Source organism: Aquirufa rosea (assembly GCF_004118285.1).
GTDB classification, from domain to species: domain Bacteria; phylum Bacteroidota; class Bacteroidia; order Cytophagales; family Spirosomataceae; genus Aquirufa; species Aquirufa rosea.
In genome coordinates this window covers 1-57,671 of sequence record NZ_SDHY01000001.1, presented here as the reverse complement: position 1 = coordinate 57,671, position 57,671 = coordinate 1, and the positions used below count along the sequence as shown (strand labels likewise).

Annotated in this window: 52 protein-coding genes and 1 other RNA gene; 32 read left to right on the top strand and 21 right to left on the bottom strand. The window is 37.2% G+C overall.

The features are described 5' to 3' along the window. Positions 1–110: 110 nt before the first annotated feature. Both ESB04_RS00270 and ESB04_RS00265 read left to right on the top strand, forming a co-directional pair. Positions 111–3,071 (top strand): FAD-binding and (Fe-S)-binding domain-containing protein, encoded by a 2,961-nt coding sequence (locus tag ESB04_RS00270; protein WP_129025073.1) that lies wholly within the window; start codon positions 111–113, stop codon positions 3,069–3,071. Continuing rightward, entirely contained in the window at positions 3,068–3,364 is a 297-nt protein-coding gene (locus ESB04_RS00265; RefSeq protein ID WP_129025071.1) for a DUF4286 family protein, read from the top strand. Before ESB04_RS00270 ends, ESB04_RS00265 begins: the two co-directional genes overlap by 4 nt. On the opposite strand, the gene ESB04_RS00260 is transcribed toward ESB04_RS00265, so the two are convergent. Then, on the bottom strand, positions 3,359–4,081 hold the full coding sequence (locus ESB04_RS00260) for a uracil-DNA glycosylase (protein ID WP_235832150.1): 723 nt from the start codon (positions 4,079–4,081) through the stop codon (positions 3,359–3,361). The two genes, ESB04_RS00265 and ESB04_RS00260, sit on opposite strands and share 6 nt — an antisense overlap. On the opposite strand from ESB04_RS00260, the gene apaG reads away from it, so the two are divergent. Then, positions 4,068–4,454: a Co2+/Mg2+ efflux protein ApaG gene (gene apaG / locus ESB04_RS00255; protein ID WP_129025069.1), complete on the top strand. Its 387-nt coding sequence runs from the start codon at positions 4,068–4,070 to the stop codon at positions 4,452–4,454. The genes ESB04_RS00260 and apaG overlap by 14 nt on opposite strands. Further along, entirely contained in the window at positions 4,454–4,900 is a 447-nt protein-coding gene (locus tag ESB04_RS00250; protein ID WP_129025067.1) for a hypothetical protein, read from the top strand. Before apaG ends, ESB04_RS00250 begins: the two co-directional genes overlap by 1 nt. Before the next feature lie 47 nt (positions 4,901–4,947). On the opposite strand, the gene ESB04_RS00245 is transcribed toward ESB04_RS00250, so the two are convergent. Further along, complete coding sequence (locus ESB04_RS00245) at positions 4,948–6,741, bottom strand: DEAD/DEAH box helicase (RefSeq protein WP_129025065.1); 1,794 nt, start codon at positions 6,739–6,741, stop codon at positions 4,948–4,950. A 173-nt stretch (positions 6,742–6,914) separates the two neighbouring features. After that, positions 6,915–8,165 carry an OmpA family protein gene (locus tag ESB04_RS00240; protein WP_129025063.1) on the bottom strand — a complete coding sequence of 417 codons (1,251 nt, stop codon included), beginning with the start codon at positions 8,163–8,165 and terminating at the stop codon, positions 6,915–6,917. 118 nt (positions 8,166–8,283) lie between these two features. Between ESB04_RS00240 and hisB the strand changes: the two genes are divergently transcribed. Continuing rightward, positions 8,284–9,396: a bifunctional histidinol-phosphatase/imidazoleglycerol-phosphate dehydratase HisB gene (hisB, locus tag ESB04_RS00235; protein ID WP_129025061.1), complete on the top strand. Its 1,113-nt coding sequence runs from the start codon at positions 8,284–8,286 to the stop codon at positions 9,394–9,396. Between the two features lie 151 nt (positions 9,397–9,547). Here the strand turns inward: hisB and radC are convergent, their stop codons facing one another. Beyond that, the gene (gene radC, locus ESB04_RS00230) at positions 9,548–10,246 is read right to left on the bottom strand and encodes a RadC family protein (RefSeq protein ID WP_129025059.1); all 699 of its coding nucleotides are present in this window, start codon (positions 10,244–10,246) and stop codon (positions 9,548–9,550) included. Between the two features lie 85 nt (positions 10,247–10,331). Further along, positions 10,332–10,589 carry a 30S ribosomal protein S20 gene (rpsT, locus tag ESB04_RS00225; protein WP_129025057.1) on the bottom strand — a complete coding sequence of 86 codons (258 nt, stop codon included), beginning with the start codon at positions 10,587–10,589 and terminating at the stop codon, positions 10,332–10,334. A 54-nt stretch (positions 10,590–10,643) separates the two neighbouring features. Between rpsT and ESB04_RS00220 the strand changes: the two genes are divergently transcribed. Both ESB04_RS00220 and ESB04_RS00215 read left to right on the top strand, forming a co-directional pair. Continuing rightward, positions 10,644–11,540, top strand: a complete 897-nt coding sequence (locus ESB04_RS00220) for a zinc dependent phospholipase C family protein (protein WP_129025055.1) — start codon at positions 10,644–10,646, stop codon at positions 11,538–11,540. A gap of 19 nt (positions 11,541–11,559) precedes the next feature. Then, on the top strand, positions 11,560–12,741 hold the full coding sequence (locus tag ESB04_RS00215) for a class I SAM-dependent rRNA methyltransferase (protein WP_317127006.1): 1,182 nt from the start codon (positions 11,560–11,562) through the stop codon (positions 12,739–12,741). Positions 12,742–12,797: 56 nt separating this feature from the next. On the opposite strand, the gene lepB is transcribed toward ESB04_RS00215, so the two are convergent. Genes lepB through ESB04_RS00185 form a run of 6 tightly spaced genes read right to left on the bottom strand, consistent with a single transcriptional unit; the run spans position 12,798 to position 17,828 of the window. Next, complete coding sequence (gene lepB, locus ESB04_RS00210) at positions 12,798–13,943, bottom strand: signal peptidase I (protein ID WP_129025053.1); 1,146 nt, start codon at positions 13,941–13,943, stop codon at positions 12,798–12,800. 1 nt (position 13,944) lies between these two features. Further along, a complete protein-coding gene (locus ESB04_RS00205) occupies positions 13,945–14,727 on the bottom strand; it encodes a phytanoyl-CoA dioxygenase family protein (protein WP_129025051.1) in 783 nt (260 codons plus the stop codon). 1 nt (position 14,728) lies between these two features. Then, entirely contained in the window at positions 14,729–15,448 is a 720-nt protein-coding gene (gene dapB / locus ESB04_RS00200) for a 4-hydroxy-tetrahydrodipicolinate reductase (RefSeq protein ID WP_129025048.1), read from the bottom strand. 5 nt (positions 15,449–15,453) lie between these two features. Continuing rightward, positions 15,454–16,110, bottom strand: coding sequence for a DUF5683 domain-containing protein (locus ESB04_RS00195; RefSeq protein ID WP_129025046.1), 657 nt, complete (start codon positions 16,108–16,110; stop codon positions 15,454–15,456). Positions 16,111–16,116: 6 nt separating this feature from the next. Beyond that, entirely contained in the window at positions 16,117–17,034 is a 918-nt protein-coding gene (locus ESB04_RS00190) for a ParB/RepB/Spo0J family partition protein (protein ID WP_129025044.1), read from the bottom strand. Positions 17,035–17,048: 14 nt separating this feature from the next. Continuing rightward, a complete protein-coding gene (locus ESB04_RS00185; RefSeq protein WP_129025042.1) occupies positions 17,049–17,828 on the bottom strand; it encodes a ParA family protein in 780 nt (259 codons plus the stop codon). 162 nt (positions 17,829–17,990) lie between these two features. Between ESB04_RS00185 and ESB04_RS00180 the strand changes: the two genes are divergently transcribed. After that, positions 17,991–19,580 carry a peptide MFS transporter gene (locus ESB04_RS00180; protein WP_129025040.1) on the top strand — a complete coding sequence of 530 codons (1,590 nt, stop codon included), beginning with the start codon at positions 17,991–17,993 and terminating at the stop codon, positions 19,578–19,580. Between the two features lie 5 nt (positions 19,581–19,585). Beyond that, positions 19,586–20,284, top strand: coding sequence for a VIT1/CCC1 transporter family protein (locus tag ESB04_RS00175; protein WP_129025038.1), 699 nt, complete (start codon positions 19,586–19,588; stop codon positions 20,282–20,284). Here ESB04_RS00175 and ggt read toward each other — a convergent pair. Continuing rightward, positions 20,281–21,972, bottom strand: coding sequence for a gamma-glutamyltransferase (ggt, locus tag ESB04_RS00170; protein WP_129025036.1), 1,692 nt, complete (start codon positions 21,970–21,972; stop codon positions 20,281–20,283). The two genes, ESB04_RS00175 and ggt, sit on opposite strands and share 4 nt — an antisense overlap. A 122-nt stretch (positions 21,973–22,094) precedes the next feature. On the opposite strand from ggt, the gene ESB04_RS00165 reads away from it, so the two are divergent. Together ESB04_RS00165 and ESB04_RS00160 are read left to right on the top strand one after the other, a co-directional pair. Beyond that, on the top strand, positions 22,095–23,348 hold the full coding sequence (locus tag ESB04_RS00165; protein WP_129025034.1) for an aminotransferase class I/II-fold pyridoxal phosphate-dependent enzyme: 1,254 nt from the start codon (positions 22,095–22,097) through the stop codon (positions 23,346–23,348). Between the two features lie 156 nt (positions 23,349–23,504). Further along, the gene (locus ESB04_RS00160) at positions 23,505–23,684 is read left to right on the top strand and encodes a histone H1 (protein ID WP_129025032.1); all 180 of its coding nucleotides are present in this window, start codon (positions 23,505–23,507) and stop codon (positions 23,682–23,684) included. 55 nt (positions 23,685–23,739) lie between these two features. Here ESB04_RS00160 and ESB04_RS00155 read toward each other — a convergent pair whose 3' ends face one another. Next, complete coding sequence (locus ESB04_RS00155; protein WP_129025030.1) at positions 23,740–24,144, bottom strand: MaoC family dehydratase; 405 nt, start codon at positions 24,142–24,144, stop codon at positions 23,740–23,742. 62 nt (positions 24,145–24,206) lie between these two features. On the opposite strand from ESB04_RS00155, the gene ESB04_RS00150 reads away from it, so the two are divergent. Both ESB04_RS00150 and dnaA read left to right on the top strand, forming a co-directional pair. Further along, positions 24,207–25,058, top strand: a complete 852-nt coding sequence (locus ESB04_RS00150) for a diacylglycerol/lipid kinase family protein (protein WP_129025028.1) — start codon at positions 24,207–24,209, stop codon at positions 25,056–25,058. 430 nt (positions 25,059–25,488) lie between these two features. Further along, the gene (dnaA, locus tag ESB04_RS00145) at positions 25,489–26,907 is read left to right on the top strand and encodes a chromosomal replication initiator protein DnaA (protein WP_129025026.1); all 1,419 of its coding nucleotides are present in this window, start codon (positions 25,489–25,491) and stop codon (positions 26,905–26,907) included. Positions 26,908–26,942: 35 nt separating this feature from the next. On the opposite strand, the gene recA is transcribed toward dnaA, so the two are convergent. Then, positions 26,943–28,004 carry a recombinase RecA gene (gene recA, locus ESB04_RS00140; RefSeq protein WP_129025024.1) on the bottom strand — a complete coding sequence of 354 codons (1,062 nt, stop codon included), beginning with the start codon at positions 28,002–28,004 and terminating at the stop codon, positions 26,943–26,945. A gap of 162 nt (positions 28,005–28,166) precedes the next feature. On the opposite strand from recA, the gene ESB04_RS00135 reads away from it, so the two are divergent. Continuing rightward, positions 28,167–28,955, top strand: a complete 789-nt coding sequence (locus ESB04_RS00135) for a DUF3108 domain-containing protein (protein ID WP_164969548.1) — start codon at positions 28,167–28,169, stop codon at positions 28,953–28,955. On the opposite strand, the gene ESB04_RS00130 is transcribed toward ESB04_RS00135, so the two are convergent. Further along, positions 28,947–30,242, bottom strand: coding sequence for a cryptochrome/photolyase family protein (locus ESB04_RS00130; RefSeq protein WP_129025020.1), 1,296 nt, complete (start codon positions 30,240–30,242; stop codon positions 28,947–28,949). The two genes, ESB04_RS00135 and ESB04_RS00130, sit on opposite strands and share 9 nt — an antisense overlap. Positions 30,243–30,406: 164 nt before the next feature. Here ESB04_RS00130 and queA point away from each other — a divergent pair, with 164 nt between their 5' ends. The 6 genes from queA to ESB04_RS00095 all read left to right on the top strand — a co-directional run bounded on the left by queA (position 30,407) and on the right by ESB04_RS00095 (position 39,143). Next, complete coding sequence (queA, locus tag ESB04_RS00125) at positions 30,407–31,459, top strand: tRNA preQ1(34) S-adenosylmethionine ribosyltransferase-isomerase QueA (RefSeq protein ID WP_129025018.1); 1,053 nt, start codon at positions 30,407–30,409, stop codon at positions 31,457–31,459. 16 nt (positions 31,460–31,475) lie between these two features. Next, entirely contained in the window at positions 31,476–32,171 is a 696-nt protein-coding gene (locus ESB04_RS00120; protein ID WP_129025016.1) for a 2-C-methyl-D-erythritol 4-phosphate cytidylyltransferase, read from the top strand. Beyond that, positions 32,168–34,540, top strand: coding sequence for an efflux RND transporter permease subunit (locus ESB04_RS00115; protein WP_129025014.1), 2,373 nt, complete (start codon positions 32,168–32,170; stop codon positions 34,538–34,540). Before ESB04_RS00120 ends, ESB04_RS00115 begins: the two co-directional genes overlap by 4 nt. A gap of 1 nt (position 34,541) precedes the next feature. Further along, positions 34,542–35,726 carry an MFS transporter gene (locus tag ESB04_RS00110; protein WP_129025013.1) on the top strand — a complete coding sequence of 395 codons (1,185 nt, stop codon included), beginning with the start codon at positions 34,542–34,544 and terminating at the stop codon, positions 35,724–35,726. A 298-nt stretch (positions 35,727–36,024) separates the two neighbouring features. Further along, positions 36,025–37,647: an NADP-dependent glyceraldehyde-3-phosphate dehydrogenase gene (locus tag ESB04_RS00100; protein ID WP_129025009.1), complete on the top strand. Its 1,623-nt coding sequence runs from the start codon at positions 36,025–36,027 to the stop codon at positions 37,645–37,647. Between the two features lie 104 nt (positions 37,648–37,751). Further along, positions 37,752–39,143, top strand: a complete 1,392-nt coding sequence (locus ESB04_RS00095; RefSeq protein ID WP_129025007.1) for a Gfo/Idh/MocA family protein — start codon at positions 37,752–37,754, stop codon at positions 39,141–39,143. 83 nt (positions 39,144–39,226) lie between these two features. On the opposite strand, the gene ESB04_RS00090 is transcribed toward ESB04_RS00095, so the two are convergent. Then, on the bottom strand, positions 39,227–40,840 hold the full coding sequence (locus ESB04_RS00090; RefSeq protein ID WP_129026108.1) for an ABC-F family ATP-binding cassette domain-containing protein: 1,614 nt from the start codon (positions 40,838–40,840) through the stop codon (positions 39,227–39,229). 53 nt (positions 40,841–40,893) lie between these two features. On the opposite strand from ESB04_RS00090, the gene ESB04_RS00085 reads away from it, so the two are divergent. Beyond that, positions 40,894–41,670 (top strand): DUF3822 family protein, encoded by a 777-nt coding sequence (locus ESB04_RS00085; RefSeq protein WP_129025005.1) that lies wholly within the window; start codon positions 40,894–40,896, stop codon positions 41,668–41,670. After that, positions 41,660–42,121, top strand: a complete 462-nt coding sequence (gene coaD, locus ESB04_RS00080; RefSeq protein WP_129025003.1) for a pantetheine-phosphate adenylyltransferase — start codon at positions 41,660–41,662, stop codon at positions 42,119–42,121. The genes ESB04_RS00085 and coaD overlap by 11 nt, the downstream gene beginning before the upstream one ends. On the opposite strand, the gene ESB04_RS00075 is transcribed toward coaD, so the two are convergent. Next, positions 42,100–42,795 carry an NUDIX hydrolase gene (locus ESB04_RS00075; RefSeq protein ID WP_129025001.1) on the bottom strand — a complete coding sequence of 232 codons (696 nt, stop codon included), beginning with the start codon at positions 42,793–42,795 and terminating at the stop codon, positions 42,100–42,102. The genes coaD and ESB04_RS00075 overlap by 22 nt on opposite strands. Positions 42,796–42,894: 99 nt before the next feature. Here ESB04_RS00075 and pyrE point away from each other — a divergent pair, with 99 nt between their 5' ends. Then, a complete protein-coding gene (gene pyrE / locus ESB04_RS00070; RefSeq protein ID WP_129024999.1) occupies positions 42,895–43,533 on the top strand; it encodes an orotate phosphoribosyltransferase in 639 nt (212 codons plus the stop codon). 1 nt (position 43,534) lies between these two features. Here the strand turns inward: pyrE and dprA are convergent, their stop codons facing one another. Together dprA and ESB04_RS00060 are read right to left on the bottom strand one after the other, a co-directional pair. Continuing rightward, complete coding sequence (dprA, locus tag ESB04_RS00065) at positions 43,535–44,635, bottom strand: DNA-processing protein DprA (RefSeq protein WP_129024997.1); 1,101 nt, start codon at positions 44,633–44,635, stop codon at positions 43,535–43,537. Between the two features lie 34 nt (positions 44,636–44,669). Then, entirely contained in the window at positions 44,670–44,999 is a 330-nt protein-coding gene (locus ESB04_RS00060) for a MerR family transcriptional regulator (protein ID WP_129024995.1), read from the bottom strand. A 125-nt stretch (positions 45,000–45,124) separates the two neighbouring features. On the opposite strand from ESB04_RS00060, the gene alaS reads away from it, so the two are divergent. Genes alaS through ESB04_RS00040 form a run of 4 tightly spaced genes read left to right on the top strand, consistent with a single transcriptional unit; the run spans position 45,125 to position 50,803 of the window. Next, positions 45,125–47,761, top strand: coding sequence for an alanine--tRNA ligase (gene alaS, locus ESB04_RS00055; RefSeq protein WP_129024993.1), 2,637 nt, complete (start codon positions 45,125–45,127; stop codon positions 47,759–47,761). Positions 47,762–47,771: 10 nt separating this feature from the next. Continuing rightward, the gene (locus tag ESB04_RS00050; protein WP_129024990.1) at positions 47,772–48,767 is read left to right on the top strand and encodes an aminodeoxychorismate synthase component I; all 996 of its coding nucleotides are present in this window, start codon (positions 47,772–47,774) and stop codon (positions 48,765–48,767) included. Further along, complete coding sequence (locus ESB04_RS00045) at positions 48,751–49,350, top strand: aminotransferase class IV (RefSeq protein WP_129024988.1); 600 nt, start codon at positions 48,751–48,753, stop codon at positions 49,348–49,350. Before ESB04_RS00050 ends, ESB04_RS00045 begins: the two co-directional genes overlap by 17 nt. Before the next feature lie 19 nt (positions 49,351–49,369). Then, positions 49,370–50,803, top strand: coding sequence for an ATP-dependent DNA helicase (locus ESB04_RS00040; protein WP_129024986.1), 1,434 nt, complete (start codon positions 49,370–49,372; stop codon positions 50,801–50,803). 1 nt (position 50,804) lies between these two features. On the opposite strand, the gene ESB04_RS00035 is transcribed toward ESB04_RS00040, so the two are convergent. After that, positions 50,805–51,305, bottom strand: a complete 501-nt coding sequence (locus ESB04_RS00035) for a MarR family winged helix-turn-helix transcriptional regulator (protein ID WP_164969546.1) — start codon at positions 51,303–51,305, stop codon at positions 50,805–50,807. Between the two features lie 103 nt (positions 51,306–51,408). Between ESB04_RS00035 and ESB04_RS00030 the strand changes: the two genes are divergently transcribed. The 3 genes from ESB04_RS00030 to ESB04_RS00020 are packed head-to-tail and all read left to right on the top strand — an operon-like array spanning position 51,409 to position 55,341. Beyond that, positions 51,409–52,446, top strand: a complete 1,038-nt coding sequence (locus ESB04_RS00030; protein WP_129024982.1) for an HlyD family secretion protein — start codon at positions 51,409–51,411, stop codon at positions 52,444–52,446. Between the two features lie 5 nt (positions 52,447–52,451). Further along, positions 52,452–54,035 carry a DHA2 family efflux MFS transporter permease subunit gene (locus ESB04_RS00025; protein WP_129024980.1) on the top strand — a complete coding sequence of 528 codons (1,584 nt, stop codon included), beginning with the start codon at positions 52,452–52,454 and terminating at the stop codon, positions 54,033–54,035. 4 nt (positions 54,036–54,039) lie between these two features. Next, on the top strand, positions 54,040–55,341 hold the full coding sequence (locus ESB04_RS00020) for a TolC family protein (RefSeq protein ID WP_129024978.1): 1,302 nt from the start codon (positions 54,040–54,042) through the stop codon (positions 55,339–55,341). Here ESB04_RS00020 and ald read toward each other — a convergent pair whose 3' ends face one another. Beyond that, the gene (gene ald / locus ESB04_RS00015; RefSeq protein ID WP_129024976.1) at positions 55,342–56,427 is read right to left on the bottom strand and encodes an alanine dehydrogenase; all 1,086 of its coding nucleotides are present in this window, start codon (positions 56,425–56,427) and stop codon (positions 55,342–55,344) included. Positions 56,428–56,643: 216 nt separating this feature from the next. On the opposite strand from ald, the gene ESB04_RS00010 reads away from it, so the two are divergent. Both ESB04_RS00010 and ssrA read left to right on the top strand, forming a co-directional pair. Then, on the top strand, positions 56,644–57,117 hold the full coding sequence (locus ESB04_RS00010) for an Lrp/AsnC family transcriptional regulator (protein WP_129024974.1): 474 nt from the start codon (positions 56,644–56,646) through the stop codon (positions 57,115–57,117). Positions 57,118–57,158: 41 nt separating this feature from the next. Then, positions 57,159–57,530, top strand: a transfer-messenger RNA (tmRNA) gene (gene ssrA, locus ESB04_RS00005). The last annotated feature ends 141 nt before the right edge of the window (positions 57,531–57,671 follow it).

Genomic DNA, 57,671 nt, shown 5'->3' with positions numbered 1-57,671 from the left:
GCAGTAAGCATTAATAATCCCCTATTTATATGAATAGATGGTATAAACTTTGAATGGCAATATGTTGGTAAGACTGGATTTTTGTAATTTTAACAGATTAATAAATACCCATGGCTTGGAGTAACCGAGAATTTCATACACTATCTGCTCATTTTGAAGGCAAATTATACTTTGATACTTCTCAATCCTCTCAAATAGCCCGAAAAATATACGCTACAGATGCCTCAGTTTACCAAGTTCAACCTCAGGCAGTAGCTATCCCCTCTTCTTCCAAAGATATTAAAAGGCTGATTCAATTTGCCAAAAATAATAAATTAGGTATCATACCCAGAGGAGCTGGAACCTCTTTGGCAGGTCAGGTTGTGGGAGATGGAATTGTGATGGAGATATCCTCAGCCATGAGTAAAATCATTTCACTCAACAAAAAAGAAAAGACCATTTGGTTAGAGCCAGGCATCGTTCGAGATGATTTAAATACCTCAATTAAAAAGACTGGATTATTTTTTGGACCCGAAACTTCTACGGCTAACCGAGCTTTGATTGGGGGTATGGTTGGGAATAATTCCTGCGGACTTCATTCCATCGTATGGGGAAGCGTAAGAGATCATCTATTAGAGACAAAAGCTATTTTATCCGATGGAACAGAGATTTATACTCATCCCTTAAGCATCGAGGAGTTTTACAAAAAAACTAATCTGCAAAATTTAGAAGGGAAGATTTACCGGGAATTACATCGAATCTTAAATAATCCTACTGTTCAGGATTTGATTAGAAGTAAATTCCCTAAAGCTAGCATCAAACGGAGAAATACGGGATATGCTTTGGATGCTTTAATTGACATGCAACCCTTTAATCCACAGGGAAAACCATTCAATTTATCGTCCTTAATAGCTGGGTCAGAAGGAACCTTGGCCGTCGTTCATACCTTAAAACTTCAGTTACTGGATATTCCCTCGTCAGATGTTTGCTTGGTTTGTGTTCACTGTCACTCCATTCAAGAATCCCTACAAGCCAATTTATTAGCTTTAAGCAGTCAACCAACTGCATCCGAGTTAGTGGATGATTTTATTTTATCATTTACAGAAGGTCATCCAAATTTTCAAAAAGATCGAAGTTTTATACAAGGTAAACCTGCGGCCATTTTGATGGTGGAGTTTAGGGGTGATGAAGCATCGAGCAGTGAAAACAAAGCTCATCGATTCATCGAAAAACTAAATGCCCAAAGTTTAGGTTATGCGGCTCCCATTTTGGTCGGAGAAGAAATTGCTCAAGGCTGGGATATTCGTAAAGCTGGGTTAGGATTAATTCGAAATATTATCGGAGACAAACAGGCCGTTAATCTGATTGAAGATTGTGCCGTAGACCCAGAGGATTTGCCCAATTACGTGGCAGATATACAGGATTTATTAGCTCGTCATCAGGTAAAAGCGGCATATTATGCCCATGCCGGTGCGGGAGAATTACATATCGAACCTTTCATCGATTTAAAATCCAAGGAGGGGAAAAAACTTTTTAGAGATTTATTGAGTGAAACCGTTCAAATACTAAAAAAATACCAGGGTTCATTAAGTGGAGAGCATGGTGATGGACGATTAAGAGGGGAATTTATTCCTGAAATCATGGGTGCTGAGGTATATGAATTGTTTCAAGAAATTAAATATGTTTTTGATCCATCCAATGTGCTAAATCCGGGGAAAATAGTTAATACTCCACCCATGGATGAAGCATTTAGGATTCAAGAAAAAAAAGAGTTGCAGCGAAACTATTTCTTTGATTATGAATCATTGAAAAATCCATTAACCCTTGCTGAAAAATGCTCAGGTTCAGGAGATTGCAAAAAAACAGCTGTTACTGGAGGTACTATGTGTCCTAGTTATATGGCCACCTTACAAGAGAAAGACAGTACCCGTGCTCGTGCCAACATGCTTAGGCAGGTATTGTCTTCAGAGACAGAAAAGCCTTTTTCAGAGCCTCAATTAAAGGAAATTCTAGATTTATGTCTCTCCTGTAAAGGATGTCAAACAGAATGTCCGTCTGGGGTAGATATCAGTAAATTAAAAGCTGAAACCTTACAGCAAAGTTACCTCGAAGATGGAACGCCTTGGAGAACACAACTGATCGGCCACTTCCCTATCATTCAAAAATGGGCTAGAAAAATATCTCCGCTCTACAATTTTGCTGTTGAATTCCCTCTGACCAGTGTCATCATAAAAAGTTTCATGGGTTTTTCCTGGGAAAGAAGTATCCCCAAGGTATCCTTTCGCAGTCTAGAAGATTGGTTTATTACCTACAAAAGAAAGATTTCTCAAGAAAATATGCCTTTGGGCATGCTCTATTTTTTTGCAGATGAATTCACGAATTACAATGACGTCGAAATTGGTAAAAAGGCCATCTTGCTCTTAAATGAATTAGGATATGGAGTAGAGATTCCTTTAGGAATTGTCAGTGGAAGAAGTTATTTGTCAAAAGGTATGTTGATTGAAGCCAAAAAGTTAGCCAATCAAAACGTTAGCATATTGAAAGAATTCATTCGTGCTGACAAGCCTTTTATAGGTGTAGAACCAAGTGCTATTCTAAGCTTCAGGGATGAAATACCTTTATTGGTGGACCCAGAGCTAAAATCAGATGCGCAAGAACTAAAAAAACATTGCTTATTGATTGATGAATTTTTAGCTCAGGAAATAAAGGCAAAAAGAATTCAAAAATCTGCCTTTGGCACCAAATCAAGGAAAATCGTGTTGCATGGACATTGCCATCAAAAATCAATAGCGGGTTTAAGTTCCACTAGACAAGTGTTAGCTTTCCCAGAAGGACATGAGGTTGAATTAATTCCCTCAGGATGTTGCGGGATGGCAGGATCTTTTGGATATGAGAAAAAGCATTTTAAAATTTCCAATCAAATCGCAAACCTGGTACTATTCCCAAGTATTTTGTCGAAACCTAGCTCCACGGTCATTGCTAGTAATGGAACATCTTGTAGGCATCAAATCAAAGATGGTATTGACAAAAAATCTTACCACACGGTTGAAATTCTGTATCAGTCACTTGCTAATCATTCCATATCCATATGATTCAATATAATTTATCCCTTTTTTTCGAAAACTCAGTCGAAGAAAAGGCCGTCATAGCACTTAAAAAAATCATTCTACCTGAAATAGAAAAGCAAGATTTCATTCAAGATGTATACTTGTTTGAAATTCAATCCCATCAAGAGCCAGACTCTAAAGGTTTTAGTTTACAATGTTGGTTGCCCGCAGAATTTGAGCAGGAAACATCATTTATAGAGGGCCTTGTAACGCGATTTTTATTGAAAGAATTCCCTAACCAACATGTCTATTTCCCTAGTCAACTTAAGAAACTATAGCCATTGAATAGGTTTCTTATCATGGGCCAATAAATATTCATTGGTCTTAGAAAAATGGTGATTCCCAAACCAACCTCCCCGATTAGCCGACAAAGGTGAAGGATGTGCTGCTTCCAAAAGCAAATGTTTGTTTCGATCAATGCTAGAAGCTAATTTTTGGGCATGAGCTCCCCACAGTAAAAAAACCAAATGTTCCTTTTCTGTATTTAATTTATCAAGCGCAAAGGAAGTCAATTGTTGCCAACCCAAATGTGCATGCGAACCTGGTTTATCTTCTGATACAGTTAAAATGGTATTCAGCATCAAAACGCCTTGTTTCGCCCAATGAGTCAAATCGCCCGATTCATGATTCATCCATACATCTAAATCTTGATGTAATTCTTTTTTGATATTCTTGAGAGAAGGAGGTAAAGCTATCCCATTAGGAACAGAAAAGCATAATCCATGGGCTTGTCCTGGTCCATGATATGGATCTTGACCAATCAAAACTACCTGTGTATCTTCAAAGGAACAAAGGTTAAATGCCTGGAAAACAGATGCTAAAGGAGGAAAAACTTTTTCCGAATTTACCCGTTCTATTAGCTGATCTCCCAAAGAATCAAAATAAGCTTTACCCAAGTCTGACAGGAAAATATTTTTCCAGTCATTCATTAGTAAATCAGTTAAATTTCGAGCTATTTTGCTATCATTTTGATCCATAATTATGATTGAATCCATCTCCAATGGTTTTTATATAGCTGTAGAGACGCAGCACATGTCTGAATACGAAATTCAAAAACCTTATCAGCATTTTTTCTCTTACCAAATTACAATCAAAAACCTAAGTAAACAACCTGCACAATTAGTCAGTAGATTTTGGAAAATCCAGGATGGTTCAGGTAAAACCGAGCATGTCAATGGTTTAGGAGTGGTAGGTCAACAACCCATTATTGAACCTAATCATTCCTTTACTTACACTTCTGGCTGTCCAATAATCGGTAATTTAGGTAAAATGAGCGGTCATTATACCTTTCTCAATTTAGAAGACCAATCCACGTTCACGGTTAAGATACCACCTTTTGAACTTGCACCAGCCTACATCTTAAACTAATGCGATTTATACAAAAATGGGTGTTCAATTTTAGGGCCCAAACAAGCCATGGCCTACATTCTCCCTCTGTCTATAAACTATATACGGAAGTAATTAATCCAATTTTAAATCAAAGATTACCTACTCAAAATAGCATAGAGGAGTTAATATTGGGCATCAGTCAATTTTATGCCAAGGTGATTGATGAGAATAAAGTAATTCCCCTAGTAATTCCTACACTAAGCCCAGAAGTATATCAACAAATAGATGAGATTTTGATTCCTCAAGCAAAATCCAATTCCATCTTGTTCATTATTAATCCTTATAAGAACACTTTAAGTCAGGATATTTGGGATACTTTAATAGATGATCCTAGGGTTATTCATAGTGTGGATCTATTTGAATTGGGATTTTTTCGTTTCAATAAAATGGCTCAAAAAGAACATTTCATTTTAAAAAAAATGTAAATAAAAAAGGCGACCGATGGTCGCCTTTCATTCTATAAATCAATAGTTTACATTGGTTTCGCAATTTCTACGATAACGCGTTTTCCTTTGATTTGAGCTCCTGTCATTTTGTCTAAAACAACATTGGCATATTCTTTAGGAACATCCACGTAGGTATGCTTATTTTCAATTTGAATTTGACCTAATACATTACCAGGAATACCTGATTCCCCTGCAAATGCCCCAACGATATTAGATGGAGAAATTTTCTCATTAAAACCGATGTTCACAAACATGCGTACCATATTTTCATCAGAACGGTATGGTTTTCCTTCTTTATCATTTCTAGGACCACGAGGACCGCGATCACGGTCTCTACCACGATCTTCACGACCACCAAAGCGTGAATCTCTTTCAAAACGACCTGCACCACGGCGACCATCTCGTTCACTCCCACGATCTCCGCGATATCCACCACGGTCTCCTCGGTCACCACGATCATCTCGACCATATTTACGAGACTGGCGTTCAAATTCACCTTCTAAATTTTCATCACCAAACTCGTTCTTCTGAACACCCATGCTGATTTTAACTAAAGCAGAAACAATTTGCTCCGTCGTATAACCTGCATGTTGTAAACTTGTTAATGCATCATTAAATACCTCTAAATCACCTTCTTCAATCGTGGCAGCTACACGTTCTATGAACATACCTTTCTTCACCCCCACTACATCCGTAAACGAAGGAATTACACCTTTTTCAATTTTAACTTTAGTGTAATTCATGATCTCACGTAAGCGATTTCTCTCAGAACCCACCACCAAAGTAAATGCTTTTCCTGATTTACCTGCTCTACCGGTACGACCAATTCTATGAACATAATATTCCTCATCTAAAGGAATATCATAATTGATTACTCCATCTACATTTTCCACATCCAAACCGCGCGCAGCTACATCAGTTGCCACCAAAAAACCAACATTACCATTTCGGAATCGATTCATTACCTGAGTTCTTTGTGATTGACGTAAATCACCATGCAAGCCTTCAGCTGCATATCCACGCGTCACCAATTCCTCCACCACCTCATCGACTCTTTTTTTCTGATTACAGAATATCAAGACCAATTTCAAGTTGTAAAAATCAATTAAACGAGTAGTAACTTCCATTTTTGCCCTACCTTTTACATCAAAATACAACTGCTCGATATTGACATTGGTAATTTCGTTTTTCACTACTTTCACTAACTTAGGATTGGTCAAATATCGATTAGTCAAAGCCATAATTTGCTTAGACATGGTAGCTGAGAACAAAACGACTTGACGCTCTTCAGGAATTTCTTGCAAGATACTTTCGATATCTTCTCTAAAACCCATATCCAACATTTCATCAGCCTCGTCCAAAACAATCATGGAAGCCTGACCTAATTTCAGTGCGCGGCGCTCAATTAAATCAATTACCCTACCAGGAGTACCCACCACAATGTTGGCCCCAGCTTTTAGTGATTTAATTTGACGCTCAATGGAATCACCACCATATACAGTAGTTACCCAAACACCTTTAGTAAATTTTGATAATTTTTTTAATTCTTCAGTCACCTGCAAGGCCAACTCCCTAGTTGGACATAAAACAATGGCTTGTACATATTTCTCAAATGGAGCCACATGCTCAATCATGGGAATACCAAACGCGGCAGTTTTACCTGTTCCTGTTTGTGCTTGACCGATTACATCACGGCCTTCTAAGATAAAGGGGATAGCTTCTGCTTGAATGGGTGAAGCGAATTCAAAACCCATTTCGTTAACAGCAGCTAGGATTCCTTCCGAAAACGGAAGAGAATCAAAGCGAATTTGATTACTCATTTGTTATTTTTTAATTACGTTGCCCGAACACATCCGTAATTAACTCTTGCCGATAGCCCAAAAAAGGGGAAAAGAATTTTACAAGTAATTGTAAAAAAGAGTTGTGAGGATGTATTTGTATTTCTAAAACACAAAAATACTCCAACAATAAATGAAATGCAAATTAAATTGTATTATTTTAATAATTCCTTCTTATAAAGCACCACTAAGACTTGAGAATTGATAGGTACAGCCGCCTCAGGTGTAATAGATCCACCAGCCGATTTCACTTCAATTCGATTGGGTGAAATCCCCTCTCCAACCATTCGATTTTTAATTACAAACCCTCTTTTTAAGGCTGATTTAGCGTCATTTTCTGCAAATCCATATACACGTATGTGAACGTCTTTATATTTGTTCAAACCTTCTACCATTTTCTTAAAAAAGGCATCGTAAGAAGATACTAATTGATTAGATAGTGCATCAAAAGAAATTTCACTAATTCTCAATTCTGCGCTCTCCGTGTTAGTAGAATCAGTCAGGTATTCGAACATCGTTTCCAAAGAAGAATTCTTGGGCACATCAAAGGCCTTACCATCAGGCCAACTCAAATGAGTCAAAGAATCTGAGGTAATTTTAACTGAATCCAAACTTAACTTGGCTAAACTATCCCTTAATTTAGCAAGGCTGTCTACTGGAATAATTTCCTCAGTATCAACGCTATGCATTTCTACTTCTTGACTCAGCTTTTCATACATGAACCACGCTACGCTTGCAGCCACCATTAAAACAATAGCAACTAATGAGAGCACTTTCCAATTAAGGATAGAAGCTCTCTTCTCATCGATGGATATTTCTACCTCATTTGAACCACTTTGAAAAGTATTCGATTCGTTTTTAAAAACTTCTGACAACAACAATATCTCAGAAATTTGTCCATGAAGTTTAGGTGGACATAAACTTGAAAATTCATGTTTTTGAGCAAAGAAATGTTCTCCAAAAGAATTCAAATCCTTTATAATAGGAGCATCAACTCCATGTAAACGATACCCAAATAAAGCAAAGCAAATACTCAATCCCTTAACAACTAATGAGCTTCTACATTTAAATTCTCTAGAAACTAGTGAAGCAACAGCACTTTTCTTGTCTGGCATTAATATACCCAACAATACCTCACCATATGAAATGATTTTTTCCCATTCAACTATTTCTGGAGAAGAAGCAAACAATTTATCTATCTCCTTGTCAGGTACTGGCTTTTGCTGAATAAAGTTGTATAGAGCATTAAATCGAATTCTATTACGAACAAGCTTTAAAGATGAACCCAAAATAATGGATTCCCAAACAGGCAATAATTCCTGAATTCTATCCACATCTTCATGGCTAAATTTTGAAACACGCTGAATAAAAATCTCTCTCTCGCTAGCTTCCAGTATTATAAACATCTGACTATTAGGTAAAATAATCCTCTAAATTACATTAGTCCATGCATTTTTGACATATTTTGAATAGTATTTTTTTATATTTCTAATTTCCATGAAAATGTATCATTAACTTTGCCAGATGAAGAAAGTATTATTCATTGACCGTGATGGAACACTAATTGTGGAACCTAACATAGACCAACAGGTAGATAGTTACGAAAAACTATCCTTTTTACCCAATGTCATTTCTAGCTTAAAGAAGATTGTCGATTCGACTGATTTTGAATTAGTCATGGTCACCAATCAAGATGGCTTAGGAACTCCTTCATTTCCAGAGGAGACATTTTGGCCGGCACATAATAAAATGTTAGAAATTTTAGCTTCTGAAGGGATTCATTTTACCAAGATTCATATCGATAAAAGTTTTCCGTATGAAAACCTTTCCACAAGAAAACCAGGAATTGGATTATTAGGAGAGTATTTTACTCAAGAATATGATTTGTCCAATTCATTTGTCATAGGTGATCGTTTAACCGACATCCAATTAGCTAAAAATTTAGGATGCCAGGGCATACTGATTGGAAATCTGAATATTCCCAATGATTTAAATGATTCGATTGCGCTCAAATGCCTAGGCTGGAATGAAATATTCCAATTCTTCCAGTTACCCCAAAGAAAGGTAGTGCACGACAGAAATACCCATGAAACTAAAATTCATATTGAATTAAATTTAGATGGAAGCGGTCAAGCAAATAACCAAACCGGACTTGGATTTTTTGACCACATGTTGGATCAAATTGCCAAACATGCTAATATGGATTTATCTGTAAAGGTTCAAGGTGATTTGCACATTGACGAGCACCACACCATTGAAGATACGGGTATTGCATTAGGTGAGGCATTTGCCTTAGCATTAGGCAATAAAAGAGGCATAAATCGTTATGGATTTTTGTTACCCATGGATGATTGCTTAGCTCAAGTGGCCATCGACTTTTCAGGCAGAAATTGGTTGGTTTGGGACGCTCATTTTAAAAGAGAAAAGATTGGAGAAATGCCCACAGAGATGTTTTCACATTTTTTCAAATCATTCTCTGATGCCTCTAAGTCCAATTTGAATATTAAGGCTGAAGGCGAAAATGAACACCATAAAATCGAGGCTATTTTCAAAGCTTTTGCCAAGTCACTACGACTTGCAGTCCAAAGAGACGTAAATAATTTAAATTCTTTACCTAGCACTAAAGGCCTGCTTTAATTTTTTTAGTATTTTTGCACGTCATTAAACATACAACTATGGGTTATTCAGGAGCAGCATTTTTTATTATTTTGTTCGCAATTTCTATTGTAATTGGTTCAAAACTTCAGAAAATTTATAAAGAAAGAGGAAAGTAGTCCTCTTTCTTTATTTATAAGTAGCCTTCATCGGCAAAACTAAAGTATCCCTGAGAAGCGATAATCAAATGATCTAAAATCTGAATATCCAGCATCTTACCAGCTTCCGTAATTCTTTGCGTTAAATCTCGATCTGCCTTACTTGGCTTCAATTGGCCAGACGGATGATTATGTGCCAAAATCAATGAACTGGAAATCGTTTCTAATGCTGATTTAAATAGAAGCTTTAAATCTACCGAAGTACCAGAAACACCCCCCATACTCAATCTTTGTAATTTCAATAAATTGGACGCCCGATTCAAATGCATGACCCAAAACTCCTCGTGGTTTAAATCAAACAGATGAGGATAAAATAAACGGTGTGCATCTTTTGAACTTTGAATTACTTGAACAGATTGAGATGCCTCATATGACATCCTTCTTCGTCCCAATTCTAAAGCAGCCACTAAGATGGTAGCCTTCGCCTTTCCCAAGCCTTTAAACTTCATAAAATCATGGAGTGAAAATCTTCCTAATGTACTGAGGTTACCTCCTATGGAATTCAACAATTCATTCGCCATTTGAAGTGCCGACTTATTAGGAATACCTGAATGAATCAAAATAGCCAATAATTCATCAACTCCTAACAACTCCTTCCCTACTAAATTTAATTTCTCTCGTGGACGATCTTCCACATTTAATGACTTAATACTCAAATTTTGACCTTCGTACATAATATCTTTTTAAGCGAAGGTAAAAAAGGGACATAAAAAAACCCTACCGAAGGCAGGGTTTATCAATTATCTGATAATCAAGCTATTAAGCAGCAATTTTGTTTACCAACTTCGCTAATTTCGACTTTTGGTTAGCAGCTTTATTCTTGTGAATGATATTCTTCTTTGCCAATTTATCCAAAGCGGAAGAAACTTGCTTGAATAAATCTACCACTACAGATGAATCTGTAGTCAATCTCAATTTCTTGATTAAGGTACGAGTAGATTTATGCTGGTAACGATTGCGCAAACGCTTTGCTTCATTTGCTCTAATACGCTTTAATGCTGATTTATGATTTGCCATCTTTAACTAAAAAATTTCTATTCTTTTGAAAATTGAAATGCAAAAGTAAATAAAATGATTCATACACACAAGATTTTATCTAAAAAAAGCCTAATATTTCAAATCCATTTAAGCCTATGCCTACTTTTAAGCTATCCTTCTTATTCCCTTCCATGGGGATTCTTTGCTCACAAAAAAGTTAATAGACTGGCCGTTTTCACTCTACCAGCTTCATTAAGTAAATTTTACAAAAGACATCTCAAGGCCATGGAAGAGTGGGCAGTACTACCGGACCAAAGAAGGTATGTATTAGACCAAGAAGCAGCCCGACATTATATTGACTTAGACCTTTACCCTATACAAATAGCCTATACTTCAATTCAGCAAGCGAAAAAAATAGTAACAGAAGACAGCTTACAAAAACATGGGATAGTCCCTTGGCATATAATACAAGTCCATGATCTATTAATTCAAGCATTTAGTAAAAATGATACCACGACCATCATCAAACTGTCGGCTGAATTAGGACATTATGTAGCAGATGCCCATGTACCCTTGCACACCACTTCAAATTATGATGGGCAAAAAACGGGCCAACAAGGCTTGCATAGTTTTTGGGAATCCAGAATTCCTGAATTGATGGATAGCGGACTAGAAGATTGGGTTGGTGCAGCTACTTTTGTCGAAAACCCACTTCAATCTTGCTGGAAATGGGTTTTGCAAGCCCACCAAATGGTTCCTATTTTATTAAAAAAAGAAAAAGAAATACATCAAATTACCCCAGAAAATAGAATTTACACCTTTGAGAAAAAGGGGAATTCCCTAATAAAAACCTATAGCAGGAATTTCAGTTTGGCCTATCATCATGCCTTAGATGGACAAATAGAACAACAATTTAAAAGTGCGGTCTTGCATCTTGGAGATTTACTATTCACTGCATGGATTCTAGGAGGACAAAGTGATTTCAAATAAAATTGTGCAATTTTGCAGTATGATAACAAATGAAAGCATAACCCTAAAAAGAGGGAAAGACGCGCCAGTAAGAAGGTTTCACCCTTGGATATTTTCAGGGGCTATTCATCAACAAAGTGGGAAATTGCAAGATGGAGATTGGGTAAATGTTCTAAGTGCAGAAGGTGATTTTCTAGGGCTAGGCCATTTTTACCTAGGAAGTATTTCAGTGAAAATTGTATCCTTCACTCCCGTTAAGGATTTGATGGATCTTTGGGAGGAGAAAATCAAGAAAGCGTGGGATTTAAGGCAAAAATTAGATTTGAAAGATACTAATGCTTACCGACTCATACATGGCGAGGGAGATGGCTGTCCGGGATTAATCATAGACGTTTACAAAGATATTTTCGTATTTCAAGCACACTCTATTGGGATGTACCAAAACAAGGAAAGCATCATTGAAGCCCTAAAAAAAGTATTTGGAAAGAAAATAAAAGCGATTTACGATAAAAGCAAAGAAACCTTACCTACCAATTTTGCCCATCAATGTCAGAATGGTTATTTGTTTGGTTCAGCGGATGTACCATATGAAATCAAAGAAAATGGAGTCAAGTTTTCCGTTAATTGGGTTACCGGCCAAAAAACCGGATTCTTTTTAGATCAACGAGATAATCGGGCCTTATTAAGTCAATATGCTAAAGGAATGCATATTTTAAATACCTTTTGTTATTCAGGAGGCTTTTCTCTTTATGCTTTGGAGGCAGGTGCTTCTTCGGTTATTTCATTAGATGCATCCTCGAAGGCTATCGATTTGGTGAATCAAAATATAGCCTTAAATAAATTTGAAAATAAAACTCATCAAGCGATCGTAGGTGAAACTCTCCCCTATTTGAGAAATAACCAAGATGAATTTGATATCATCATATTGGATCCTCCAGCTTTTGCTAAATCGGTCAATACGAAACATAAAGCCTTGCAAGGTTATCAAAAGATCAATCAATTAGCTATTCAGCAAATCAAGAAGAATGGATTAATTTTCACCTATTCTTGTTCACAGGTCATTAGCCGCGAACTGTTTCTCAATATGTTGGTTGCCGCTGGAATTGCCGCTGGCCGAGAAATTCAGCTGATTCACCAAATGACTCAAGCACCCGATCATCCGATCAATCTATTCCACCCGGAAAGTCATTACTTGAAGGGATTTGTATTGAGAGTATTGTAAATAAATAGGCCATCCAAATTTAAATGGATGGCCTATTGTCAAATATCAAGATATTTCTAATTAACAAATCTAAAAATTCGATTCCATCGAATTTTACCTGAAAACAAACCTTTACCTGGGTCCAAAGACATCCAGACAAAGACCGCCTTTCCTACAATGTGATCAGCCGGAACAAATCCCCAGAAACGGGAATCGGCTGAATTATGACGATTATCCCCCATCATAAAAAAATAATCCTGTTTAAAGGTATATGAGCTTAATACCTTACCATCTTGTATTAGTTTACCTCCCTCAAGGGTGATATCTTTATTACCTTCATAATTACGAATAGCCTCTTGATAAAGGGGAATAGACTTAGCATCTAATATAACTACCCAACCTTTTTTAGGAACTTGAAGCGGTCCAAAAAAATCACGATTCCACTTGAACTGGATTGTATCATGCGGAAAAATATCCAAATAAGTCACTCCTTTAGGATCTTTGAAAGAATTATAATCAATCTCCTTTTTAAAAGGTAATTTCATGATTTCATCCAAATTCTTTTTACTTGTATTGACTTTGTATCCAACCAATTGATTCGTAGAATCTGCCAAAGGAAGCCAATCTGAAGATTCAAAACTCGCATCTACTGAATTACGAATACCGTACTGATCGAAGAAAGACTCATCCAACTCTTCCTTGGTCTTCAAAAAGACCGGATGTTGCATTCTTTCAGGATTCTCCATGGCCTTTCCGTTGACAAAAATTTGTTGATCTCGCACTTCAATCACATCCCCAGGGGTAGCAACGCAACGTTTTACGTAAAATGTTCTTAAATCTAAAGGCGCATCCCCATCTTCTTCCCAATTCGGTGCATTAAATACTACGGCATCTCCTTTTTTTACCTCAGAAAAACCGGGAAGACGAAATACAGGTAAATCCAACCATCTTAAATAGGAAGGCAAATTGGTGAACCATATTTTTTGATGAGTCAAAGGCAATTGCAATGGCGTCTTAGGAGTTCTCACTCCATAGTGCATTTTACTAACAAACAAAAAATCACCCACCATTAAAGAACTCTCCATGGAAGGTGTAGGAATAGTATAGGCCTCAAATAGAAAAAATCGGATTAATGTAGCTGCCACCACAGCGAAAGCCACTGAATCAAGCCATTCTCTAAAAGCTGACTTTTGTTTAGGATGTTTAGTTTCCTCTTGTTTCATTTTATTTCTTTTTCAAAAATTTATCAATCAGCTCTTGAGATGGTTTATGTATGTAGGGATGAGGGAACCCCCTCTCAATAAAATCAGGATCCTTCATGTTGGTATAACGAAAATGACAAGACCAACGTATCTCATTATTAGTAATCACTCCAGATTCGTGCACCAGCATAGTCGAAAACACTGCAATATCACCCGTTTTTAATTCGGGCTGTAACCGTGGATAGGAATTTCGATCAAAAGGTACCTCCGCAAATCCATTATCAATTTTATCGGTCAATGGCCCTAGTTTATGTGAACCTGGATAGAAAACAACTGGTCCATGAGCCACATCAACATCCATCAAGGGTATCCAAACTACCACTGAATCAGCAGAGGACAACATAGACACCCAATCTTGATGTAAAGGAGTTTTATAAAAGTGTTCTGATTTGGCTAAAGAAGGATGATTAAAAAACAAAACTGGCCTTGTACACATATTGGGTACCTCCATGCCCATTTCACGCATTAAATTCACTAAATCAGGATGTACAGCCAGCTGATACAGCTCAATCAAACCTGTTTGAATCAATTTTCCACAATTGATGAATTCATCCAAATGATTTTCAAACAATTGGACCATTTGACTTAAATAATCCCCTTGAATTCCAAAATGGTCAAATTGAATCTGAAAAATCTGCTTGGCAGCTGTCTGTAAGTTTTTAATCAATTCAGGATCAAAAAACTGAGGAATAACTACTACTCCTTGTTCGTCCAATTCCCGCTTTATTACTTCTATATCTTGCATATTATCCTAATTTAAGCATGTCACCCATACCTAATACCCCTTTTTTATCCTTTAACCATTCGGCAGCAATCACTGCACCTAGAGCAAATCCTTCCCTGCTGAATGCTTCATGGGTAATTTCTATTTGGTCCACTTTAGAGATGTATTTTACCGTGTGGGTACCAGGCTTAGTAGATTCTCTTTGAGACCAAATGGCAACTTCGTTGGCTTGTGGAATTTGATTATTTACCCAAACATCTTTATTTAAATAAGCTTCAATGATACCTTCAGCTATGGTAATTGCGGTACCACTAGGCGAATCCTTTTTCTCTGTATGATGTATTTCATTTGTATAAATCTCATATTGGGCATGTGGAGCCATCAATTTGGCCAAATATTTATTTAAGGCAAAAAACAAGTTTACCCCTATGGAATAATTCGATGCATAAAAAAAGGTGGCATCATTTTTACGAGTTAATTCTTCTACTTCTTGCTTTTTTTCTAACCAACCGGTAGTACCACAAACTACAGGAATTTGCTTTTCTATACAGGTAATGATATTAGCATAAGCAGATTGAGGGTTAGAAAATTCGATAGCCACATCTACATCTTGCTTAGTTAATTTTTGTAAATCGTTTGGATTATCTATGTCAATTTTAGCCACCACTTGGTGTCCTCTACTAAGTGTAATTCGTTCAATTTCCTTGCCCATCTTCCCATAACCAATCAAAACAATTTTCATTCGACTTATTTTTTAAAATTAAAAGACAAAGATATACCAGAATACAAGCCATTGGCATTAGGTTGGTATTCAAAATTGGGTTTTATTTTCAAAGTAATGTCATCAGAAACGTCAAATGTCTTTAAATGAGCGCTTACGTTGGCATCTACCACATTGAGAGCCCAAGCCAAAACCATCCCAATATAAGTATAATCTCTATTTCTACGGTAACCGTCATTTAAACGTTTCAATTGATTCACGTCCAAATCTCGAATCAAACCATCCTCAAATGGAACAGCCACAGTAGCTGGAGGCACATAGCTAGGATCTTCCGGATGGGGGGAAGCTATGTAATAATAGCCCCGATACTTCACATATCGCACTTGATTATAATCGGCAATGAGTCCTAAGGTAATAAAAGCACCTGCAACCAAAGGTAATTTCCAATATTGCCTGTTGTAATACTGTCCCCAACCTGGAATCATCAAAGATTTCAAGGTAGCTACGCGGGGGATAATTTTATATGATTTTTTTTTGACTGCGTTAACAGTATCTACTTTAACTACTTTGTTCTTATCCAAGGTATCTATTGAAATAGAATTCGCCAAGGATACCCAAGAACATAAAAAAAGCCCAATGAAAATTAATAATCCCAAATAAATGGGGGCTTTGACATCATTCATGATCTACTATTGTACGGCCTTCAATAGCTTTAATAGCTCTTCCTTGGACTTAAAACTAATTTTCAACTCCCCTTTACCATCCTCATTCATCTTAAATGAAACAGGAGATTGAAAGAATTCGGCAAAAGTCTTTTGGATTTGTTGTATCTCAGCCAAAGGCAAATTCTTAGCATCTTCAGGTTTTCCTAAGTCAGGATGAGCAGATTGTCTAACAGCATCTTCTAATTTTCTCACCGACCATTCTTCTGAAATCGTCTTTTGAAATAGCACATGTTGCAATTCAGGATTTTCGACAGAAACTAAACAACGCGCATGTCCCATGGAAATCTTCGCATCTCTAATTGCTGCTTGAATAACAATAGGCAATTTCAACAATCGCATATAATTGGTCACATTGGAACGACTTTTCCCCACACGATTTCCCAAATCCTCTTGTTTCAATTGACATTCATCCATCAACCTTTTGTATGACAAAGCTATCTCTATCGCATTTAAATTCTCTCTTTGAATATTTTCAATGAGTGCCATTTCTATCATTTGCTGATCATCGGCTGTCCTTACATAAGCTGGAATACTACTCAGACCTGCCAATTTAGAGGCTTGTAAACGACGCTCACCAGAAATTAACTGAAACTTTTTAGGTGCTAATTTTCTAACGGTAATAGGTTGAATAATTCCTTGAATACGAATAGACTCCGCAAGGTCCGCGAGTGCTTCCTGCTCAAAATGCTCACGAGGTTGATAGGGATTAGTTTCTATATATTCTAATGGAATTTCATCCATCAAATTGACTCCCTCTAAACTGCCGGCAAGTTCTGGTGCATGTTTGGAAGTGGATACATTGACTGAATCCTCTAACAAAGCTCCCAGACCTCTACCTAAACCGATTCTCTTTTTTGAACTTGTTTCTTGCTTGGCACTCATATGATTCAATTCTGCTAAACAGCTTGTAATAAACCGTTTTTAGTAATAATTTCCTTAGCCAAGTTTAAATAACTTATGGCTCCTTTGCTTTCTGCATCGTGCAATATAGCAGGAATACCAAAACTCGGTGATTCTGACAAACGTATATTTCTTGGAATAATCGTCTCAAAAACCATGTTTTTGAAATGACTATTCACTTCATTTACTACTTGATTGGATAAACGTAATCTTAAATCATACATGGTCAACAAAATTCCTTCAATCATCAAATTCGGATTTAAACGAGATTGAATGATTTTAATTGTATTTAAAAGCTTCCCTAAGCCTTCTAAAGCATAATATTCGCACTGCACGGGAATTATCACTGAATCAGCCGCCGTTAGGCAGTTGATTGTAATCAAACCCAATGACGGAGAGCAGTCCATGATGATAAAATCATATGTATCTTTGATTTCTGCCAATGATTCACGCATGCGGGCTTCCCGATTATTTAAATTAATCATTTCAATCTCCGCACCCACTAAATCAATGTGTGAAGGAATGATATCCAGATATTCTAATTCAGTGGAAACGATACTCTCCTTGACCTGAGCCAAACCCACCATACATTCGTAAATACTACGTGTAATTTCTTTCGGATTTAAACCGAGTCCAGAGGTGGAATTTGCCTGTGGATCTGCATCGATAATCAATGTTTTAAATTCCAATGCTGCCAAAGAGGCTGCTAAATTAATAGCTGTAGTGGTCTTACCGACACCCCCTTTTTGATTAGCAATAGCAATGATTTTACCCATGGTTGAAAATCTGAAAAATATTAAGGACAAATGAAAAACAATATTACAAAATATGTTTCACATCTGAATTCATTTTTTCTAATCGGTTTTCAGATTAAATCCTTTTCAGATTATCAAATTTTACAACATTCTTGTATCTTGGCACTTGTATTCATCAACCATATGTCAGAAAATTCCAGCAGTCACCCGAAAGGACTTTATGTTTTATACTCCACAGAAATGTGGGAACGTTTTAACTTTTATGGAATGAGAGCTTTGCTCTCTTTATTTTTAGTAAATGCCCTAGCTTTCAAACAAACTGATGCCTCAATTTTATACGGAGGTTTTTTAGGTTTAAGCTATTTGACTACCATGGCTGGGGGATATATATCAGACCGTTTTCTAGGAAATAGGAATTGTATCTTGATTGGAGGTATGGTAATGGCTATTGGTCAGTTATTCATGTTCTCTTCTGCTAGCACCTTTCAAATGGATTTATCTCTATCCCAAAATCTTATGTGGGGTGGATTGTTTTTTTTAATCATAGGAAATGGTTTTTTTAAGCCCAACATTTCCTCTATGGTAGGTCAATTATATCGTAAGGGAGATAACCGCTTAGATGCCGCATTTACCATTTTCTATATGGGAATTAATACGGGAGCACTCCTAGGTATGTTGATTTGTCCATTTTTAGGAGACGTAAAAGTAGACGGCATTCGAGTACTTGACGCATTTAAATGGGGATTCTTTGCCGCGGGAACAGCCATGCTGATTGGAACAATTTCCTTCTACTTTTTAAAAAACAAATACATCATTGACCCAGATGGAAGACCCGTAGGAGGTAAACCCTTCTCCGAAAATGAGAGTCAAATGGTATCTAATGAAACAGAAAAAGCCGAATTCAGCACTCAATCCATCATAAGCGCCATCATTTTATTTGTAGGACTAATTTTCACCTTCCATTATTTCTTTGTGACGGAAGAACCGAATGTTATTAAAGATTGGATTTATCCAGTCATATATTCCTCTGGAATTAGTTTAGCCTTTTTAATTATTACCGATAAAACTATTACCAGTATTGAGAGAAATCGAATTTTGGTCATGTACATCATCTCCTTTTTCGTAATTTTCTTTTGGGCTTCGTTTGAACAAGCGGGCTCCTCCTTGACTTTCATTGCCGACCAACAAACCGATTTACATTTCCTAGGAATAGAATTACCTCCAAGTTCCGTTCAAAATGCCAATTCATTTTTTATCATCTTGTTAGCCTTCCCATTTTCGTGGTTATGGATTTGGCTGAACAAAAGAGGATTGGAACCTAATTCACCGGCTAAACAGGCCATTGGATTATTATTGCTATCCATTGGCTATTTAATTATTGCTTCTCAAATCAAAAATTTAGGCTCGAGTAAATTGGGAGTTATTTGGCTCATTATCATGTACTTATTCCATACTATGGGAGAATTATGCTTATCTCCTATTGGTTTATCATTGGTATCCAAATTAGCTCCCAAAAGGTTTTCCTCTTTACTTATGGGTGTTTGGTTTTTAGCAAATGCGGCAGGTTACGCTTTGGCTGGAACTCTGGGTGCTTTACTTCCTCCAGCTGAACAGGTCGCAGGTCAAATGAAATTCCCAAGCTTCCTAGGATTTGAAATTCATAACTTATACGATTTCTTCATGCTTTTTGTTACCCTAACAGGGATAGCAGCAATAATATTATATGTTTTAGCCATTGGACCTCTTAAACGAATGATGCACGGCATTCGATAATCAATATGCACGGACCCGATCACCACCTTCACGAAAAACATTTAAAAAGTTCTGACTTCCTCACTGATGTGGTTATCGGGATGTCAGATGGTTTAACCGTTCCATTTGCCCTAGCTGCTGGTTTATCTGGTGCTGTTTCCAGTAATGATATCGTAACGACTGCAGGTGTTGCCGAGATTGTCGCAGGCTCTATTGCCATGGGCCTAGGGGGATATTTGGCCGGCATGACTGAAAAAGAGCATTATGAAGCTGAGTTAGCCCGTGAGTATGATGAAGTGGAGCGTGTACCTGAAAGGGAAAAAGAAGAAATTCGGGAGGTATTTGAGGATTATGGCCTTAGTCCAGAAGCTCAGGAAATAGTAGTTAATTGCATAGCAAGTGACAAAGACAAATGGGTCGACTTCATGATGCGATTTGAATTAGGTTTAGAAAAACCTAACCCAAATCGTGCCAGAAATTCCGCCTTAACCATAGGCATTTCCTATGCCTTGGGTGGGTTAATTCCTTTGTTACCTTACTTTTATTTAGAACATCCTGAAGATGGATTGATGTATTCGGCAGCAATAACTTTGTTCGCTTTGTTTGTTTTTGGTTATTTCAAAAGCAAAATAACTGGGCAACAACCCATCATTGGAGCATTAAAAGTTACCTCTATAGGAGCCGCCGCAGCTGGGGCAGCCTTCTTGGTAGCTAAAATGTTTTAATAGGCAGAAACAGTATCATCTCCCCTGGAATCGGCACCTCCCTGCAATTTCTTGTTAGGTAATACCAAAATTCCTTCTACGAGACCAATTCCGGAAACAGGCTGTAATTTGTATCCTTTTTCTTTCAATCGCTGGATTTGTTCGGGGGTAAATCGGTTTCTCTCAAAATTTACCTGATCAGGCAACCATTGATGATGAAAACGAGGGTACTCTACGGCTTGTTGCATGTTCATCCCCATTTCCAGTGTATTAATAATCACTTGAAATACAGACGTAATGATGGTGGAGCCACCTGGGGTTCCTACCACAAGCTTCAGTTGACCATTTTCTTCCACAATAGTAGGTGTCATACTAGAAAGCATTCTCTTTCCTGGTTGAATCTCGTTGGCTTTTGAGCCAACTAGACCATATAAATTAGGGGCACCTGCCTTTGCACTAAAATCATCCATTTCGTCGTTCAATAAAAATCCTGCACCGCCCACAAACACTTTACTACCATAACTATTATTTAAAGTAGTGGTAATAGCAACGGCATTTCCTTCCTTATCTACGATAGAATAATGGGTAGTCTCTGGACTTTCATAGCCAGGAAATTGACCTGCAGAAATGGAAGAACTTAAACTAGCTTTTTGAAAGCTAAAATCCTTCATTCGACCTTCTATGTAATTAATATCGGTTAATTCATTTTGAGGTACTTTAACAAAATCAGGATCTCCTAACCACTTGGCTCTATCAGCATAAACCCTTCTTTCAGCTTCTACCATTACCTGAATAGTTGAATCAGATTGAGGCCCCCATTTTGACAAAGGGAATGGTTCTACCATCTTCAACAATTGATTCAAGGCAATTCCTCCACTAGATGGTGGCGGCATACTAATAATCTTTTTACCCTTGTATTCAAAATCAACTGTATTCCTCCATACAGCTTGGTAGGCTTTCAAATCATTTTTATTGATAATGCCGCCCTGATGTTTCATTTCCTTTACAAGTAGGCGTGCTGTCTTGCCACGATAAAACCCTTTAGACTTTCTTTTGGCAATTCTCTCTAATGATTTAGCTAAATCTTCTTGGACAAATAAATCACCTTTTTGCCAGATGGATCCATCAGCTTTCATCATATAGCTTTTACCGGGATTGAAATGCAAAAAATCCTCTTTCTGATTGTTTAAACCTCTAGCTTCTTTTTCCGTCAAGACCACCCCTCTCCTAGCTAACTCAATAGATGGATTGACCAAATCAGCCCAAGCTAATTTCCCAAATCTTTGATGCATGGCCACCATCCCTGCCACCGCTCCAGGGACTCCAACTGAAAAGATGCCAGCCTGACTCTTACCCGGAATAATGGCCCCACCCTCATCAAGGTACATGTCTCTAAATGCCTTTAATGGTGCCTTTTCTCTAAAATCCAAGGCAAAAGTCTGGGCATGCTTATCTCTATAAACCAGAAAACCTCCACCACCAATGTTTCCTGCAGCTGGGTGACATACTGCTAGGGCAAAATTGACAGCTATGGCGGCATCGATGGCATTACCTCCCTGTTTTAAAATTTGTAATCCAATCTCACTGGCGGCTGGATGAGTAGATACAACCATACCATTATCGGATTCAATGACAGGTTTATTCGTTTGAGCAAACGTTAATGCACTCAAAAAACATAAAAAAACTACAGAGGAGAGAGTTTGTTTCATCTTGTAAACTTAAAATTAAAATCGTTCCTAACTTAAATGCTCCATGAGAGCGTTGCCATAACAAAAATATAATTTAACTTTGTGAATATTTTAAGTTTTTTTAATTAAAACAGATACTTACAGTGGATATTTTCGAGAAAGTTGTCAAAAACATGGGACCAATCGGTGCTCATGCGCATTACTCCCACCATTATTTTTCATTTCCAAAGTTAACCGGCGAACTTGGCCCAAGAATGACTTTTATGGGAAAAGAGATGCTCAACTGGTCATTAAATAATTATTTAGGATTAGCTAATCATCCAGAAGTAAGAAAAGCTGATGCCGATGCCGCTGCCAAATTTGGTTTAGCCTATCCAATGGGTGCACGTATGATGTCGGGAAATACGGATGAGCACGAGGAATTTGAAAGACAATTGGCTGAATTTGTTGGAAAAGAAGATTGTTTTCTATTGAATTATGGATATCAAGGTGTTATGTCTGTCATAGAATGTATGGTAGATCACCGTGATATCATTGTATATGATGCAGAATCACATGCTTGTTTAATCGATGGTATTCGTTTACACAAAGCCAAAATGGGAGATTACTACAAATTCAATCACAATGACATGGATTCATTGCGTAAGAATTTAGAACGTGCTACTAAAAAAACTCAAGAGACGGGTGGAGGTATTTTAGTGATTACGGAGGGTGTCTTTGGTATGTCCGGAAAAGTAGGAGCCTTAGATAAGATTGTGGAAATGAAAAAAGACTTCAATTTCCGTTTATTGGTTGATGATGCGCATGGATTTGGTACTATGGGAGCCAATGGAAAAGGAGTTGGAGAATTTTTAAATTGTACAGAAGGTATTGACCTATATTTCTCTACGTTCGCTAAATCTATGGCAGCGATTGGTGCATTTATTGCAGCACCTAAGGATGTAATTATGTATTTGAAATACAACATGCGCTCTCAAACTTATGCCAAAGCTCTACCTATGCCATTTGTGATTGGCGGCATGAAACGATTGGAGTTAATAAAAAAACACCCAGAGTTGAGAGAAAAATTATGGCAAAACGTTCGCGCACTTCAAAAGGGATTAAAAGAAAAAGGGTTTGATATTGGTGAAACTCAATCGCCAGTGACTCCAGTATTTTTACATGGAGAATATGACATTGCAGCAGTAACCTCCTTGGTGAGAGATTTACGTGAAAATATGGGAATTTTCTGCAGTATTGTTGTTTATCCTGTAGTTCCAAAGGGACAAATCATGTTGAGAATTATACCAACTTCGTCCCATAGCCAGGAAGATATCGACTATACAACAGAATGTTTTGCTGAGGTTCAAAAAAGATTAAAAGAGGGTTATTATAAGGTTTCAAACACCGCAAAATAAATTTTGCGAGCATTTTTTAACTTTTTTAACTTTTTTTTGGCTTTTTTTGTATAAATAGTTTGTGCAGATTAAGTTTTTTGCTAAATTTCGCCATATAAGCGCTTCAAACAGCGAAATAAGACAATCTATTTTTACAACCTACAAAATCAAATTATTATGAGCAGATTTGCACAAGTGAAAGACCTCGTTATGTCATTGGAATCCGATTTCGAAAAGTTCTACGATAAGGGAAATCAAGCAGCAGGAACTCGCGTTAGAGGTGGCTTACAGCAACTAAAAACTTTAGCTCAAGAAATTCGTACTGAAGTTCAAAATAAAAAGAACGAAGGAAAATAATTGATTAATTTCTTGAAAAGAAAAAGCCCGTTATGAGATAACGGGCTTTTTTCGTTTAAAACTTTTCTGCATTCATCGCTTTTCCTACTCCATCCACCATCAGCTTCCCTCTCTCTTTGTCAAATACCTGTGTTTGAATTTCTGCTGTATGCTTTAAAGTATCGATACTAATAACTTTAAATTTAGCTTGATAGACAACGTCCACATACAAAGGACGTTTAAACTCTGACAGTTGACTTATATACACACTCCCCTGACCAGGAAATTCCATTCCCATGACCCGAGAAAATACACTGGCTACTAATGCCCCATGAATGATTGGTTTTTTAAAAACGGTTTGAGCCGCGAAATGAGCATCCCAGTGTAAAGGATTAAAATCACCTGATATTTTACAAAAGTCATTTACTTGCTCCTGACTAAAACTAAAATCAATTTCGTAAGAATCTCCTACAGCGTACATATTAATGGATTATGGAATTAAAATGAAAATTTGAACCTAAATTGCAGTTGAAATTAAACAATATGATTCACTTTATTTACAACCCTAATTCTGGAAGCAAAAGTAATTTCACAAAAAAACAGATGCTTCGTAAATTAAAAGAGGTTGAAAATAGTCAGTTATATTTAACTGAATACGCTGGCCATGCAAGCCAATTAGCTCGAGAGGCTATTGAAACTGGTATTGAACGAGTTGTAGCTATTGGAGGCGATGGTACCATACATGAAGTTGCTAGTGTATTGGCCGGTAGTCAATCTGCCTTAGGAATCATACCAATAGGATCTGGAAATGGCTTAGCAAGGCACTTAAACATTCCACTTAGCTTTCAGAAAGCTCTGAATCGCGCTATTCAAGGAAAAGTTGTATCTATAGATGTTATTTATTGGAATAAAAAAGCCTTCTTTTGTACAGCGGGTATTGGATTTGATGCAGTAGTTGCTCATGTATTTGCGAAGGGAAATAAAAGAGGTTTATGGAATTACATGAAAGCTACCTTTCAATCTTTCTTTCATTATACCCCTGTTCAGATAATCTCAAAAGACAAAGGCGAGGAGCTCCTTTTTTCCATGACTATAGCCAATGCGAATCAATTTGGGAATAATGCTTTTATATCACCTTATTCCAATTTACAGGATGGCAACTTTGAGATAGTTAAAATTAAACCCTTAACTATTTGGGAATCAGCCCAACTTGGAATTAGCCTATTTTTAAAAAGTATCTCTAATCATAAAAAAGTGGCAATCCAATCCTGCAATAGATTTGAATTTGAGGTTCCTATAGGCACTTTTTGTCATATGGATGGAGAAAATTTACAGACCCATGATAGCCAACATCTCATAGAAATTATTCCCAATAATTTACAAGTAATCGTTTGATGATTAAAATTGTTCAAATTAGTTCAATAGCTTAAAAATCAAATATAACTAACTGATTTTCATGCAATTAATACAATTAATCATAAAAATCATTTAGACCATTTTTAAATAAATACGTTTTTGATTCAAAAATATTTTATTTTTTTTTCTTATATTTTTTCAAGGCAAAACATCCATGGAGTTCATAAAAATTGAACAATTTTTAGTTCCAAATTTTTGAGCATTTTTTTTACAGAAAATATGTACAAAATATTTTTTGTAAGATTTGCAACGACCTTGAATTTTACTATTTTTGTCTCCCCGCTTAAGCAAAACTTTACCGTTTTTCTTAGTACCCAAACCATTATTTGAATATTTAACATTTGAAGGTTGTCTTCAATGGCAATTACTTCAATAAGGATTTTTTTGACCTAAAAATTAGGAATATTATATGCAAATAGAAGTGACTGAATTGTGGAATAAATGCTTGGAAATTATCCGTGAGGATATTTCTGAGCAAAGCTTCACAACTTGGTTTAGCCCTATTGTTCCTCTTAAATTCCAAAATAGCACACTAACGATTCAGGTTCCCTCTCAATTCTTTTATGAATGGTTAGAAGAGAATTATGTTTCTTCTCTTAGGAAGGCTATTGATCATACGATTGGAAGACAAGGTATGTTGGAATATTCCATAATAGTGGATAAAGGAGATCGAAAAAACCCTACATTGTCTTTCAATATTCCTACTACGAACCAACAGTCCATACCTAAAGATTTAGGAAATAACCAAGCTGCAAAAAATCCATTCCAATTTAAAAATTTGGATTCATTGGAATTAGATTCTTACCTCATTCCAAAATATACGTTTGACAAATTCATTGAAGGTGATTGTAATCGTCTAGGTAGAGCAGCGGGTATGGCTGTTGCTAACAAGCCGGGTTTAACAGCATTCAATCCACTGATGATTTATGGTGGAGTGGGTTTGGGTAAAACACACTTGATTCAAGCTATCGGAAACGAAATTAAACATCAATATCCTGATAAGTTTGTATTGTACGTTTCCACTGAGAAATTCACGAATCAATTTGTTAATGCCATTCGTAATAACTCGATTGAGGCCTTTACCAATTTTTACCTACAAGTTGACGTACTTATCATTGACGACGTACAGTTCTTATCGGGTAAAGAGAAAACTCAAGAAACTTTTTTCAATATTTTCAATCATTTACATCAATCAGGTAAACAAATAATCCTATCCTCAGACCGTGCTCCAAGAGATTTAGCGGGCATGGAAGATCGTTTATTAAGCCGTTTTAAATGGGGCTTAACAGCTGACTTACAACAACCTGATTTTGAAACTCGTATTGCCATTATACAAAAAAAACTTCAAGATGATGGAATACAAATTGATTTTGAAGTTTTAGAGTACTTGGCTCATTCCATTCAGACCAATGTTAGAGAATTGGAAGGTGTGATTATATCCTTAATGGCTCAAGCCTCCTTAACCAGAAAAGAAATAGATCTAGAGCTAGCCAAGAATACCCTAAAAAGCATTGTAAACGAGCAAGAAAAAGAATTAAGTGTAGAAAATATATTAGAGGCAGTAACTAATCATTTTTCAGTAGATTTAAGTACATTACAAGGCAAGTGTCGTAAAAAAGAAAATGTCTTTCCTAGGCAGGTGGCAATGTATATGCTGAAAGAACTCACTAATCTTCCTTTAAAATCAATTGGTTATCACTTTGGTGGAAGAGATCACAGTACTGTAATTCATGCCGTACAATCCATTTCTGAGGCCATGGAAACAGATAAGTCGGTAGAAAAAACGGTTAAAAAATTATTTAACCGTTTTAACCTGAATGCCAATTAATTTTGAATTGAATAATCTGAATTAGCCTTTATTGCTTATTCAACGTTGGAACCAGTCTTATCTAACAGTGCAGACTCATCCCCCTTAACTTTTTCTTTAATCTTATCTTCTAACTCTTCCATCAACTCTGGGTTGTCTTTAATAAGGTCTTTTACAGCATCACGCCCTTGGCCTAATCGATTGCCATTATAAGAGAACCAAGAACCGGATTTATCAATCACTCCTAATTCTACCCCTAAATCCAAAATCTCACCTGCTTTAGATATACCTTCCCCGTACATGATATCAAATTCAACCACTTTGAAAGGTGGAGCTAATTTATTCTTAACTACTTTTACACGGGTACGATTTCCAGTAATGGAATCAGCACTTTCTTTGATTTGTCCTGCTCTACGAATATCTAGTCGGACAGAGGCATAAAATTTCAATGCATTACCTCCAGTAGTAGTCTCTGGACTTCCAAACATCACACCAATCTTATCTCTTAATTGGTTGATGAATATACAACAACAACCAGTTTTATTAATGGTACCCGTCAATTTACGTAAAGCTTGAGACATCAAACGTGCTTGTAAACCCATTTTTGAATCCCCCATTTCTCCTTCAATTTCCGCCTTAGGAACTAATGCAGCCACGGAGTCTATGACTATAATATCAATAGCACCTGAACTAATTAAGTGCTCTGCAATCTCTAAAGCCTGCTCACCATTATCAGGCTGAGAAATTAATAAGTTTTCCGTATCGATTCCCAATTTTTCTGCATAAGAACGATCAAAAGCATGCTCCGCATCAACGAAAGCCGCAATACCACCTGCTTTTTGAGCTTCAGCAATGCAGTGTAAAGTTAAGGTCGTTTTACCTGATGATTCTGGTCCATATATCTCAACAATTCTTCCCCTTGGGACTCCACCAATTCCCAAAGCTAAATCAAGGCCCAAAGAACCTGTAGAAATAACAGGTACATCCATGACTTTGCTATCCGAAAGACGCATGACCGTCCCTTTTCCGTATGCTTTATCTAATTTTTCTAAAGTGGTTTGTAAGGCTTTTAGTTTTTCAGTTGAAAAGCCTTGAGCTTCGCTCGCTTGTTTTGCCATGGTATGTTAATTGATAAAATGGTATTTATTAGCATCAAAATTTTTCACTTGTTTCAGCTTAACAAAAATAGGAAATAGCCACTAATATTTTATCAAATTAGCTGATAATCTGTCCACATGTTTCTATTATACTTATCTTGCTTAAAAATGAGCCTTAGCCCTTTGAAAACATCTAATTTTACCCTTTTAATTTTATTGTTTTTTCAAGTTTTTCGATTAACTGCCCAAGAAAAAGACATATTAATCGGAGGAGAACAACTTAAATATAGAATTCATTTAGGTTTTATCAATGCCGCTGAGGCAAATATCAGAAGTAGTAGCAATCTAGGTTCCATTCGACAAATACCAACTCGTAAAATTGAGATTGAGGGAAAAACACTAGGAATATTCAATGTATTTAGTCCTTTATTGGATGTTTGGGTTTCACATATTGATCCTTCGACCTTATTACCTGTAAAAGCTGAAATGAACAAACGAGAGGGTCGTTATAGGAAACAGGAGGTGGTCGACTTCTATCACGACAAAGGTATTGCGCAAATTTCCTCTCCTCAAAATAGCCCCAAGGATAAAAATTTAGCCATTTCTAATTCCATGCTCGACTTGATATCAGGTTATTATTTTTTGAGAAAGAAAAATCTTCAGGATTTGGAAATTGGCCAAAAAATGAGCGCCAAAATATTGGTAGATGGTCAAGTCTATGAAATTTGGTGTGTGGTCAAGGGCTTTGAAAAGGTGGAAAGCAAATTTGGAACTAAAAATTGCATTCGCACTTCCTTGGTACTACCTAAAAATAATTTGTTTCAAGACAAGGATGCCATTCGACTTTGGATAAGTCAAGATAATTACCAGATACCATTTAAAATGGAAGTTAATTTAAAGATTGGCTTTTTGAGTATAGATTTGGAAGACTATAAAATTGCCGGAAAAACTATTTACACGGCCCTACCCTAAGGCTTGTTTATAAACCTCCAAGACACGTTTTCGTGCTACCTCATGTTCAACGATGGGAGCAGGATAAGTAAATTCTTGAAATTCAGGAACCCATTTTTTGATATAGATAAGCTCTTTGTCGAACTTTTGGGTTTGCAAATAAGGATTAAATACTCGGAAATAGGGAGCTGCGTCACATCCAGAACCTGCCGCCCATTGCCAGCCACCATTATTGGCTGAGAAATCAAAATCCAGCAAATGACTAGCAAAATATGCCTCTCCCCATCTCCAATCGATCAGTAAATGCTTGATTAAAAAGCTAGCAACTATCATTCTTACTCGATTATGCATGAAGCCTGTTTGATTCAATTCACGCATTCCTGCATCCACTATCGGGTAGCCCGTTTGTCCATTCATCCAGGCTTCAAATTCCTTTTCATTATTTTTCCATTGAATTTTATCATATTCACGTCTAAAAGAATACCCCTGTCCAATATGAGGAAAATGGTAGGTAATATTGAAGTAAAAATCCCGCCATATTAATTCATTTAACCAAGTTTCAGAATTTGCAAGGGCTCTATTGATTAGATCCCTAATAGAAACTGTTCCAAAACGTAAATGAACCGAAAGATGAGAGGTTGCATCTAATCCTGGAAAGTCGCGCTGTGCTTGATAACACTGAATAAGCTCATCTGAAATTTGAGTAGAAGGAAATAGTTTCCCTGAAATGCCAAATCCTATTTGTTCCAAAGAGGGCATTTCAAAATGGGCAGGCAAATATTGGGAAATCGTCTCAGATGGATAGGCTTGAACCCCTTTAACTTGCAACGTTTCTTTCCATTTACGGGAATAGGGAGTAAAAACCGTATATGGCGTTTGCTGCCCAGTTAGAATTTCATTTTTCTCAAAAATGACTTGATCCTTATGGGACTCAAAATGTATGCCAAGAGAAAGCGCCCAATCTTTAACCTCATTATCCCGCTGAATGGCATAGCTTTCATAATCATGATTACTATAAATTTGCTTAATATCATATTGATTGGCAATTTGTTTAAATACATCTATGGGTTTACCATGATGAATCCACAAATCACCTCCTCGCTGATTTATCTCTTTTTTCAATTCCTTTAAAGATTCATGAATAAATTCTACGCGGGCATCTTTTTTGTTTTCCAAGCGAGATAATATCTCCACATCGAAAATAAAAATGGGCAAGACCAGAAAGGAAGAATTCAAGGCATGAAATAGCCCTACATTGTCATGAATACGCAAATCTCTTCGAAACCAAAAAATTGAAATCTCTGTCATAATTAATCAAATTCAATTTGATAACTCCAGCTAAATGAGAATGTTTAAAAATTACCTTGACAAGCCCCCCTTCAAAAGTGTATATTTGTCAATTGTTTTTAATTATTCAAAAATAAACGAAGAATAAATTCATTTTTCGTTTTTCATTTTCAAACCCCACACGAATGAAATTATCTGAATTCAGATTTGATTTACCTCAAAGTTTAATTGCATTACATCCTACTGACAACCGTGAAGACGCTCGTATGATGGTGGTCAATAGAAAAAATAAAACCATTGAACATAAAAAATTCACCGATATCGTGGATTATTTTGGAGAAGGAGATGTATTGGTGACTAACAATACCAAAGTATTTCCTGCCAGATTATATGGTAACAAAGAAAAAACTGGTGCTCAAATTGAGGTATTTTTATTAAGAGAGCTCAATAGAGAACATCGTTTGTGGGATGTTCTAGTAGATCCAGCGAGAAAAATTCGTGTTGGAAATAAATTATATTTTGGAGATTCTGATCTTGTAGCTGAGGTTATTGACAATACTACTTCAAGAGGTAGAACGATTCGGTTTCTATATGACGGAGATCATGATGCTTTGATGGCTGCCATCCATGAATTGGGTGAAACACCCCTTCCTGACGAAATTCGTTCTAAAAGAGAGGCTACTCCGGAAGATGCGGATCGTTTTCAAACAATTTATGCTGAGCATGTGGGTGCCGTAGCAGCTCCAACCGCTGGATTGCACTTCTCCAAGATTATCATGAAGAGAATGGAATTAAATGGAGCACAGTTCACTCCTATCACCTTGCACGTGGGTCTAGGAACTTTCCGTCAAGTGGATGTAGAAGACTTAACCAAGCACAAAACGGACTCTGAGCACTTCATCATTACTCAAGAAACTTGTGATTATGTGAATCAAGCAATTGACAATAAGAAACAAGTTTTATCTGTGGGAACTACGGTAATGAAAGCTTTAGAATCCTCTGTTTCAGCTAGTGGACATTTAAAACCCATCAATAGCTGGACGGATAAGTTCATTTTCCCTCCATACGAGTTTAAAATTCCAACTGCCTTGTTGACTAATTTCCATTTGCCTGAATCCATCCTATTGATGATGACTTCTGCATTTGGAGGATATGAATTGATTAACGAAGCTTATCAACAAGCCATCAAAGAAAAATACCGTTTCTTTAGCTATGGTGATGTGATGTTAATTATCTAATTAAAAAGGGTTTGTTTTGAAGAAATATGCCATTATTGTTGCGGGAGGTACTGGACAGCGAATGAAAAGTGCCGTTCCAAAACAATTTTTGTTACTTCAAGGCAAACCTATTTTATATCACACTTTACGTCAGTTCAAAAAAGCCTATTCGGACATTGAATTGATTCTTGTTCTTCCTGAAGATCAATTTTCTTTTTGGCAGAGCCTTTGCCAAGAACATCCTGAGATATTGGAAAATTGTCCTCATCAATTAATTCCTGGAGGAGCTACTCGCTTTCATTCTAGTCTGCAAGGCATTCAGGCCATTCCATCATATACAAAATGCTTGGTGGCCATCCATGATGGAGTAAGACCCTTAGTCTCTATTGCTAGCATTCAGGCTGCATTTCATCATGCCGAAAAATTTGGAAATGCTATTTTGGCTGTATCCAGCAAAGATTCCATTCGTCAATGGGATGAAACCGATAACACGTATATATCCTTAAACAGGGAACACATTAAAATCATTCAGACTCCACAGGTTTTTGAGATATCGCTTCTACGAAAAGCTTATGAACAAGACTACCAGGATTATTTTACGGATGATGCTAGTGTAGTGGAACAATTAGGCATAATCATCCAATTGGTAGAAGGAAGTTATTCCAATATTAAAATTACTACACCAGAGGATCTGCTAATAGCAGAAGCTCTGAAGTCAACCATTGAATCATGAAAAATGCCTGGGATTGGATTGGATCCAATATTTTAAAACACAAAATTGCTATTTTAATTTTCTTAGCTGTAGCCACAGTCGGATTGATATATACAGCTATTCAAATACAATTAAGTTATGAATTAGCTAAAATTCTACCTAAGTCAGACTCTCGTTTTCAACTTTACGAAAACTTCAAGAAAAAATACGGTGAAGACGGAAATGTGATGGTTATTGGATTAGATAACCCAGACCTTTTTACGCCCAAAGAATTTGATGCCTGGAAAAATCTAAGCGAACAAATCAAACAACAATCGGGCATTAAAAACATATTGTCCTTACCTAATTTGCCCGAAGTTTACATTGATAGCCTGGACAAAAAATTCAAAACGAGAACTATATGGGATGCCAGCTTGCCAACCACTCAAGCAAGACTAGATAGCCTAAAAAGCAAATTGGGGAAACTTCCTATTTTTACTAATTTTTTATACACGGATAATTACCGAGTACACTTATTATTGATCACTTTCGACCAAAAAACCATCAATGATAAAGGTAGAATTACTTTAGTTAAAAAAATCAAACAATTAGGTGATGAGTATCGACTAAAGACTAAGAGAGAGATTCATTATTCAGGAATGCCCTTTATTCGTACGGAATATACCTCTCAAGTGACCAAAGAATTGATGATCTTTTTAGGATTGGCGATCTTGGTAACCTCCCTCATTTTACTCTTCTTTTTTAGATCAATCAAAGTCGTTTTTTTCGCTTTGGTTGTCATTATCATTGGAATACTTGCCTCCTTGGCCACCATCGTTTTACTGGGCTTTAAAATAACCTTACTATCGGGTTTAATACCTCCATTGATTGTTGTCATAGGTATTCCCAATGTCATTTTCCTTTTAAACAAATACCATGAAACCTATATACAAACACAGGACAAATTGTTCTCACTCAAAGAGAGTGCATCCAAAGTGGGCAGAACGCTTTTTTTAGCCAATTTAACTACATCTATTGGCTTTGGTGTATTTAGTTTTACCGGTTCTGGACTTTTGGTTGAATTTGGGATAGTGGCCTCTTTGAACGTGATGATAACCTTTGTTTTGTCATTATTATTGATCCCAATTTTCTTTAGTTTTCAAGCCCCACCTCAAGCCAAAGATTTGGCTCATTTTGAATCCAAACGCGTAAATACTTTTTTATTGAGGGTAGAGAATTGGGTTTTCTTTCACAGAAAATATATTTATACTACCGTTGTTGTATTATTAATTATTTCTGTCAATGGCTTACTGAAAATAAAGGCCATTGGATTTATAGTCGATGATTTACCCAGAGAAAACGCTATATATACCGATTTGAAATTTATAGAGAAACATTTTCATGGTATTATTCCATTTGAAATCTCGGTAGATGCCCAAACTCCCGGAAAAGCCTTAAGTCCAGAAATATTATCCAAAATAAAAAGGACGGAAAAGCTCATGACCCAATACCCAGAATTTACCTCTGGACTTTCCATTTTGACAGCTACCAAATACTTATACCAAGTCTATCGTGGAGGAGATCCCAAGTATTATGTGTTGCCGGGCATCGATGAATTAAATAAGTTAAAAGATTTCCAATCCAGTTTATCTGGCAAATCCAATCTATTTGCTGGATTTATTGATAAGGATAGGCAACACACAAGAATTTCCTATCAAATGGCAGATGCTGGTACGGTTAGAACGAAAGAGTTATACACTATTCTGCAGCCAAAAATTGATAGTATATTTAGAACTGATCCCGAAACAGGTGAAATTTTGGCCAAAGATAATCCTAAAGCTTATCAGGCAGATGTGACGGGGAATTCTGTTATCAATTCATTCAATACGGAATATTTACAGACTAATTTAATTGAGAGTACCATTACTGCGATAGTACTGATTTGCCTACTAATGGCCTTTTTATTTAGGTCTTGGAAGATGGTTATCATATCAACCTTACCTAGTCTAATTCCACTGATTATTACGGCTGGAATTATGGGCTATTTTGATATTGCATTAAAGCCGAGTACCATTCTTATCTTTTCCATTGCCTTTGGTATTTCAAGCGATGGGACCATTTACTTTTTAACTCGATATAAAGAGGAATGGTTGAAGCATGAAATGAACGTTAAAAAAGCCGTACAAATCACCATTCAAAAAACGGGAGTTTCGATGTTTTATACGGCCATGATTCTATTTTTTGGATTTTTTATTTTTACGGCCTCTACTTTCAAGGGAACTCAGGCCTTGGGGATTTTAGTTTCCATCACGCTACTAATGGCTATGATTTGTAATTTAATTCTACTTCCAGCCTTTTTAATGGGTTTAAACAAAAATGAAATTAACTCAATAATTGAGGAGGAAATTTAGCATGGTAATCAAGGAAGAAAAAATCTATACGATTCCTTTTTGGCTACTTTGTACCAGTAATTTCTTGTTTGCGGCTAGTTTTTCTATGATTATCCCTGAACTACCAGATTATTTGGCAGCCATGGGAGGTAGTGAATACATTGGCTATATCATTGCCTTGTTTACCTTAACCGCGGGCTTAAGTAGACCTTTCTCTGGTAAATTAACGGACCATATTGGTAGGGTTCCTGTCATGGCCTTTGGTTCTATCGTCTGTTTTATTTGTGGAGGAATTTATCCCTTGGTGCATTCGGTACACGCCTTTTTATTATTGAGATTTGTACATGGCATGTCGACTGGCACCAAACCAACAGCCACTTCTGCTTATGTAGCAGACATTATTCCGGAACACCGTAGAGGAGAGGCACAAGGAACATTGGGTATTTTTACTGCTACGGGGATGTCCATAGGCCCAAGTATTGGATCAGGATTAGCCAATTTTATGGGATTAGATGTCATGTTTTATGTTTCTTCCCTGTTTGCTTTGGCATCCATAGTGATCTTAATGCGATTAGAAGAAACTCTTCCCAAAAGTATGAAGAGTCGATTTTCTTTGAAATTATTTAAAATCAATTGGAAAGATGTCTTTGAACCAAAGATTGCGCCCGTTTTCATCATCATGATTTTAATGGCTTTTTCTTCAGGGGTAGTTGTGACATTACTTCCAGATACAACCAAACTAGTGGGTTGGCACAACAAGGGACTGTATTTTACCATTTATACGATTGCTTCCATTTTTGTCCGCTTTTTCTTTGCCAAAAGTTCTGACAAATATGGCCGAATTCCCGTTTTAATCATTTCTTGCATATTTTTATTAGCTGGCATGTTTTTATTGGCACTTCCTGCCTCAGCCATTACATTGGTCATTTCAGCCATTCTATATGGAATTTCTTGGGGCTTCTCCACTCCTACCTTGGCTGCCTGGACTACCGATCTGGCACATAAAAATCACATGGGACGTGCTATGGCGACCATGTATATTGCTTTGGAAATGGGAATAGGTATTGGAGCCTTTTTATCAGGATATATGTATCAAGGAATTAGCCAAATGATCCCAATACCCTTTTTCATAGCCGGATTATTAGCTAGTATTGCATTAGTCTTACTATTGAGCTTCCGGAAAAACTGGACACAACATGGATTTTGAAACCTATTTAATCAGTAAAAAAATAGATGAGTTGGCTTTTAAAACCAATGACATCGACCTCTATTCTACTTGGCTTTATGAATTTAATCAGCTGCATGAAGTCAGTTTTACAGATCAAAAGCGATTTCAGATCAATCGGATAAGAAGAAAATATCCCTTGAATTCAACAATTAATTCCTAGCTATTTTAGATTTTTTATAAAAATTTGATAAAATAGTATGACTATTCAAATAATACGTGCCACGAATTCTTTGAATAGTTCAAATAGCTGAAATTTGCGACCATAAAAATACAACCTATGCAATCGAGTGAATTAGAAAAACTGTTTCCAAAAGAAGGTGAAATTCCGAAAGAATATGATTTGGTAAAACCAATCGAACAAAGAGAATATTTAGTCAATGGTGAAATGCGTCAGTGGAAAGGCAAGACACAAGATGTCTGGTCTCCCATTTACGTAAAGTCTGAAAAAGGATTTGAACCCAAAAGAATTGGCTCCTACCCTATAACCGATGCTACTGACGCTATGGAAGTATTGTATGCAGGAGTAAAAGCCTATTCCAATGGTCGAGGAGAATGGCCATCTATGTCTGTTGACAAGCGCATAGAATGTGTGGAAAAATTCACACAAAAGATGATTTTGAAGCGTGACGAGGTTGTTAAATTATTAATGTGGGAAATCGGTAAATCATTGACCGATTCACAAAAGGAATTTGACAGAACCGTACAATATATTTATGATACGATAGGTGCTTTAAAGGACATCGATAGAAATTCCTCTACTTTTTTAATTGAAGAGGGAATCATCGGTCAGGTTCGTCGTTCACCATTAGGCGTGGTATTATGTATGGGACCATTTAATTACCCATTAAATGAGACCTTCACCACTTTGATTCCAGCCCTAATTATGGGTAATACGGTATTATTCAAACCACCTAAACACGGTACCTTATTACACTATCCATTGCTTGAAGCTTTCAGAGAATCCTTTCCTCCAGGTGTAATTAACACCTTGTATGGCCGAGGAAACTCCATTATTCCACAATTAATGGAATCAGGAAAAATTGATGTGTTGACTTTAATTGGTTCCTCTAAGGTGGCCGACAAATTGAAGAAAATGCACCCAAAAGTGAATCGTTTACGAGCCATTTTAGGTTTGGATGCTAAAAATGCGGCTATTGTGACAGAGAGCGCACAATTAGATAACGCGATCAATGAATGTTTATTGGGCTCCTTATCCTTCAATGGGCAACGCTGCACTGCTATCAAAATCATTTTTGTACATAGCAGCTTAGCAGAAGCATTTAATAAAGGCCTAGCTGAGAAAATTGAAGCCATTAAAGTAGGTATGGTTTGGGATCCTGGAGTACAAATTACCCCTCTTCCAGAACCCAATAAGCCAGCCTATTTGAAAGAGTTGATTGAAGATGCCAAATTACATGGCGCCAAGGTACTAAATAAGCATGGTGGTGAAAATGCCAAGTCCTTGTTTTTCCCTGCCTTACTTTATCCAGTTAACAAAAAGATGAAAGTATGGTCTGAGGAGCAATTCGGACCGGTAGTACCCGTGGTGCCTTTTGATGACATCAATGTACCAATCGATTATATTCATGAATCATCACATGGCCAGCAGGTAGCGATTTTTGGAACAGACCCGAATCAGATCTCTGCCTTGATCGATGAAACAGTTAATCAGGTTTCTCGTGTCAACATCAATGCGCAATGTCAACGTGGACCGGATTCATTCCCATTCACAGGACGTAAAGATTCAGCAGAGGGAACACTTTCGGTAACGGCAGCGCTTCGCTCCTTCTCCATCAGAACTGTGGTAGCCACCAAAGCTACTCAAGCCAACAAGGATATTGTGAACCAAATTGTTGAAAACCAACAATCGAATTTCTTATCTACTAGATTTATCCTGTAATCTAAATTTGTTGAATTCAAACCCTAATTTTTCCTTTACAGGTTAGATTAGGGTTTTTTATTTCCAGATAATTTGTAATTTGGAAAACACAAAAGCTGCATAAAATGGAAAAAAGTAGACGAAAATTCATTCAATCATTGAGTGCCAGTACCTCATTATTATTGGGAGGTATTCCATTATTAGGGGCAGATGAGCGCCCATTAACTCAAATTCTGGAAAAGATTAAAGTTAGTCCGAATGACACGATTCGTATTGGACTAATTGGATCAGGAATCATAGGGCATTACGACACGACTACGGCTCTTAAAGTACCAGGCGTAGAACTGGTAGCTGTAGCAGATTTATATCAAGGTCGTTTAGATCGGGCGAAAGAAAAATGGGGTAAAGACATCTTTGTTACAAGAAATTACAAGGAAATTTTAGATAAAAAAGATATCGATGCTGTGTTGGTTTGTACCAGCGACCATTGGCATGATCATATCACCATAGATGCCTTAAAAGCTGGTAAACATGTGTATTGTGAAAAACCTATGGTTCACCACGTAGAAGAAGGTTTGGCCGTAGTGGCAGCTCAAAAAGCTAGTGGAAAAGTGTTACAGGTAGGTTCACAGCGAGCAAGCTCGGTAGTATTTCAAGAGGCTCGTAAATATTACATGCAGGGTATCATCGGGGAAATTACTTATGTAGAAGCCTATACCGACCGAAATTCCGCTAATGGAGCTTGGCAATATTCGATTCCAACAGATGCTAGTTTACAAACAATATCTTGGGATAGCTTTTTAGGAGATGCCCCTAAAGTAGCTTTTGATCCTGTACGTTTCTTCCGCTGGAGAAATTACAAGGCCTATGGAACGGGAGTTGCGGGAGATTTATTTGTGCATAATGTGACCGGTTTACATACAGTTACCAATTCACTAGGACCTGAAAGAATTTATGCCCAAGGAGCATTAAACTACTGGAAGGATGGTCGAGATGCCTATGACTTATTGACAGGTTTCATGACCTACGGGAAAACGGAAAATCACAATGCCTTCCAATTCATGACAAGAGTAAACCTAGCCGATGGTGCTGGTGGTGGTGAAGGTTCTAGATTTATTGGCACTGAAGGGGTTATTGAAGTCAAAAACAGAGGTATCAAAATCAAACATTTCAAACGTGCTAAAGTTGCCTCCATGGGTGGATATGATTCACTAGAAAGTTTCCCTAAAGCCATGCAAGAGGCCATGTTGGCTGAATATAATGCCAAATACAGTCCAGATGATAGAAAGATGAAAGTATTGGATGAAATAGAATTCAATGCCCCGCAAGGTTATGATGATCGTTTAGATCATTTTACTAATTTCTTTGACTCTATTCGTACTGGAAAGCCCGTGTTTGAGGATGCGTCCTTTGGATTGCGTGCTGCGGGACCATCGGTATTGTGTAATACTTCCGTGGAAATTGGTAAACCAATTGAATGGGATGCTTTGAATATGAAAGTAAAGAAATCGAAATAATAACCTTAAAATTTCTATTTCGAAAGAACATAAAAAATGGTCAACATCACAGTTGACCATTTTTTTATTCCTGTCTTTATTAATTATAATCCAGCTCTTTGTGCTTTCACAGCCGGGTCTGTAATAAATTCATCGTAAGTCATCAATTTATCCAAATACGATTTTGGTCCTAATTCAATCACACGATTGGCAACCGTATTGGTTAATTGATGGTCATGGCAAGTAAACAGAATAGTTCCTGGGAATTCAACCATACCATTATTTAACGCAGTAATAGACTCCAAATCCAAGTGATTGGTGGGTTCATCAAATAATAATACATTGGCACCTGACAACATCATTCTAGAAAACATGCAACGTTGTTTCTCCCCTCCTGAAATGACCGTACATTTTTTCAATGCCTCATCGCCAGAGAATAACATTCTACCCAAGAAACCGCGGATAAAACTTTCATCTTTCTCCGTGGAATACTGACGTAGCCAATCAACTAAATTCAAGGAATCATCCTTAAAATAAGAAGCATTATCATTAGGTAAATAAGTCTGTGTAGTGGTTACTCCCCATTTGTACTCTCCAGAAGAAGCTGTTTTTTCTCCCATCAACACATCAAATAGCGCAGTAATCGCCAAAGAATCTTTAGCTAAGAAGGCTACTTTATCGCCCTTGTTGATGGTAAAAGACAAGTTTGAAAAAAGGGTTATTCCTTCCTCAGTAACATAGCTCAAATTATCTACACTCAATAACTGGTCACCCGCTTCACGTTCAGGTTTAAAATTAATGAATGGGTATTTCCTAGAAGATGGCTTAATGTCTTCCACCTGTAGTTTATCCAACATTTTTTGACGAGCGGTAGCCTGTTTTGATTTAGCCACATTGGCAGAAAAGCGACGGATAAACTCTTCCAATTCTTTTCTTTTCTCATCCGTTTTCTTGTTCTGATCAGCGCGTTGTCTTGCCGCCAATTGAGAAGATTCATACCAGAAAGTATACGTTCCGCCATAGAGTTGAATCTTTCCAAAATCTAGGTCAGCAATATGAGTACACACATTATCCAAAAAGTGACGGTCGTGGGATACCACAATTACCGTATTTTTAAAATTTTGCAAATAACCCTCTAACCACATGATGGAATCAATATCCAAGTTGTTGGTAGGCTCATCCAACAATAATATATCAGGATTACCGAACAATGCTTGCGCTAAAAGTACTTTTACTTTCTCTGATCCATTGATATCCTTTAATAATGAATAATGAATGTCTTCTTTAATTCCCAATCCACTTAATAAAGTAGCAGCTTCCGATTCGGCCTCCCAACCATTTAATTCGGCAAATTCTGCTTCTAAATCCGCTGCCTTATTCCCATCTTCTTCGGTAAAATCCTCTTTCATGTAAATAGCATCTTTCTCTAACATGATATCATAAAGACGCTTATTTCCCATAATCACCGTTTGAAGCACAGGAAATTCTTCATATTCAAAGTGATTTTGCTTTAAAATCGACATCCGCTCACCAGGATTCATGGTCACGCTTCCGGTTTGTGATTCAATTTCACCAGACAAAATTTTCAAAAAGGTAGATTTACCAGCACCATTGGCGCCTATTAATCCATAACAGTTTCCTTCCGTAAATTTGATATTTACTTCTTCGAATAATACTCTTTTCCCAAATCGTAGGGAAACATTGGACACCTGCAGCATAGCGGAATTAATTAAATAAGGCGCAAAATTACTCATTTTGAACCTAGAAAAAAATGAATATTTTTATTCCCATCCCATATTTTTTTTGCAATTTCACCTCTATTAGCCAACTCAAGACTTTGGAAACAGGTAATAATTCACTCAGCACTGACATTTCAGAAGTTCTGCATGTATATCTACATGAGGATGCTTTTGAGTATGATTATGCCTCAGGTAGTATAGCTGGCCAAATTGAATGGAATAAATCACATAAAATACATCGAGGGTTTTGGGATAAAAAAGGCATCAATACAAGTACCCTTTCTCACCTTGAAGTACATATCTGTCACCAGCATTTTTTATTAATTCCACAGAAATACGACCATCCTCTGTACCGAATTGGGTTTTTAGAAAAAGCTTTAGGAGAAGACATCCTTCAAGGGAAAGAAATTCATGCAGCAGAAATTCCCTCTGAATTAGCTAATTTATTATTTCTTGTACCTAGCGAATGGAAAGATGCTTTAAGTTTTTGGTTTCCTTTGGCAAAAATAGCTTACCATCATCCATTGGAAGAGCTTATAAAACGTTCTCAAGATAATGGGCTCAGCATTTCAATCTTTAAAAATCAAGCTTGTATTGTTTTGAGAAAAAACAGGCAATTAACTTTAGCCAACGTATTTTCCTTTAAAAGTGCTACTGAATTGGCCTTTTACATTCATTCCATACGAGATAGTTTCTTTATTAAATGGACCTCTGATAGTGTATTTTGGCTAAGTCAATTAGATCCTGAATTAGAAGAAGAATTAATTTCCTACAAAATTTTTACCCCATCACCAAGCCATGAAACATAGAACAGCTTTTTTTCCAGGTTCTTTTGATCCGTTTACTAAAGGACATGAGGATATTGTATTAAGGGCTCTAGCTCTATTTGATGAAATTGTGATTGGTATAGGACATAATTCCAACAAAGCGCGTTATTTTTCTTTGGAAAAAATGAAGGGGGCAATCGAAAAAACCTTCAAAAATAAACCCGTTCGAGTAGTTACATATCAAAATTTAACGGCTACAGTCGCTAGAGAGGTGGGCGCGCATTTTATTATCAGGGGTTTAAGAAATACGACGGATTTTGAATATGAAAATTCTATTTCTCAGGTAAACAGGCACATCAATGAGGAACTTGAAACTGTATTTCTTATTACCTCGCCTCATTTAGCGCCCATCAGTTCCACAATTATTCGGGATTTACATCGCTATGGAAGCTCCATTAACCAATATTTACCTTATAATTTAGAAGAAGAATAATGCATTTGAAAACGATGAATGACATAACGAATGGAACTATATGTATCTGTCATGGCTTTATTCATAGCAGCAAAACCTAACCATTCTACCTTTTCAATATTCTCCTCTTTTTGTGGAATCAACTTAGTTTTACCTTCTGAAGTCATTAAATACCACTTTGTTTTCTTTAAAATTCGCTGGTTTTTGTGCGTATATGTATGATAGGTTGTACAAATCTTTTGCTCTAAAACGGCCTTCACATTACATTCCTCCTCCACCTCCCGAACAGCGGCTTTTTTAAATTTCTCTCCTTTCTCTAATTTGCCTTTGGGAAGATCCCATTTACCTAAGCGCAACATCCAAAGAACCTTATCTTCAGAATTAATGACTACACCACCTGCTGCTTCAAGCAATTGATACATGCTAAATAAACGCAGTTTGAAGGGCTTGATGTCCTGTACCAAAATATATACCGAGTCGAAAGTAGCACCTGATTTTTGGTGCAATGCCTGAATTAATTTTTCCAATTGATCTACGGTCATATTCAATATGCAAGTATGACCTCGAAAATCCGCCAGTCGAATAGGCTGAAGCCGTGCATCAATTACGAGCTCAAATTCATCTCCTAAAGGAATACCGTGCTTTTTAGATTCCTTGAAAATTCGAATAGGACGATCGTCGATAAACAGTATCATTAGATATTTCAGAATTTAGGTTGGCAAAAATAGAATTAAATAATGAAAGATAACTTGAATAAACTATTTTTGTAAAGATAATCTTTGAAACAAATTTGTATGTCTGATTTTACCATTTCACAAGAAGTTGCCCAACACCTACTTAGCGTCAAAGCCATCCAATTAAGACCCGACCAACCTTTCAAATGGGCATCCGGATGGAACTCTCCAATTTATTGTGACAATCGTATATCACTTTCATATCCTTCCGTAAGAACTTACATCAAAAACTGTCTTTCCGCTGCTGTTAAAGCCTATTTTTCAGAAGTAGAGATCATCGCAGGTGTAGCCACAGCTGGAATTGCTCAAGGTGCCTTAGTTGCTGATTATTTAGACCTTCCATTTTGTTATGTGCGCCCTGAACCTAAAAAACATGGCATGGGTAATCAAATTGAAGGACATATTGAAAAAGGACAAAAGGTCGTATTAATAGAAGATTTAATTTCCACAGGAGGAAGTTCCTTAAAAGCTGCTACTGCTCTACAAGAAACTGGCGCTGAGGTTCTGGGCATGGTGGCCATTTTCAGCTATGGTTTCCAAATTGCTGAGGACAATTTCAAAAACCATGGAATCCCATGTTTTACCTTAAGTAGCTATGATGTGTTAATAGATGAAGCAGTTAAACTGAATTACGTTACGGAAACTCAATTATTAACCTTACAAGACTGGCGAGTAAATCCAAGTGAATGGAAGAAATAAATCATTTGAGGGCATAGCGGTGACCCGGTAAAGTTTTTAAAAAGCCTTGAAATTCTAGGTTTAACAGCAAAATGGCTAATTGATTAACACCCATTTGTAGCTTCCATGATATTTCATCTAAGCTAAGGATTTTCTCTTGATGCAATAATGCCAACAATTGAGTTTCCTGCTCCGTCAGCTGATCCCATAGTAAGCATTTATTCTTATGTATGATTGGTACTTGACTTTGCCAGTTGAGCATGTCTCTGCACATATTCCAATCGGTATAAATAATCGCTTGATTTTTTTGAATCAATCGATTGCAGCCTTCTGAGAAAACATGATGGAGGTCACCAGGCACAGCGAAAACCTCCCTATGATAATTATTGGCATATTCTGCTGTTATCAAGGCACCTCCTTTTTCAGCCGCTTCTACTACAATGGTGGCATCTGACATTCCGGCAATGATTCTATTTCTTAAAGGAAAAAACCTAGGGTCTGGTTTTTGATGAAAGGGATACTCTGAAATAATCCCTCCCATTTCCATCATTTGGAAAGCATATTTGCTATGTAATGCAGGATAAATCCGTTGGAAGCCACCTGCCAAAACCGCCATAGTTGGAATATTTAATTCCAAACAAGCCTGATGTAAAGCAATATCTATCCCATAGGCCAATCCACTGATAAACAAAACATTATCATCCAATGAGTCACGAACAATCTGATAAGTGATGGTTTTACCATATTCTGTAGCCTTGCGAGTACCCACCAGGGCCATGATTTTGTCATGCTGAAACATGGGATTTCCTTTGAAATACAAAAGTAAAGGAGCATCATATAATTGCTTCAGCCGAAAAGGATATGCCTGATCTAGATAAAAATAGACCTGTATTTTTTGCTTCAAGCAATCCGTATAAATCCTTTCAGCTTCTAGTAATACAGCATGATTCGTAATCTCATGAGCAATGGCTGGTCCGATATGGGGTATTTTTTGTAAAATACTTGCCTTTGAATAAAAGATTTGTTTGGCAGTACCAACATAGGACACCAGTCGACGAGCATTCACTACGCCAATTTGAGGAATTAAACTGAGCGCAATTTGAAAAATTTTCTCTTCTTCCATGGATGCGATTGAGTTTTTTCCCGAAGGAAAAAAATCAATCACCTAAATCCTCGCGTAGTCCTTGTAAAAAAGTTCGAATTTCAATTAACTGATTTATCAAAGGAGTATTGATATTTTTTGCTTCCCCTTTGTGATTAATCGCTTGTTTAGCCCCTTCAATGGTCAGGCCTTTTTCTTCGATTAATTGAATTAATGTCTTTATTTTTTCGATGTCCTCCGGCGTGTATTTCCTAATACCACTGGACCTACGTTTGGGAACTAAATGGGGAAATTGACTTTCCCAATACCTCAACTTAGAAGTCTTAACTCGAAACATTTCGGCTACTTCAGAGATTGAATAATATTGTTTTTGAAATTGCTCCATTTAATAAAATAAAACCTTGTTAAACAGCTAAAACAAGAATTCGAATAAAAACACGTAATTTTACAATCCCTAGATTCAAATTTTCAGGGAAAATTAAAATTACCTATAATTTTGAAATTAAACCAATGACTTCAACGGAGATCCGCCAGCATTTTTTAGCTTTTTTTCAATCCAAAGGACACCTCATTGTTCCATCTGCTCCATTAGTTGCCAAAAATGACCCAACCCTATTATTCAATAATTCAGGGATGGCTCAGTTTAAAGACTTTTTCTTAGGCAATGGAACCCCTCCATCTAAACGAATTGCAGATACACAAAAATGTTTGAGGGTTTCCGGTAAGCATAATGACCTAGAGGATGTGGGTTTTGATACCTACCATCATACTATGTTTGAGATGTTAGGTAACTGGTCATTTGGGGATTATTTTAAAAAAGAGGCGCTTGCTTGGTCATGGGAATTATTAACTGAGGTATATAAATTACCCAAAGAGCGTATATATGTTTCCGTGTTTGAGGGCGATGCCAAGGATGGCGTTCCCTTTGATCAGGAAGCATTTGATATTTGGAAAAGCATTGTTGGGGAAGAAAGAATCATTTTAGGGAATAAAAAAGATAATTTCTGGGAAATGGGCGAAACGGGTCCATGTGGTCCATGTTCGGAAATTCATATTGATTTAAGAAACCAGGATGAAGTAGATAAAATACCTGGAAAGTCATTGGTTAATGCTGATCATCCGCAAGTGGTGGAAATTTGGAATAACGTATTCATGCAGTTTGAGCGAATGGCAGATGGTTCTTTGGTACCACTACCTTCCAAACATGTGGATACTGGAATGGGATTTGAACGCTTATGTATGGCGATTCAAGGAAAGCAATCCAATTATGACACGGATGTATTCCAAGGAAGTATTCAGCATTTAGCTAATAAAAGTGGCATAGCTTATGGCCAAGGCCAGTGGACGGATATTGCTATGCGCGTTATTGCCGATCATATTCGTGCTATCGCCTTTTCTATTGCGGATGGACAATTACCTTCCAATGCCAAGGCAGGCTATGTGATTCGTCGTATTTTACGTCGTGCCGTACGTTATGGTTATACCTATTTGGGCTTTAAGGAGCCATTTATGTATGAATTAATTCCAATATTGGCCCAACAATTCAAAGGGGTGTTTGATGAATTAATCTCACAAGAAGCATTTGTAGCTAAAGTAATTTTTGAAGAAGAAGTAGCTTTCTTAAGAACTCTATCCACTGGTTTAGTGCGACTAGATAAATTAATTGAAGATACCCAAGCCAAGGGTTCGCAAATACTTTCAGGAGATGATGTCTTCGAATTGAATGATACCTATGGTTTTCCGGTGGACTTAACCGCCTTAATCGCACGTGAAAAAGGCATGTCCATTGATGAAGCAGGTTTCCAATTGGCCCTTCAAATGCAAAAAACTCGTTCTCGAAAAGATGCGGATGCTAGTGCTGAAGACTGGGTAATTTTGCAGGATTCAGATGAGTTGTCTTTTGTGGGTTATGATAATAGCACTTGGACTACGCAGGTGGTGAAATACCAAAAAGTTCAAAATAAGGCTGGAATTCAATATAAAATTGTTTTGGAAAGTACGCCATTTTATGCTGAATCTGGTGGACAGGTAGGTGATTCTGGATATTTGCTCTTCAAAAAGTCAGGTAAAAAAATCCAGATTACAGATACTAAAAAGGAAAATGACCTAATTGTCCATTGGACAAATGATGCCAGTATTGAAGAGGTAGCAAAGGAGGATGAAGTTGTTGCTCAAATCGATGAAACTCGAAGAGCGGCTATTACTAAGCACCATAGCTCTACGCATCTCATGCAGGCTGCTTTGCAAGAAATTTTAGGAAAGCATGTGGCTCAAAAAGGTAGTCTAGTGAATGAGCAATTATTGCGATTTGATTTCTCTCATTTCCAAAAAGTGACGGATGAGGAATTGAAAGCCATTGAAGACATGGTCAATGAAAAAATCGCGGCCAATATCCCTTTATTGGAAGAAAGAAATGTCCCAATCGCGCTGGCCAAAGAAAAAGGTGCGATGGCACTATTTGGAGAGAAATATGGTGATTATGTACGTGTGATTACATTTGATTCGAATTATTCCGTTGAACTTTGTGGAGGTACACATGTAAAATCCACGGGTGAGATTGCCTTGTTCAAAATTCTTTCAGAAAGTTCCGTGGCTACAGGTGTTCGTCGAATAGAAGCCGTTACTTCTCAAAAAGCATTTGAATTGTTAAGTCAACAAGCCGAGCAACTAGATCAAATCTCGACTTTATTGAAATCCCCTAAAGATCTCATTAAAGCAGTTTCTCAATTGATTGAACAAAATAGCAGTTTACAAAAGTCGATTGCTCAATACCAAGCCAACGAAATAAAGCAGTTAAAAACCCAATTGAACCAAGAAATAGCTGGAAAAGGAGATTTGCTGTACCTCATTAAACAAGTGGAAGTACCCCATGCAGATGCCCTAAAGAATCTAGCTTTTGATTTAAGTAATGAGCATCAAAACTTATTCTGCCTCCTATTGTCGGAAATAGATGGAAAAGCAAGCTTGGCCTTAGCTATTTCCAAGGATTTAGTGAGTTCAAGATCCTTTGATGCGGGTAAAATCATCCGTGAGTTAGCCAAAGAAGTACAAGGTGGTGGAGGTGGACAAGCATTTCTGGCCACTGCTGGAGGACAAAAACCAGCAGGTATCCCGCAGGTTATTCAAGCGGCTCAACAAATCATTTAAATGTTACATCATGAAAGGTATCCCTTTTGTCAACTTAGATCAAGCCAGTGAAGGAATGGATCTTTGGGGACAAGAGGGTAAACCTTTTGTATTCATTTGTGATTATTTAGGTGAAAAAGTTTGGTGGGGAAGTGAAGAAGAAGCCAAAGACTTGGGTATTTTCGTTGAATTTAATTCCAAACCAAAGGAAGCTTATCCTTTTAAGATTCAATTTGAAAAATATCCCATGAGTTATAAAGAATACCTTTCCAAATTCTATCAAGTACAAGCAGGCTTGAAACGTGGTGATTCTTTTTTGGTGAATTTAACCTTCCCCACTCCTATTGAAACTAATTTAAGTTTATCTGATATTTATCAATACGCACATGCTAAGTACAAATTACTTATCAAGGACCAATTGGTAGTTTTTTCGCCGGAACCATTCATTCATGTTTCCCAAAATAAGATCAAGGCATTTCCTATGAAAGGGACTTTGGTAGTGAATAACCACAATAGTCCTGAGGACTTACGAAAAGATGCAAAGGAACGCGCAGAACATGCTACAATTGTGGATTTATTACGCAATGATATTAGCCAGGTGGCCTTCCCGATTCAGGTAGAAGAATACCAATATATCGAACAAGTTAACACCAATAGCCAAGATTTATGGCAGATGTCTTCAATCATTTCAGGTGAGTTAATGTCTGATTTCAACAATAAAATTGGAAGTATTTTAAAAGCTATGCTACCTGCTGGCTCCATTACAGGAGCTCCTAAAGCAGCTACCATGGAAATAATTCAACAGGCAGAAGGTTATTCTAGGGGTTTTTACACAGGAATAATGGGAAAATTTGATGGTAGCACACTAGATTCTGGAGTTTTAATTAGATTTGTAGAATATTTCAAAGAAAAATTAGTTTTTAAAAGTGGAGGAGGCATAACAGTCTTCTCTGATCCAGAAAAGGAATATTTAGAACTAATCCAAAAAGTTTACCTACCCATTAAATCAAATGCCCGCATTTCTTGAAACTATTCACGTGTTGAATGGTGAGCTACTTCATATAAACTATCATCAAAAAAGAATCAATGATGTTTTCAAACATTTCTATGCTGATTCTCCTGTATTAGATATTCAAGCATATTGCAGTCAATTGAAAATTCCACAAGAAGGAAGTTATCGAGCCCGTTTAGTTTATCGCACAGATTGGGAATTTCATGAATTTATTCCCCATCAAAATAAGAAAATCAACAAACTGACCATCGTTAAAACAGGGGATTTTGAATATGCTTATAAGTATGCTGATCGATCACATATCTTGAAAATGGTATCCGAACACCCAGAAGCTGATGATATTATCTTTTCTAAAGGAGGAAAAATTCAAGATTCAAGCATTGCCAACCTGGCCTTTAAAAGCGGTGACCAATGGTTTACACCCAAAGAACCGCTACATTGGGGAACGACGCGAAGAAGGTTAATTGATGAAAAAGTTTTAATTGAAAAAGATATTTGGGAAACAGATTTAAAGAATTTCACTCACATTTGTCTGATTAATGTATTCAGGCCCTTGGTGGAGGAAAATGCACTTTTGCTTCCCGATGCAATTGTGTAAATTGTGTCTTCTTTAAGACATGAATCCTTCCAAAAGTCCTTCTTTTCTCTTACACCAAAAATTTCCCTTTGAGCCTACACCTTCTCAAAGCCAACTGTTTCAGAAATTGAATGACTTTATCATCAACCAAGATGAATGGGGCGCTTTGACCTTTATTATCAAAGGCTATGCAGGAACAGGTAAAACGACCGTCATATCCACTTTAATCAAGATTCTATCTGAGTTTGGATATCGCACTCAATTATTGGCGCCTACTGGCCGGGCTGCCAAAGTGATGGCCAATTATGCTAAAAGGAAAGCTTTGACGATTCACAAAAAAATTTATCGACAAGTCAGCAATCCACATTCGGGAGCATTAACGTTCCAACGAATGAACAATTACGCCACCCGTACGGTCTTCATTGTGGACGAGGCATCCATGATCACAGATGAATCCGAATTTGGAAGTAATAGTCTATTGACGGATTTGATAGAATACGTTTTCACTAATCCAGAAAATGGACATACCGGCAATAAATTGATATTTGTGGGGGACACTGCCCAATTACCACCGGTTGGAAAAAGCCTATCTCCTGCCCTTTCCAAAAAATATATCCGAGATGAATTTCATATGGAGGTGACCGATCATGAACTTACAGATGTGATGCGTCAAGATATACATTCCGGAATTCTATACAATGCCACCCAACTCAGGGAATTGTTGGGGAGGTCGTCCACTCAAATTTCATTCAATACGAAGTCATTCAAAGATTTCTTTAAAATGACAGGCGAAAAGGTGGAGGATGGTATGCAATATGCCTACCGAAAATTCGGGAAGGAGGAAACTATTTTACTTACGAGATCCAATAAAAGCGCAGTTCAATACAATGAATTTGTCCGCAGAAATATTCTCTATCAAGAGGATGAAATTAGTAGCGGTGATTTATTAATGATTGTTCGCAATAATTACCATTGGCTAGACGAGGATTCTCCTGCAGGTTTTTTGGCCAATGGAGATTTTGTGGAAGTGATGAAGATCAAAAAAATGGAGGAAATGCATGGTTTCCGATTTTTAAATGTCAGTTTACGTCTCTGCGATTATGAAAACCATCCTGAGGTAGAGGCTAAAATTCTATTGGATACACTTCATTCTGCCGAGTCAGCATTGAGCAAAGAAGGAAATAAGAAATTGTATGATTCTGTTTGTGAGGACTATGCTCATATCACGAAAAAGAAAGATCGAACAGAAGCTATCAGAAAAGACCCATATTTAAATGCCTTGCAAGTAAAATTTGCCTATGCCCTGACGTGCCATAAATCGCAAGGTGGTCAATGGAAAGCCGTTTTTGTCGATCAAGGTTATTTAAAGGAAGAGCAGATTGATGCCGAGTACATTCGCTGGTTATATACTGCAATTACACGTGCAACACATGAACTATTTTTGGTGAATTTTCATGAGCGTTTTTTTGCCTAAATTATAATTTAGTGCTCGCTACTGAATCATTAAAATTGGAATTAACGGCAAGTTCATCATAGTGTTCTACAATTTCTCCAAGTAACTCATTTAAGAGCTCTAGGCGTTCTTTTCCCAGTATTTCTGTAAATTTCTCTGCCAAATAAGCTCTAGATTTCATCAAATCTTCCAAAAATTTATTACCTTTCTCAGTACAAAATAAAAGAGAAGAACGTAAATCTTGTGGATTACTTCGAGAAACCAAATAACCTTCTTGAACTAACTCGTTAACCAATTTACTCATCGCCTGTTTACTCACCTTCGCTATTTTGGCCAAATCAGTCGTAGTTACTCCTTGTTCATTAAGATTCATCAATACCATGATGTGCCCTATTTTGAAGTTATCATATCCCAAACTTCTTAAATAGGACCCATTCATTGATTGAACAATGCGGTAAGATTTTACCAAAAGTCTTGATAAAAAAACGGGTTTAGAATTACCGTGCAGGTTCTTCTGGGCCATATTAAATTTTTCAATATGCAAAAATACAAAAATAAAATAATTAGTCAACCAACTTGACTTTATTCTGAATGCTTGTTTACTTTGCAACACTAAAGATCGTATCATGTCTACTCAACAAAAATCTAAATCACCACTTCCCAAAATTATATTGGCAGTCATTGTATTAGTTGGAGGCTTTTTTGGTTATAAGAAATACCATTACGCTACTACTCACGAGGACACAGACAATGCACAAATAGAAGCCTACTTTATCCCTGTGCTTCCAAGAATGACGGGATTTGTGAAGCAGGTTTATGTAAACGACTACGATCAGGTTAAAAAAGGTCAATTACTTTTAGAAATAGATTCAGATGAAGCTGCACTGGCATTAGAGGAAATGCAAGTAGATGTGGAGCAGGCGCAATCGGATATAGAAAGTGCACGAGCCAACTTAACTAATTTAAAAAAGAGTATTGAAGCTCAGCGTAGTTCAGTTACATCAGCCGAGTTAATGTTGAATAAATATAATCGAGATGTCAATAGAAATGCGGCATTAGAATTAGCGAAAGCGATAACTCGTCAACAATTAATTGATAGTCAAGATTTAGCAGAGCAGGCAGCCGTTAAATTTCAAGGAGCTAAAGCTGAACTTAGCAGTACACAATCCAAAATAGGTATCTTACAGGCAGCATTACACAAAGCTGAAGTGGCTTTGAAGCTTAAGAAAATCAAAGTAGAACAACAAAAATTAAAGCTTAGTTATAGTAAAATTTATGCTCCAGCCGATGGAAAAATAGGTAAAAAATCCGTTGAGCCAGGCCAATTTATCCAGGTTTCACAGCCTTTGATGACCATTATAGATGACAGTCGTTATTGGATTGTTGCTAATTATAAAGAAACCCAAGTGAAATCATTAAAAGTAGGTATGAACTCTGAAATTAAGATGGATGCCTACCCAAACGTGAATTTGAAAGGAAGAATTTTGTCCATATCTGAATCAACGGGTGCCAAGACTACACTTTTACCTCCCGATAACTCCTCAGGTAACTTTGTGAAAGTTACACAGCGTATCCCTGTTAAAATTGAAATCCTTGAAGCCAACAAATACAAGGATATATTACGCGCAGGTTTATCATTGGAAGTATCGACTCCACTCAAATAATTAGTATGCAAAAGCCTCAGGGATTCGCAAAAGTCATCATCGTATTAACGACGATTACAGCCGCTGTCATGGAGTTATTGGATACCACAATAGTTAATGTGGCCCTTAACCAAATAGCGGGAAATCTAGGTGCAACCATTGAAGACATTGCTTGGGTTATCACCAGTTACGCGATTGCCAATGTAATTATCATCCCAATGACTGGATTTCTAGGGGAATATTTTGGTAGAAAGAACTATTATTTAGGCTCCATGATTCTCTTTGGTATCGCCTCCTATTTTTGTGGAATGAGTGAAAGCCTTTGGGAATTAGTTCTTTGGAGGTTTTTCCAAGGAATTGGTGGTGGTGCCCTTCTTTCCACCTCTCAGGCCATTCTATTTGATGCATTTGAAGTAGAAGACAGACCTATCGCGGCTGGTTTTTTTGGGATGGGTATCATTCTTGGGCCCTCCTTGGGACCAGTATTGGGAGGATATTTTGTCGATAATTATGCTTGGAATGATATTTTCTATGTTAACATACCAGTTTGTATTTTAGCTACCATATTGACTATAGTATTCATTGATCGAAAAGAAGGCGAAGGTAAGAATCGGAAAAATATGGAGATTGATTACATCGGTATCGCGCTACTTACCCTTGGAATCGGCAACTTACAATACATTCTGGAAAAAGGCGAATCTGAAAACTGGTTTGAATCCAGAACCATCAATACTATGGCAGGACTTTGTGCTGTTGGACTTATTGGTTTTATATGGAGGGAGTTAACTACAGAACATCCTGTAATTAACTTGAAAATCTTCAAAAATAAGGTGTTTGCGATGAGTACCATTTTCAACTTGGTCAGTGGATTTGGTTTATTTACCTCCGTTTTTATTTATCCCATCATGGTGCAGCGCATCAATGGATTGAGTTCCACTGAAACAGGTCTATCTCTCATGTATCCAACTTTATTGGGGGTCTTTTTATTCCCAATGATTGCCAAATACCTGTCTATGGGTGGCAAACCGATTCCTGTCATGGGAGTGGGTATCTGTATTTTTGTGGTGTTTGGATTTATTGGAGGCTCAGCTACGCCGGAAATGGGACGTTGGGATTTCTTTCCTATGCACTTACTCCGCATGATGGGCGTGGCCATGTTGCAAATGCCACTGATCAACCAAGCGGTGGCCGGATTAAAACCTTCTGAGTATCCTGCTGGTATTGCTTTAAGCAATATGATTCGTCAACTGGGTGGGGCATTTGGTATTGCTGTAGCCAATAATTATGCAACTCACCGAGCTGCACAGCATAGAACGGATTTACTAGCAAATATCCAAGCTGAAAATCCTTGGTTTCAACAAAGGATACAGGGCTTAACACAAAATATGCTTCAAAAAACAGGGGATTTTGTCAAGAGTGGAGAGGCCGCTTACCGTCAATTAGATGCCATGGTAAATAAACAAGCCTATTACTTAGCATACCTTGATACCTTTAGACTAGTTTCCGTGGTATTCTTGTGCATTTTGCCATTTTTATGGTTGTTGCGCGCCCCTAAGAAAACAAAAGAAGAATTAGAAAAAATCATGAAAGCCAGTGAAGAGGCTCATTAATATTATGAAAAAATACATCATTTTACTGACATATTGCCTATGTGCCAATGCCCTAGGGGCGCAGTCAAAAGGACTACCCGAATTAATTCAAGGCATTTTGCAACATTCTCCAGCCTTGAAAGGACAAAGAAACTTAATTAAAATGGGTCTTGTAAAGACGCAAATTCAAGAATCTTACAATAAGCCTATCATTGGAGCAGAAGTTGGTGTAACTAGGATTGACCCTGTAGCCAAGGCAAGTTTCAATTTTGGTGGGGCTAATTCCACGCTGCAATTTCAGCCTAATATGAACTATAACTCTCAATTTGTAGCAAATCACGTTTTATATGATTGGGGAAGAAATGCCATGGCGATTGAAAAAACTCGATTAGAAACGCAATTGAGTCAGGCACAAGTAGAGCAACAGGAATTTCAATTGGGATTTCAGATTGCCAATTTATACCAACAAATTATTTTCAACAGAAAGGCCATTCAAGTTCAAAAATCACAACTAAAACGCTTAGAAAACAATTTACAAGTGATTTTAAAGCAAGTATCCTTGGGTGAAGCTATTGAATACGATAAAATCAGTCAGCAGGTTAAAATCGCCAACCAAGAAAGTAAGATTTTAGAGTCTGAGAATCAGGTAGCGCGCATGGTTGATTACTTAAGCACACTTCTTGGTGCGAATGCAGAAGCCTATTTGGTGGAAATTCCTCCCGTTTGGCAAGTTCAAAAAGAAAAGCCGATTGAGTCTTTTACTAATCCAGAAATCACTCAAATCAAGGCACAAGAAGACATCATCAATAAAAGCATTGAATTAGCTAAATCTGAAAATACTCCCACTTTGGCTGGAATAGCTACCTTGGGCTTGAAAAACGGATATGTTCCCCGAATTAATGGAGAAACACCGGCCTTTGCCGATGACTTTAAAGTTAATAGTGTGTTAGGATTAAAATTAAGTATACCTATTTATGCAGGTAAAAGGGCATTTTATCAAACGGAATTAGCAATGATTCAAAAAGAGCGAATAGCTCTACAATTAGAAGATACTCAAGAAAAATTAGGCACTGAATGGAGACAGGCACAATTGAATTACCAAAACTATCTCAAGAAATCTTCAACTCAAAAAGAAGTGGTTACACAAGCACAATATGCCTTAGATTTAGCCAATACACGTTTCAAACAAGGTCTAATTCGCAGAATAGAACTGGATCAAGCGGAAACTATTCTAGAAGAATCCCAACTGATGCAAGCTCAATATGATTATCAATTAAACTTACAACAGTTGGAATTATACAGAATACAGGGAATCAAAATCTGGTAATTACAAATTGAACAATACCGCTAGTCCTGGGCTTTGTAGTTTCCCTTCATAAATAGTCAGGCCTTTAGCTAGCGCTTGATTAGCTGAACACGCAGCGCTCCATCCTTCCTTGGCTATTAGGTGAATGTAAGGCAAAGTAGCCTGAGTTAAAGCCAGTGTAGAAGTCTGTGGAACAGCTCCAGGCATATTGGCAACGCAATAATGAAGAATTCCATCGATTTCATAGACAGGATCCTCATGGGTAGTTGGGCGACAAGTCTCCATGCAACCGCCCTGATCCACTGCCACATCCACCAACACAGTACCAGGACTCATTCGCTTTAAATCCTCCCTTCTGATTAAATGCGGAGCCTTAGCACCTGGTAATAAAACGGCACCAATGATGAGATCTGCTTGTACTATTTCCTCTTGAATAGCTAATTGAGTAGAGAATTTTGTAGACACATTGGCAGGTAAAACATCCTCCAAATAGCGTAATCGACTGAGGTTTGTATCTAAAATAGTTACATTAGCCCCAAGTCCAGCTGCCATTTTAGCCGCCTGTGTTCCTACTACCCCACCTCCTAAAATCAGAACATTGGCTGGTTTTACGCCAGGAACACCTCCCAACATCTTACCCTTTCCACCTTGGGCTTTTCCAAGGAAGTAAGCACCTACCTGCACAGACATTCTTCCTGCTACTTCCGACATCGGAATTAATAATGGAAGTGATCTATCCTCCAATTCAACCGTTTCATAGGCAATACAGATAGCCTTACTATCTAGCATAGCCTGAGTCAATTCCTTGGAGGCTGCGAAATGGAAATAGGTAAATAAAATTTGTCCTGGCTGAATGAGAGGAAATTCCTGCGCCAAGGGTTCCTTCACCTTCACAATCATCTGTGATTGAGAATAAACAGAAGCAGCATCATGAAGAATTTGGGCACCAGTTTGAACATATTGTTCATCGGAGAATCCAGATCCTAGACCAGCCTGACTTTGCACGAAAACTTGATGGCCTTGTGCCACCAGAGATAAGACTCCCGCTGGAGTTAATCCAACTCTAAACTCTTGATTTTTAATTTCTTTAGGGACGCCAATGATCATAGTAATTTGATTTATAGCTTGATGAAAAAAGAACGGCCAACGAAAAATTTCGCTGGCCGTTACCTTTGATGAAGTATAATACTTCACAAATATAAAAAAAACGCAAAAAATATTTATGCATATACCCGATAAAAAAGGAAATATTCCTGAATTATTAAATTATTTAGAAATTTATTCTATAAATTGAGTAGGTATAATCTTAAATCCGAAAAAATTATGGCAGCCAAACTCAATTTAGACGCACTAGATTTAAAGATTTTAAAAATACTACAAGGAAATGGACAAAAGAAACTGAAAGATATAGCTGTTCAAGTCAATTTATCGCTATCTCCTACTCATGACCGCATCCGAAGGCTAGAGAAAGATGGCTACATCATGTCTTATGTAGGACTTCTAAATAGAAAAATGCTGGATTTAGGTTTATTGGTGCATTGCCAAGTAACCTTAGAAAAGCAAAATCGTAAGAATTTCAAAGAATTTGAACAAGCCATCCAAGTTTTTCCTGAGGTATTGTCTTGCCATTTAGTTTCAGGGAACTTTGATTATTACTTATTGGTTGTAAGTGCGGATGTAGAAAGCTACAACCGCTTTTATCAAGAAAAACTAGCTGTTCTTCCCACCGTAGCACATATCAACAGTTTATTTGTGATGGATGAAATAAAACACAGCACTGAATTACCCATTCCTTGACAAAGGCGACTTTTATTTTGTAGTTTTGTAGTCCATTTATTGGGGTCGACCGGTTTTGACAGCTTATGACGGTCGATAGTAAGCACGTCGGGAGTTGTTGGCATTTCCTGTTAAAAAAACCTTCGAATTATAACTGGCAATACACAGTATGCCATGGCTGCTTAATCTCAGAGATTAACCAATTTGCCATCGTTCAGCCTCTTCCAAACTCTGCCGAGGAGGGTATCTGAGCGTCGACATGCAGAGTCGATAAGTTCGAATTTCTCTACGGACTTATTAGTATCTAGAGGATAAGTTAACCGTTTGGGTCTGATGTGAACCCGCTGTTAATCGAAAATGAATCACAGCTAAACGTGTAGAAAGCTATTGCTCGCTAGGTTTGGACGAGGGTTCGAATCCCTCCGACTCCACTTTCAACTCGAACTTCGAGTAAGTAATTCGCCCAGCCCCATAAAGGGGGTCTGGGCTTTTTCTTTCCCCGTACCATCTCAAAAGGGGCTCAGATGCTTGTCTGACATAGGTTTCATGAATTTATGCGCTAATTAGAATAGCGA

What these genes read in the sequence shown, in the direction of transcription:
- apaG (WP_129025069.1), top strand. Translation starts at nt 4,068, where the DNA reads ATGATTGAATCCATCTCCAATGGTTTTTATATAGCTGTAGAGACGCAG.
- ESB04_RS00240 (WP_129025063.1), bottom strand. Translation starts at nt 8,165, where the DNA reads ATGTTTATAATACTGGAAGCTAGCGAGAGAGAGATTTTTATTCAGCGT.
- ESB04_RS00050 (WP_129024990.1), top strand. Translation starts at nt 47,772, where the DNA reads ATGAAAGGTATCCCTTTTGTCAACTTAGATCAAGCCAGTGAAGGAATG.
- ggt (WP_129025036.1), bottom strand. Translation starts at nt 21,972, where the DNA reads ATGAAACAAACTCTCTCCTCTGTAGTTTTTTTATGTTTTTTGAGTGCA.
- ESB04_RS00060 (WP_129024995.1), bottom strand. Translation starts at nt 44,999, where the DNA reads ATGGAGCAATTTCAAAAACAATATTATTCAATCTCTGAAGTAGCCGAA.
- ESB04_RS00130 (WP_129025020.1), bottom strand. Translation starts at nt 30,242, where the DNA reads ATGACAGAGATTTCAATTTTTTGGTTTCGAAGAGATTTGCGTATTCAT.
- ESB04_RS00270 (WP_129025073.1), top strand. Translation starts at nt 111, where the DNA reads ATGGCTTGGAGTAACCGAGAATTTCATACACTATCTGCTCATTTTGAA.
- recA (WP_129025024.1), bottom strand. Translation starts at nt 28,004, where the DNA reads ATGGCAAAACAAGCGAGCGAAGCTCAAGGCTTTTCAACTGAAAAACTA.
- ESB04_RS00010 (WP_129024974.1), top strand. Translation starts at nt 56,644, where the DNA reads ATGGCAGCCAAACTCAATTTAGACGCACTAGATTTAAAGATTTTAAAA.
- ESB04_RS00205 (WP_129025051.1), bottom strand. Translation starts at nt 14,727, where the DNA reads ATGCAAGATATAGAAGTAATAAAGCGGGAATTGGACGAACAAGGAGTA.
- radC (WP_129025059.1), bottom strand. Translation starts at nt 10,246, where the DNA reads ATGTACGAAGGTCAAAATTTGAGTATTAAGTCATTAAATGTGGAAGAT.
- alaS (WP_129024993.1), top strand. Translation starts at nt 45,125, where the DNA reads ATGACTTCAACGGAGATCCGCCAGCATTTTTTAGCTTTTTTTCAATCC.
- dnaA (WP_129025026.1), top strand. Translation starts at nt 25,489, where the DNA reads ATGCAAATAGAAGTGACTGAATTGTGGAATAAATGCTTGGAAATTATC.
- rpsT (WP_129025057.1), bottom strand. Translation starts at nt 10,589, where the DNA reads ATGGCAAATCATAAATCAGCATTAAAGCGTATTAGAGCAAATGAAGCA.
- ESB04_RS00155 (WP_129025030.1), bottom strand. Translation starts at nt 24,144, where the DNA reads ATGTACGCTGTAGGAGATTCTTACGAAATTGATTTTAGTTTTAGTCAG.
- ESB04_RS00160 (WP_129025032.1), top strand. Translation starts at nt 23,505, where the DNA reads ATGAGCAGATTTGCACAAGTGAAAGACCTCGTTATGTCATTGGAATCC.
- ESB04_RS00250 (WP_129025067.1), top strand. Translation starts at nt 4,454, where the DNA reads ATGCGATTTATACAAAAATGGGTGTTCAATTTTAGGGCCCAAACAAGC.
- dprA (WP_129024997.1), bottom strand. Translation starts at nt 44,635, where the DNA reads ATGGAAGAAGAGAAAATTTTTCAAATTGCGCTCAGTTTAATTCCTCAA.
- ESB04_RS00095 (WP_129025007.1), top strand. Translation starts at nt 37,752, where the DNA reads ATGGAAAAAAGTAGACGAAAATTCATTCAATCATTGAGTGCCAGTACC.
- ESB04_RS00260 (WP_235832150.1), bottom strand. Translation starts at nt 4,081, where the DNA reads ATGGATTCAATCATAATTATGGATCAAAATGATAGCAAAATAGCTCGA.
- ESB04_RS00025 (WP_129024980.1), top strand. Translation starts at nt 52,452, where the DNA reads ATGCAAAAGCCTCAGGGATTCGCAAAAGTCATCATCGTATTAACGACG.
- ESB04_RS00265 (WP_129025071.1), top strand. Translation starts at nt 3,068, where the DNA reads ATGATTCAATATAATTTATCCCTTTTTTTCGAAAACTCAGTCGAAGAA.
- ESB04_RS00110 (WP_129025013.1), top strand. Translation starts at nt 34,542, where the DNA reads ATGGTAATCAAGGAAGAAAAAATCTATACGATTCCTTTTTGGCTACTT.
- ESB04_RS00220 (WP_129025055.1), top strand. Translation starts at nt 10,644, where the DNA reads ATGATTCATACACACAAGATTTTATCTAAAAAAAGCCTAATATTTCAA.
- ESB04_RS00030 (WP_129024982.1), top strand. Translation starts at nt 51,409, where the DNA reads ATGTCTACTCAACAAAAATCTAAATCACCACTTCCCAAAATTATATTG.
- ESB04_RS00045 (WP_129024988.1), top strand. Translation starts at nt 48,751, where the DNA reads ATGCCCGCATTTCTTGAAACTATTCACGTGTTGAATGGTGAGCTACTT.
- ald (WP_129024976.1), bottom strand. Translation starts at nt 56,427, where the DNA reads ATGATCATTGGCGTCCCTAAAGAAATTAAAAATCAAGAGTTTAGAGTT.
- ESB04_RS00175 (WP_129025038.1), top strand. Translation starts at nt 19,586, where the DNA reads ATGCACGGACCCGATCACCACCTTCACGAAAAACATTTAAAAAGTTCT.
- ESB04_RS00040 (WP_129024986.1), top strand. Translation starts at nt 49,370, where the DNA reads ATGAATCCTTCCAAAAGTCCTTCTTTTCTCTTACACCAAAAATTTCCC.
- dapB (WP_129025048.1), bottom strand. Translation starts at nt 15,448, where the DNA reads ATGAAAATTGTTTTGATTGGTTATGGGAAGATGGGCAAGGAAATTGAA.
- ESB04_RS00195 (WP_129025046.1), bottom strand. Translation starts at nt 16,110, where the DNA reads ATGAATGATGTCAAAGCCCCCATTTATTTGGGATTATTAATTTTCATT.
- hisB (WP_129025061.1), top strand. Translation starts at nt 8,284, where the DNA reads ATGAAGAAAGTATTATTCATTGACCGTGATGGAACACTAATTGTGGAA.
- ESB04_RS00020 (WP_129024978.1), top strand. Translation starts at nt 54,040, where the DNA reads ATGAAAAAATACATCATTTTACTGACATATTGCCTATGTGCCAATGCC.
- ESB04_RS00075 (WP_129025001.1), bottom strand. Translation starts at nt 42,795, where the DNA reads ATGATACTGTTTATCGACGATCGTCCTATTCGAATTTTCAAGGAATCT.
- ESB04_RS00180 (WP_129025040.1), top strand. Translation starts at nt 17,991, where the DNA reads ATGTCAGAAAATTCCAGCAGTCACCCGAAAGGACTTTATGTTTTATAC.
- ESB04_RS00100 (WP_129025009.1), top strand. Translation starts at nt 36,025, where the DNA reads ATGCAATCGAGTGAATTAGAAAAACTGTTTCCAAAAGAAGGTGAAATT.
- pyrE (WP_129024999.1), top strand. Translation starts at nt 42,895, where the DNA reads ATGTCTGATTTTACCATTTCACAAGAAGTTGCCCAACACCTACTTAGC.
- ESB04_RS00185 (WP_129025042.1), bottom strand. Translation starts at nt 17,828, where the DNA reads ATGGGTAAAATCATTGCTATTGCTAATCAAAAAGGGGGTGTCGGTAAG.
- coaD (WP_129025003.1), top strand. Translation starts at nt 41,660, where the DNA reads ATGAAACATAGAACAGCTTTTTTTCCAGGTTCTTTTGATCCGTTTACT.
- ESB04_RS00190 (WP_129025044.1), bottom strand. Translation starts at nt 17,034, where the DNA reads ATGAGTGCCAAGCAAGAAACAAGTTCAAAAAAGAGAATCGGTTTAGGT.
- ESB04_RS00090 (WP_129026108.1), bottom strand. Translation starts at nt 40,840, where the DNA reads ATGCTGCAGGTGTCCAATGTTTCCCTACGATTTGGGAAAAGAGTATTA.
- ESB04_RS00115 (WP_129025014.1), top strand. Translation starts at nt 32,168, where the DNA reads ATGAAAAATGCCTGGGATTGGATTGGATCCAATATTTTAAAACACAAA.
- lepB (WP_129025053.1), bottom strand. Translation starts at nt 13,943, where the DNA reads ATGAAACAAGAGGAAACTAAACATCCTAAACAAAAGTCAGCTTTTAGA.
- queA (WP_129025018.1), top strand. Translation starts at nt 30,407, where the DNA reads ATGAAATTATCTGAATTCAGATTTGATTTACCTCAAAGTTTAATTGCA.
- ESB04_RS00245 (WP_129025065.1), bottom strand. Translation starts at nt 6,741, where the DNA reads ATGAGTAATCAAATTCGCTTTGATTCTCTTCCGTTTTCGGAAGGAATC.
- ESB04_RS00085 (WP_129025005.1), top strand. Translation starts at nt 40,894, where the DNA reads ATGAATATTTTTATTCCCATCCCATATTTTTTTTGCAATTTCACCTCT.
- ESB04_RS00215 (WP_317127006.1), top strand. Translation starts at nt 11,560, where the DNA reads ATGATAACAAATGAAAGCATAACCCTAAAAAGAGGGAAAGACGCGCCA.
- ESB04_RS00035 (WP_164969546.1), bottom strand. Translation starts at nt 51,305, where the DNA reads ATGGCCCAGAAGAACCTGCACGGTAATTCTAAACCCGTTTTTTTATCA.
- ESB04_RS00150 (WP_129025028.1), top strand. Translation starts at nt 24,207, where the DNA reads ATGATTCACTTTATTTACAACCCTAATTCTGGAAGCAAAAGTAATTTC.